Origin of the sequence: Mesorhizobium sp. (assembly GCF_005063415.1) — a bacterium.
In the GTDB taxonomy this organism is placed as follows: Bacteria; Pseudomonadota; Alphaproteobacteria; order Rhizobiales; family Rhizobiaceae; genus Mesorhizobium.
In genome coordinates, this window is the sequence record NZ_SUEG01000008.1 from 1 (window position 1) to 57,671 (window position 57,671).

Here is a 57,671-nt window from a genome sequence, read left to right on the forward strand (position 1 = left end):
GGGCAGAAGTTCGTCAGGGATTTCGCTGCGGCCTGGACCAAGGTGATGAACGCCGACCGTTTTTGATCTCGCGGCCTGATCCGGGCATACGAATTTGTCGATGCAAAAAAAGGCGCGGGCCTCGACCCGCGCCTTTTTCGTTGGGTTCCGAAAAGTCAGTATTTCTCGAAGATTTCGGTCTTGGCAACCACGCCGGCAATGGCGCCGCCGATCAGCGGCGCGACGATGAACAGCCACAGCTGGCCGATCGCCGCAGTTCCCGAAAACAGCGCCGGTCCGATCGAACGGGCCGGGTTGAGCGATGTGCCGGTCACCGGAATGATGGCGAAGTGCAGGCCCGCCAGCGTCAGGCCGATGACGAGGCCGGCGAAGGCCGTGGTGTGCTTGGCGTTGGTGACACCGAGGATCACGGTGACGAAGGTGAAGGTGCCGATCAGCTCCCATAGGAAGGCCGAACTGACGCCCCATTTCGTCACGTCCCAGCCATTGGCGCCGAAGCCGCCAGTGTGGCCGCCGACCTGTCCGGAGACGATGATCCACAGTGCCAGCGACGCGATGATGGCGCCGATGATCTGCGCGATCCAGTAGGGAATGACATCCCTGGCCGGCATCCGCCCGGCGAGGAACACACCGAGCGTCACCGCCGGATTGAGGTGCGCGCCCGAAATCGGGCCGATCGCATAGGCCGCCGCGATCAGGCCGATGCCGAACGCCAGACCGATACCTTCCTGGCCAAGCGGCAGCGCGCCGCCGAAGCCGCCCGTCACCACCGAAGCCGTGCCGATGAACACCAATAGAAACGTGCCTAGAACTTCCGCCAGATAAGTCTTCATTGCCCTCTCCTCGTATCGACCCGCGGGTCCGCCTTTTTCTGCGACGCGAATCACCGCGCAAAGAGTATTCGCAACCGCAAAAGTTGCAAAGCAGAGCAGTTGCACCAGTCGGCGTGCTTGTGCGTGTCAGACAAGCACATTAGAGACTTGTAATATATTGATCGAATTATTTGGCTCCGCATGCCGACGCGCGCTTGGTGGCGGCGGCTCGCGATGCACCAACCCACATTCGTCACCCCCTTGCATGGATTGTCTCGCCGTCGGGGAAACAGAACTGTTTCAATCAGGACACGAAAAGCTCTAAGAGCAGGGCCGGATTTTATTTTGCTGAGTAATGGAAGACGACAATGAGACTGGGCGGGCGGCTGGCGGCAGCCATCGAAGTGCTTGACGACATTGGCCGGCGTCACCGGCCGGTGGCCGATGCGCTGAAGGACTGGGGCCTGTCGCACCGCTTCGCCGGTGGCGGCGACCGCGCCGCGATCGGCAACATCGTCTATGACGCGCTGCGCCGCAAGCGCTCGGCCGGCTGGCTGCTCGGCGAGGATACGCCGCGCGCCATCGGCTTCGGCGCGCTGCTGCTCGAATGGGGCCAGACGGCGCAGTCGCTGAACGAGGCGCTCGAGGGCGACAAGTTCGCGCCGCCGCTGCTGAACGCCGACGAACTAACAGCGCTTGCGGCTCGCCGCCTTGCCGATGCGCCGCCGGCGGTCAGGGCAGACATCCCCGACTGGTGCATGCCGCTGTTCGAACGGGCGTTCGGCACGGCCTGGGTGGAAGAGGGTGCCGCGCTGGCGACACGCCCGCCGCTCGACCTCAGGGTCAACACGCTCAAGGCCGATCGCGGCAAGGTGCTGGCGGAATTGGCGGAGACCGGCGCCAAGCCTGCCCGGATCGCGCCGCACGGTATCCGCATCCCGCCGATCGAAGGCGATGGCAGGCACCCGAACGTGCAGGCCGAACCGGCCTTCCAGAAAGGCTGGTTCGAGGTTCAGGACGAGGGTTCCCAGATTGCGGCCGAACTGGCCGGCGCCGAACCTGGCATGCAGGTGCTCGACTTTTGCGCCGGCGCCGGCGGCAAGACGCTGGCGCTGTCTGCGGCGATGGACAATCGCGGCCAGATCTTCGCCCATGATGCCGAGAAGGCAAGGCTGGCGCCGATCTTCGACCGCATACGCCGCTCGGAAAACCGCAATGTGCAGATCGTCACCAAGCCGGCCGAGCTCGCGCCGCTCGGCAAGCATATGGACATCGTCCTGATCGATGCGCCCTGCACCGGCAGCGGCACGTGGCGGCGCCGGCCGGATGCCAAATGGCGGCTGACGCAAAGGCAGCTCGACACCCGCAAGGGCGAGCAGGAGACGATCCTCGATGCCGCCAGGGACTTCGTCAAACCCGGCGGCCTGCTGGTCTATATCACCTGTTCGGTGTTCGACGAGGAGAATGGCGACCAGGTTTCGGCCTTCCGGGATCGCCATCCCGGTTTTGCCCCGGTCGATCACCGCCAGCTTTGGGACAGCCGTTTTGCGGGCCACGAAGCGGCAGTGCGTATTGGCGCTGCGGGCGGCATTTCGCTGTCGCCATTGCTGAGCGGCACCGACGGCTTTTACTTCTGCGCGCTGCGGCGGACCGGCTGAACGGTTGCCGGATGTCGCCGATCTCGCTTCTTATCAGCAGGTTTAGCCAATTGCTGCAGTGCAGCATTTGCGATTGCCTGCCGCCCACCCCTCTGCGATAAATGCCTTTGCAATAAGATTTGTCGAGAAACGAAGGTCGACGGCCATGGCAGCAAAGATCGTTCCTGCTCCCGATTATGAGGACCGCGTCAGGACGTCCTTTGCGCGCCAGAACGCGATGATGACCATTGGCGCCGAGCTGACGCTGGTGACGCCCGGCATTATCGAGATCGAAATGCCCTATTCTGCGGCACTGACCCAGCAGCACGGCTTTCTTCATGCCGGCGTCATTTCGACGGCTCTCGACTCGGCCTGCGGCTATGCGGCATTCTCGCTGATGCCGGAAAATTCCGGCGTGCTGACCATCGAGTTCAAGGTCAATCTGCTGGCGCCGGGCCGGGGCGAGCGTTTTCTGTTCCGCGGCTCGGTGACCAAGCCCGGCCGCACCATCATCGTCGCCGACGGCCAGGCCTATGCGTTCGCCACCGACGGCGAGGCCAAGCTGATCGCCACGATGACCGGAACGATGATGACGGTGCTCGGCCGCGACGGTATCGAGGGGTGAGGAGCGGTCCGCGCAGCGGACGAAAAGCCCCTAAATGGGCTTTTCGAGCGACGAACGCCCGGAGCCATAGCGAAGGGCCGGGGGCCGGTGAGGGCACGTCGCCCTTCTTACCTTCCGGCTCCGGTGGTAGGGCCAGAAAGGAGTAGATCGTCGTGACCTGTAAAGTGTCTCGCCTGTCCGGCAGATCCGTTCTTTTCGTCATGGCGGCCGAGGCCGAATACGGTCCACACCTGCAGCGGCTGTTCACGCCGCTGCTGACCGGCGTCGGGCCGGTCGAGGCCGGTGTCGGGCTCAGCGCCGAACTGTCCCGGCGGGCGGGCGAAAACGCGCTGCCGGATCTCGTCGTGTCGCTCGGGTCGGCGGGCAGCCGGACGCTGGAGCAGACGGAAATCTACCAGGCCGTTTCAGTCGCCTACCGCGACATGGATGCCTCCCCCTTGGGGTTCGAGAAGGGCGCCACGCCGTTTCTCGATCTGCCGGTGAGCGTGCCGCTGCCGTTCAGGATACCAGGCATCAGGCAGGCGACGCTGTCGACCGGGGCGGCAATTGTCACCGGCGCCGCCTACGACGCGATCGCCGCTGACATGGTCGACATGGAAACCTTCGCCTGCCTGCGCGCCTGCCAGCTGTTCGACGTGCCGCTTATCGGCCTGCGCGGCATTTCCGACGGCGCGGCCGATCTGAGGCATGTCGGCGACTGGACCGAATATCTGCACGTCATCGACGAGAAGCTGGCCGGGGCGGTGCAACTGCTGGAACAGGCGATCGCCTCCGGCGCGATCGACTTCAAGCTTGTTGGGGCGGCAGGTTCTTAGCGTTGCCGAACAGCACGCCGATCATCCTGAAGCGAACGGCGTTGTCGCGATTGACGTAAGTGACTGACCCGGGCTCATGATCGAGAGTCCAGCGTCCGGTCGCGCCGGTGTCCCAGTCGGCGACATAACCGTCATCGAGCATCCGCCAGCGCCCGCTTCGCGCCTCGCCATCGTCGAGCAGCATGTGCGCGGCACCCTCGCTTTCAAAAAAGACGTAAGCCTCCTTGCCGTTTCGTTCCAACACATGGGTCATCCCCGGAATGAGCATTGCAAGGGTTTCCTTCCGAAGTGCTGCCATGATTTCCTCCTGAATTGAAGTCGCCGATTGCCTTGACCGGCATCGCCACTTAGAGTGAACCAGTAGTCAAGATGCTTGACTATGTATCGGGTGAGAAGAATTTGGTCAAGAGCCTTGACGAAAAATCCGAAACGCTGCCGGATCACATAGGTTGGCGGCTGTGGCAGGCGAGCCGCGCCTGGCAGACCGAATTCGCCGCGGCGATGCGCGCTGCCGGCCATCACTGGTTCACCGAAGCGCGTGCCGGCCTGCTTGGACACATCCCGCGCGGCGGCATGCGCCAGTCGGCGCTGATCGAGCGCTCGGCGATCTCAAAGCAGGCGGTTCAGCAATTGCTCGACGGCTTGGAGACGGAAGGTGTGTTGCAGCGTCTCCCCGATCCGCAAGACGGTCGCGGCAAGCTTGTTCGCTACACGCGCAAGGGCCTGGACGCCCTCCGCGATGGCGACCGCATCAAGCTGCAGATCGAACGGAGCTATGTTGCCCGCCTTGGTCATGAGCGTTTCGCAGCGCTGATGGGCGCTTTGCGGTCACTCGATAGAACGCAAGCTGATGCATTGGACAAAGCCTCTGGCGTTCAGGACGACGCACCGGAATCGAAGTGAAAGCGCGACCTCGCAACCCATTGCGCCGACTCGTTTCTTTCTCTAAACGCTCGCCATGAAAACAGCCAATCATCCCGACACCGTCCTGATTGTCGATTTCGGCAGCCAGTTCACCCAGCTGATCGCGCGCCGCATCCGCGAGGCCGGCGTCTTTTCCGAGATCGTGCCCTTCCAGTCGGCCGAGGCGGCGTTCAAGCGCATCAACCCGAAGGCGGTGATCCTGTCCGGCGGCCCGGCCTCGACCAGCGACATCGGCAGCCCGCGCGCGCCGCAGATCGTCTTCGATGCCGGCGTGCCGGTGCTCGGCATCTGCTACGGCCAGATGGCGATGTGCGTGCAGATGGGCGGCGTCGCCGAAAGCTCCGACCATCGCGAATTCGGCCGCGCCTTCGTCGAGATCGCCAAGGACAGCCCGCTGTTCGAGGGCCTGTGGGCGCCCGGCCAGCGCCACCAGGTGTGGATGAGCCATGGCGACCGCGTCATCACCCTGCCGAAGGGGTTCGAGGTGCTCGGAAAATCGGAGGGCTCGCCCTTCGCCATCTTCGGCGATGTCGAGCGCAAGATGTACGGCCTCATGTTCCACCCCGAAGTGGTGCATACGCCGGACGGCGCCAGGCTGCTCCGCAACTTCGTCCACAACATCGCCGGCATCGAAGGCGACTGGACGATGCGCGCCTATCGCGAGCACGCGGTCGAGACGATCCGCAAACAGGTCGGCAAGGGCAAGGTGATCTGCGCGCTGTCGGGCGGCGTCGATTCCTCGGTCGCGGCCCTGCTGATCCACGAGGCGGTCGGCGACCAGCTCACCTGCATCCTCGTCGACCACGGGCTGATGCGCAAGGACGAGGCGGCCGGCGTGGTGGAGATGTTTCGCCAGCATTACAATCTGCCGCTGATCCTGGTCGACGCTTCGGACCGTTTTATCGGCGCGCTCGAGGGCGAGTCGGACCCCGAGAAGAAGCGCAAGACCATCGGCCGGCTGTTCATCGAAGTGTTCGAGGAGGAGGCCGAGAAGCTCGGCGGCGCCGATTTCCTGGCGCAAGGCACGCTCTATCCCGACGTCATCGAAAGCGTCTCTTTCAGCGGCGGACCGTCGGTGACCATCAAGTCGCACCACAATGTCGGCGGCTTGCCCGAGCGCATGAACATGCAGCTGGTCGAGCCGCTGCGCGAATTGTTCAAGGACGAGGTGAGGGCGCTCGGCAAGGAGCTCGGCCTGCCCGACAGCTTCATTGGTCGGCATCCGTTCCCCGGTCCCGGTCTCGCCATCCGCTGCCCGGGCGGCATCACCCGCGAAAAGCTGGAGATCCTGCGCGAGGCCGACGCCATCTATCTCGACGAGATCCGCAAGGCCGGCCTCTACGACGCCATCTGGCAGGCCTTCGCCGTGCTGCTGCCGGTGCAGACCGTCGGCGTCATGGGCGACGGCCGCACCTACGAATTCGTCTGCGCATTGCGTGCCGTCACCTCGGTCGACGGCATGACGGCAGACTTCTACCATTACGACATGGCATTCCTGGGCGCCGCCGCCACCCGCATCATCAATGAGGTGCGCGGCATCAACCGCGTCGTCTACGACGTGACCTCAAAGCCGCCGGGCACCATCGAGTGGGAGTGACGGGGCGTGCTGTGGAGTAAAGTAGGATAGGATATCGCGCTGTAGGTAATACCAGCACGGCAAAAGTAGCCGATACTTCTCAATTTGCGATGATTGGGATCAGCCGGCATTAGCGTCGGCTCCAATGATACAAACCCTCGGACTGCAGAGGTCACGTTCCGAGGATTTGTATCAAATCCGGCTGTGCCTGGTGTGGGGCGGTCGCGACCAGCATTCCTTGTCGAGCGCCTTCGACTATGGCTAGTTCCGCGATGCCTTCGACCGGCCGCGGGATCGTCTCGGCGGATGCGCTTCCGCTTCCGACGTCGGCTTTCGAACTTGCGCTCCGCGGGTCTTGACCTTCTCGCTATGCGGCTTCCTCCGACTGGACGCGGTCGAGCACATCGTCGGGAAGCGAATCTCCCCAATCCTTCATCGAAAGGAGAATGTCTTGCAGGGACATTCCTAGCGGCGTCAGTTGATAGACCACCCGCGGCGGTGTCTCCGCATAGGCGGTGCGCGTCACCAGACCAAAGAGTTCAAATCGGCGCAGGCGGTGGGTCAGTGTATGGGCACTGATGCCCTCTAATGCGACGCGAAGCTCGGTAAAACGCCGAGGGCCGTCAAGCAATTCGCGAATGATCAGAGTCGCCCACGGCCCATCCAGCACGAGCAGGAATCTCGCGACGCCACACTCTGGCAGTCTTTTTTCGCCCATAGCGTTTTCTTCTATTAGTGCATTTGACGTAACTGATGCACGTGCTGCACTAATGGGCATGCCAAGCCTATTTTGTCAAGGAGAACAACGTGTCTTATGCTATTCATGCCGCCACTGGCGCGCAGGGCAGGCCCCTTCATGCCCGCCTACTCGCGACCGGCAAAAAGCCCATTGCGCTCGTTCGCAACACTGCAAACGTCAGCGATGGCTCTGCCGTCGCCGTGGATTATGCGTCGGTGAATTCTTTGGTCGCGGCCTATCGCGGCGCCGAAGGAGTGTTCGTGCATCTCCCGGTGGCCGCTGAACCGCAGCGAGTCCAGTTTGCCCAAAACATCGTAGCCGCCGTCAACGAGGCAAAGCCAGCGCGTGTTGTCGTGTTGTCCAGCGGGGCGCCCATCGATCTGCCTGGCACCAGAGGGAGCGCCGTCATGACGCTGGTGCACGGCATTCGCGAGTCCGGCGTTTCACATGCAATCGTGGCGCCGCGGCTTTATCTCGAGAACCTCTTGCTGCCATTCGTGATTGATGCGGTGCGATCGGACGGCGTGCTGCGCTATCCCATCCGCGACGATTTCAGCGTGTCGTGGAGCTCCCACCTCGACGTGGCCGAGGTCATCGAGCGTCTCCTGACGGACCACAAAGTCTCTGGAGTGGTGGGGCTTGGTCACGTCCCCGGTTTGCTTGGCAAAGACTTGGCCGCTGGTTTTGCCGAATATTTCGGTCGTGCCGTCAGCTTCGAGGCGATGACGCCGCAAGAACTCGGCCAACGCATCGAACCGATGTATGGCGACGCGGCCGGCGGCGTCGTCGCGCTCTATGACGCCTTATGGCAGGCACCCAACAGTGTCATCGCGGAAGACACCAGCGCACAAGCTTTGCTAGGTCTGCGTCCGCTTGGCGTCGAGCAGTGGCTGAAGCAGACGCTCTAGCGAGCCTGAAAAGGTCCGAGGGCGGCAAAGAAGCCTAAGGCGGAGGTCACGCGCAAGCTGCCCGAGCACCAGGTCGGACAGCTGCTCTCGGATTGCGGTCACCAGTGCATGGCAGGACGAACGTTGGCGAATGCCAGCGTGCAGCCAGACCGAATAAATCCCGACGCGCCAAATCGGAAAAGAAAGCCTCGGCACTGTTCCGCGATGGCCTCACGCCAATCTCAATTCAACGACTTAGCGGAAACCGATATGTATCCCTTCAAAGAAAAGTCCGTAGTTTACGTTTTCGACGCATACTGCGGCTGGTGCTGGGGCTTTTCCCAACGCATAAGCGAGTTTGAACGATCAAACCGGGATCGCGTAAAGTTCTCCGCCATTTCGGGTGGTCTTTTCACAGGGAGTCGGATTGTTCCCATCTCCCATTTGACCCACGTTCCGGAAGCCACTGAGAGGATTATCCGTCTAACCGGCGCTGAATTCGGCCCGGACTTCAGGACGATCGTCGAACAAGGCTCCTTCGAAATGGATTCAGGTGCTGCCGGAGCCGCCATGGCCGCCCTGCGGGCACAGGCTCCCGATCGCGCCGTCCATTGGGCCAAGCAGCTGCAGGCCGCATTCTACACTCATGGCCTCAGCCTCTCCGAGCCGAGCACCATCGCTGCCATAGCGTCCGCAAATGGCCTCGATAAGGACAAGGTATTGCAGTCCATTACCGATGGCACAGCACAAGCTCAGGCTGAAGCGGACTTCGCCTTGACCCGCACCCTGCGAGTATCTTCATACCCGACGCTGCTCTACATCGATGGCACTAGCGTCCACCAGCTTCCCGCCACCGGTACGCCACTGGTCACGCTGAACGGGGTCCTGGACGAATTGCTAGCGAAAAAATAGCCGCCACAGCGACAGAGCCGCCTTCAATATTGGCCACCGAAAGTTGGCCATAAGTAGCCCTTGTATTGCCGGCGAAAGCCGATGGGGGTAATCCGTCTCGCGCTTGAAGAACTTGGCGAAGTTGGTTGCCTCCCTCGAAACCCAGGGGGTTCATGACCCAATGCCCGTGATCCATCGATCCAAGGTCGAAATGGTCGTATTGATTTAGTCAGTTACGACGGTACTTTGTCGGAGGCTTGGATTCGACCTTCACCGTTCATGGCTGTCCGCGAAATGGCCGATAGGTGTCGATAGTTCACAGAATTTTTTCTGTCCGGCCGTTGCTAAAAACCCAGTAAAATCAATAGGCTAACTTTTTGACGGCCTCATTCGCGGTGCTCGGCGCGGAAATAGAAATTTTCCGCAATAAAATCAAGTTCTTAGAGTAGAAAAAATAATCGAGTGGGAATGAAGGGGAGTACTGTCGACCCCTGAGCATGGCACGGAAGACTCTCGGCGAACTGCTCCCGTCGATAGTTGCCGATAGTCCGTCCGTCTGCTGGTTAGCTTAGTCACCGAACCCCGCTCCGAGAGAACGAGTCCCGCAAACGACATTGGCTAAATTCCACCCCAGATAGGTCCGGGCAGACGGAAGATCGAGTCGAGCGCGTCGGCTGATACCGTCTTCCTTGTCTCGGCAATCCACTCGCGGTCCATTCTGCCCCTTAATCAGGCGACGAAACGGACCACGCCGCCATCCACCCGCAGAGCCGCGCCGGTTGTCGCCGAAGCCTGCTCCGAGCATGCGTAGATGATCATGTTGGCCACCTCATCGGTGGTCGCGAAGCGTTGGATGAGGGTGGTCGGACGCATCGCCTTCAAGAAGCCCTGTTCGGCCTCCTGCTGAGTGATTCCGTTTGCGCCAGCCTGCTTCGCCATGAAGTCGCCCAGGATCTCAGAGCGGGTAGGTCCCGGCAGGACGGCGTTGATTGTGACACCCGTGCCCGCGACCGCCTCGGCGAGCCCGCGCGACACCGCGAGTTGAGCGGTCTTGGTCATGCCGTAGTCGAGCATTTCCTTGGGGATGTTGACTGCGGACTCGCTGCTTACAAACACGACGCGGCCCCAGCCTTTTGCCACCATCCGCGGCAGGTAATGACGGGTCACGCGCACGCCACTCATTACGTTCAACTGGAAGAGGCCAAGCCAGTCCTCGTCGGGGATCTTCGCGATGTCCTCGACGCCATTGTAGCTCCGGATGTGAGCCGTACCAACATTGTTCACAAGGATATCGGCGTCCGGCGCCTGCGCGATCAAGGCCTCGGCACCCTCCGCTGTCGCAAGATCGGCGGCGATGCCCGAGATGTCGCTTCCGGGAAAGGCCTGCCGCATCTGCCGCACCGCCTCGTCGACCCGGGTATTCCCACGGCCGTTGACGACGACCGATGCACCGGCACGGGCCAACCCCTCCGCCGTCGCGCGGCCGATACCGGCGGTGGATCCGGTGACAATCGCCTTGCGGCCCCTGAGTTCAATATTCATATCATTTATCTCCAATGGTAGATGGGTGATCATCCGCCGATCCAGGCTGGAAGCGCCCGTCGTCTGTTGAGTACCGACAATATTCGGACGAAGGCAGGCCCAGTACTGTTCGGTCGAAAGCGTTGCGGCCCAAGCAACGGGCCAGGCCTCAAGACAAGCGCATCAACTTGCCTTGCTTACCACTTCCGCCTCCGCAGCGCGGGCGAGGCTTTCGACCCATTCCTGGTGATAGCGGTAGAGGGCACCGGGATGCTTGCGCCCGAGTTCCTCAAGGAACCAAGGGCCCTGCTGCGTTTCTTCGGTCAGCACATGGCAGCCATCGACCGTAGGAGTGATGACCCAGCCGTGGTACGCGCTCGAGCCGGTCTCATCGCCGTCGACTGTCGTCGTCCACGCGAGCCTGCGGAAGGGTTCACACTCCGTCACGACCAGACTCATCGGAAAGCCAACCGTCACCCGGCTGTATCTGGTTTCAAGCGCCAGTTCCGGCTTGCCGGTCAGGATCTTGACCTGATCTTCGGCGGGAAAGTAGCTCGACCAATTCTCGGCATCAACGAGCAGCTTCCAGACCACTTCAGGCGGCGCCTTCACGTCAATGTCATTGAGTGCGTAGATGGCCGACGTTTTCGGATCATATCGCTCGGGCCAAATCACATGGTCATACATCGGTCACTGCTCCTTCTTGAACAGGTCCTGGAAGATGAGCTGGCCCCAAGTGCGGCCGCGTGCGTGCACCAGCGCGCCACCCTCGTTGAGCTTTCCCAGCTTGACGGGTGCGAACCCGAGTTGTTTGGCCAAGGCCGCCACGGGAGCGGTCGCGTCCTCGTCGTCGCTCGACAGAAAGACGACCCGGTGGCTGCCCTCGACGATCGGATCGGCAGCCAGGGTGGCCGCAATCAGGTGATTGAACCCTTTCACGAACTTGGCGCCGGTGAACGCCTTCGCGACGACGGCAGAGGCCGGGAGACCGTCCAGCTCTTCAGGGACCGGAAAGAGATTCATAGCGTCGATGACCATCTTGCCTTTCCAGCTCGGCAGGGCTTTCGCAACCTCGCGATGCTCCCCGAACGGGACCGCCAGGATGATCGTGTCGGCCTCGAGTGCATCCCGCAGCGACTTGGCGACGACCGTGGGTCCAATCGCCCGAGCCTGCGGCGCCAACGCCTCGGGCGGCCGGCGGCTTGCGACGGTCACGTCGATGTTTTTACGGGCGAAGGCGTGGGCGAGGGCCTGGCCTATCTTACCGAATCCTACAATTGCGTAGCTCATAATCTTCTCCGATTTGTTTTGAGATTGGTTCGCGGCTTTCAAGGGCGCTGGGTTATCCGGTCCGCTGTGGCGACCGCGTAGAGGTCCTGCGGTGAATGAGACGCGATTTCAGATGGCCGAGAAGCCGCCGTCGACAGACAATTCCACCCCATTCACGAAGCTCGAATCGTCTGAAGCAAGGAATACCGCGGCCGCCGCAATTTCCTCAGGACGCCCCATCTTTCCCCGCGGGATCAGGGATTCGAACATCTGCTTCGCTTCTTCAGTGAGAACTTGGTCCTGCATCGGTGTGGCGATCGGCCCCGGGTGCAGCACGTTCACCCGGATATTCCTGCCCTTGAGTTCGTTGAGCCACCCGCGTGCGAATGCGTGCAGCGCCGCCTTGCTCGCCGCATACACGCTGTAACCCGGAAAACCTTTGATCGAAGCAACTGACCCGGTCATGAAGATCGATCCGCCGTCGTTGAACAGCGGCAACGCCTTCTGAACCGTAAACAGCGTGCCGCGCGTATTCAGGCCGAAGGTCGCATCGAAGTGCTGTTCGGTAATCTCGCCCAGTGGGACGGCTTCGCCTGTGCCGGCGCTCGCGTACAGGACGTCGATCCTGCCCTTTTCCCGCTTGACTGTATCGAACAGGCGGTCGAGGTCGTCGAGATTGGCCGCGTCGCCGCGCACGCCGGTCACGTTCCGGCCGATCAGCTTGACGGCCTCGTCCAGCGCCTCCTGTCTCCGGCCTGTGATGAAAACATAGGCGCCTTCTTCAACGAACCGCCTGGCGCTCGCCAGCGCCATGCCGCTCGATCCACCCGTGACGACTGCAACCTTACCCTCAAGCTTTCCCATGACTTCTCCTTTCGTGTTGTCGGGACAGCATCTGCCTCCGAGAGCCTCGAAATGGGGCCGCCGGCGTCAGTTGTTGAGTGCGGAAGCACGCACATCGATGGTGCAAAATCGATCCGGCTGGACGCCAGCCGCGACGATCGGTGTCCGCCGTTCGGAATTGGGCCGCCGCGCTCGTCGACATAGGCGATGATGACCGCCCGTACTGCTGTTCGATGTGTTAGATACGGCTTTGGAAGGCGCACCGCGCGGTGCGGGATTGCACCATGATCGACTGGGATGACGTTCGCTACTTTCTTGCCGTCGCGCGCAGAGGCTCAGTGCGGGCCGCCGCCGAGCGCCTCGGAGTGAATCACTCGACCGTGCTGCGACGCATCGCACAGCTCGAGGAACGCCTCGGGGCGCAGATGTTCGAAAAGCTGCCTTCGGGCTACCGCCTGACGGCTGCGGGCGAGGAGGTCCTCGAGCTCGCGAACCAGATGGAAGCGTCGTCGCACCAGCTGGAGACGCGCGTCTTCGGGCGCGACCAGAGCGTGCGCGGGCTTCTGCGGGTGACGTTGGCTCCGACCCTCGCGACACACCTGCTCATGCCGGACTTCGCCGATTTCGCGCGTCTGCATCCGGACATCGAGATGGAAATCTTGTCGTCCGGCGAGCTGGCAAATCTGACCAACCGAGAGGCCGACGTAGCGATCCGCGTCGTCTACGACCGCAAAACCCTGCCGCTCAATCTTCACGGCCTGAAGGGACCGGAGCTGTTCGGCGGGGTCTACATGTCTCGCGATCGACTAGCCGCGTGGCGTGCGGGTGCGCCCGATCCCATCCGGTGGATCGTCATAAGCATTCATGGAATTCCGGATTGGGCCAGCGAGGGTGAGGTTCGTACCACGGGGGTTCCGTTCAGGACCACGGACGGCGAGGCGCAGATCGTTGCAGTACGGCAAGGGCTCGGGATGACGACACTGCCGTGCTTCGTCGGAGATGCCGACCTCCTACTGGTGAGGGTGCCGGGCACCGACCTGCACATGTACGGAACGCTCTGGCTTCTCACACAGGGGGAGACACGCAAGACGAAGCGCGTGCAGCTCTTCACGGAGTTCGTATCCCGCAGGCTCGCCGCGTACGCTCCGCTTCTCGCGGGGCTGTCCATATCGCGCGACTGACGCGCGGCAGGTAGCCGATGGCGCTGTCTCGAGCGTACCGCTGTATCAACTACGCAGCCCGACATAAAACTCGCGACCGACTCTGGTTGTAGGCAGCCTCGCGACGGTCTTTTTTGGGAACTGCCTCGCCACAAAGCATTGAAATAGATCCGTTCGTTGGCGTTCGGCATCTATCGGCATGTAGAGGTTGACGCCAACGCCACGTCTAACGGACTCCGGCATACTGCCGGCCGAATTTTTCAAGGTACCGTCAGGGTCGGTGAGGCTCGTGACGGTGCTTTTTCGTCTTAAACGGTAGAAGATAAAAGAGTATCCCTGCCACGGGCGATGCGCGGAAAGTCGCGTTGTGACCGGCAGGTGTCACAGTTTTTCTACTCCGTTGTGCTAGCTTTTTTCCTGCGTCGAATAGTGTGCGACTGCGCGACGGCCATTTTCAACTCGGGTGTGATCTCCAACGGCGCATTCTCTGCCCCATGTGGGTTCTGTAGCCCCTGGACCTGGACGGTCGGAAATGGGAGTTCGATGCCCTGCTCCTTGAAGACTTGGCGGAGGCGTACATAGAATTTGCGTTTCATACCGAAGGCGCCTCCCGGTCTGGTTGTAGCCTTGACCCTCAATACGATGCCGTACTCGCCGAACTCCTGTACGCCCTGCATCTTGATCGGGTCGAGCACCCAGTGTTTGAACTCGGGATCTTCCGCCAGTTCGAGGCCGATCCGCTTGATCAGCTTGCGAGCGAAGTCGATATCGGTGTCATAGCCAACGGTGATGTTGAATTTGTCGATGACCCAGTCACGGCTCTGGTTCTGGACTGCCCCGAGTTCACCGAAAGGTACCGTGAACAGCGGACCACGATGGTGGCGCAGCTTCACCGAGCGCAGCGAAAAGCTTTCCACAGTACCCTTGTAATTGCCCGACGAAATGTATTCGCCAACACGAAACGCATCATCGAGCAGAAAAAACACGCCTGAAATGACGTCCTTGACGATGGTTTGTGCCCCAAAGCCCACTGCGACGCCGACGACGCCGGCGCCGGCGATCAATGGGCCGATCTGGATACCCAGCGAGGCGAGCATCATAAGTACCGCCATCACGATGATCGATGCGAGCAGAATGTTCTGGAGGATCGGCAAGAGCGTGTGCAGCCGCGCCTGCTGCGGATCGAGGATCGGGACCTCCTCGTCGCTGATCACAGGGTGCGGTATTTCGATGCCCAGCTTTCGTTCGATCAAAGCTTTGATAATCGACCAGCCGAAATCGGCTGCGAGGGCAATGACCACGACATTGATCAAGCCGCGCAATATGAACGTCGTCGTCGTATCGCTGTCCCGCATGGATTGCATGTCCAGACCCCAGACACGTGCGAGAAAGTAAGCCGCCACCAGGATATAAATCATTCGGATTCCGCGATCGATGACAGCGATCGTCACCGCCGGGATCGTAGGCCGGCCGACATCTTCCGAACCTGGCCGCAGAACGAAATTAACCCCGCGCTGCGTCATCACGATTGCCAAAGGCAGGAAGAATGCGGCGAAGGTAAACCAGAAGTATGTATACAGGCCGGCGATGCGCTGCAGGAACAGGACGACGAAATAAGCAGTCAATAGCCATGTCGCTTCCGTGTGACCGATGTGGCGCGCACCGTCTCGCTGCGTTCTTGGCCGACGCCAAATGGCGAGCAGCAGGAGCAACAGCAGCACGAAATCGGCGCCCAGTGACAGGACCATCATTCCGTCCTGATCGATGCCGAGACCTGGCAAGAGAATAAACGCGGCGCCGAAGAAGGCGAAGACGCCGACGATCCGAGGTAGCCAATAGGACCAATGGTCAGCCGCTTCGTTGGTGATCGGCAAAGCACGAACCTCGACAGCGTTCTCGACGTTCATGAAGGAAGGGACGAGCATGGCCATGACGTACATGCGCACACCCCATGTAACGACCGCCGCCATCAGAAATGTCAGTACAATCTCGCGGATAAGCATTGGCCAGTCGAACAACATGAACGCGCCGGCGCTGCCCAGTGCGAAAGAGACGATCAGCATGCTGGAATAAAGCGCGCGCCCCCCAATCTTCTTGGCTCGCCCAACGGGCGTATCCTTCGGTTGAGCGATAATCCAAAGACGAAATGGACGGGTGAACTTGTACGTTGCCCAAGTGAGTGCCAGGCCGGCAGCGATGAACATCGCAATCAGCACAAATACGCCCGCAGACCCCTTGCTGGACATATCCTCCATCGTCTCTGCCCGAACGCGCGCGAACTGGCCTGGCAGCAAGGGCAAAGTTCGCACGATTCTTTCGATATGATGCCTGATCCGATCGAGCGTCGAGGATGCCATCGTATTCATCTGGCCGGGTGCGGCCACGGCACCGGACGATGCGTCGGCCGGCGAAGCTCCTGCCTCGGCAGGCGCTCCCGTTGACCCGGCGTCCTGATTTCGCTGTTCGGCCACCCAGGCCTTCACTGACGGATCGTCGAGAAGCTCGAATAGCTGTTTGACCCTTTCAGGCGGGACCGTCGCCGGCGCCTGCGCCTGTGCCGGACCAGCCAACAAGAGGGCGATACCGAAGACGAGCGGCCTGGCAATCAGGACAAACATCGCAATCAGATGTCGGAGACGTCGTGCCGGGCGCACCAGATTCCTGGCTTCCAATCGTCGAATCATGAGTGGCATCGTGCTGTAACCTTCCGGTCAAATCGGCAAGCAACGACATCTATGTCCGCCGTTGTTCCTACCTTGGAGAAACCGATGTTGTGGTGCAAGACGTCATCGTTCCGAGCTAGACCTTGCGCCAGGTACTTGGCGGTGTTTATTTAGCCGCCGGGGCAGGGCATTCCGACCTCGGCCCAGGCCTCCGGCCGTTCTATGAACTGGGCATGACGTTAATCTCCAGGATCCGATGCCCTGATTTGACCCGGGACAGACCTGTGGCGGTCGCCCGACTGCTTCGCGCACCGCTGCGGACATTCGAAACCATGATGTTGCTTGAGATGCAATGCGCTCCAGGATCGGCACTGCCATGCGGCAAATCAGGCTGGGAGCCGCCACATTCGCACACGACCTGTACCACGCAATTCCGTTTCCGCGAGTGGGTCGCAAGCAAAATTTGGTCCAAGCAGTTGATGAGTTGCATCCGAAATACGGATTTCATCGGGCTCCGCGGACGTTTGGATACGTGCGGCGAGATTAACGGTGTCGCCCCATAGGTCATAGGCAAACCGCCTTTTGCCTATGACGCCCGCCACGATTGGTCCTGAGTGAATTCCAATTCTGAGTCTTATCGGTTCTCCTGCGAAGCGTTCGAGCTTAACCGCCTTCCGCAGTTCAAGTGCATAGTGCGCAAGGGCTTCCGCATGATCGGATCGCGCGGCGGGCAGGCCAGCGACCACCATAACACAATCGCCGATTGTCTTGATCTTTTCGCAGCCGTATCGCTCCGAGAGCAGATCCGCCGCCTTGAAGAAGTAATTTAAAATAGCGAGCGTCGTCACGGCTCCGACGTTCCGCGCTCTTTCCGTAAAACCGACGATGTCGGCAAAAAGCACACTCACCTCTGCGTAGTTGTCTGCAATTTCTTCGTGCGCTTTTAGCCGCTCCGCGATAGACGCCGGAAGAATGTTGAGGAGCAGGGCTTCGGCGCGCTGGTATTCACGCGACAATCCCTCTTGGCTCGCCCTCAACGCCTCGTTCATCGATTGTAATTTCTCGTTGAGTTGACGCTCCCTCTCTTGCAGGAGCGTCATTTCATAAGCCTTCTGTTGAAGTCGCTGCCTATTGTCGCGTTCGGCAGTGGCGTCAAGAAAGAGCAGCCACACGTAGGCATTGTCAGCAAAAAGATGGAGGTCCGCGACACGCCCGCTGGGCAGTTCGACCATGGCCATATGATATGGAAGCTCCGGGCAAGGCAGCAAACCTTCCATGAATTCAAGCTGCTCGGCAACAGGCTTACCTATGCGAACTGATGAGAGCCCGTAATGTTCAACGTTACCGCCCTTCGCAGCTATGCAAAGCTCGGCGTCGATTTTCAGATATGCGACGGAGTGCTCGTTGTCGAAGAAATCGTAAATCCAGCTTCTGACTTCTCGTGGCAATTCATGCATGGTCTATTTGCTAACCATCGAAGCAAGCTGACGAAACGCATCATCAACATGTTCACCCGAAAGCGCACTTGTTAGATAGATTTGCCATCCACGTTGCCTCAGTTCGTTGATTTCACTATCCGATATTGCCCACCGATCGGCCAGATCGGATTTGTTGAACAGCAATACAAACGGCATAGCGCCGAATTCCGCCTCGGCCCGCTCGCGCAACGTGAGCGCCACGGCAAGAGTAGCAGCGCGTGTTCCATCGACGACAAGCACGAGCCCGCTCGCACCTCGCACATAGCTGACGCGGAATGAGCCGATATCGTCTTCGCCGGCCAAATCCCACAAAATCAGATCCACGGTTTTGTCCGGGAATGCGACACTCTTCTTGTCGATTTTCACTCCCACCGTGGTCAAGTAGGTTTCTGAAAAGATGCTTTGCACAAACCTGCGAACCAGACTCGTCTTTCCGACAGCGAACCCGCCCAACATGCAGATCTTCTTTTGCAATTTCCTGGGCTCCGCCCTAGTGGAAGTTTACCGTAACCGAAACTCTGCGGTTGGCGGAGTTCCCAGTTCGGCTATTTTCAATCTCCGCTGGCTCAAAGGTGCCCGCGCCGCGAACCAAGAGCAATTCCGGATCGACGCCGCGCTTCTTGAGAAGCGCACGAACTGTTTCCGCGCGCGCGGCGCTGATCGACAATTTGGCCGTTTCACGGCCCGTCTCGTCCGAATGGCCGGTCAACATGAACTGTGCTGTTACGCCTGCCTTGCGGGCGTCCTTGGCCAATTGCTTCAACTGATTCGCCAATTTGTCGAGAACCGGCAGTTGCTCTGGTCCCGGTACAGCCTTGCCAGAATCGAAGAAAATGTCGACCGCTTGAATAGCCTCCCTCAAATGAGTGAGTTCCGGAGGGGTCAACTCACGCAACTCGGAGATTTCTAGAGAGAGTCCGTCCGCGGACAGCTGTTGGGCGGCGAGCCGCGCCCGATCTATCCAGGCGGCAGGAGCCTCACCCTGGGCAACGATGCGATCCTTGATGATCGTAAGCCGAACCGATTTCGGCGGAGCCAGAGACGCCACCAGCCGCTTCAGCACGAACTTCGGATCAAGGCTCTGATAGAATTGCCACTGCGAATGAACGCGAGCAGGATCAACGCCTGTTCCGGACAGCAGAGCCTGCGGGTCGGCGGCCTGCGGGTCTCTCAGGCCGGAAATATAGAAATGTCCGCCCCTCGCCGTTTGTTGGGCGACGATGATTCCCGCTTGGGCCTCCAGTCGCGACACATAAGTCTGCCAGTGCTCCGCCGCGCGTGCTTCGGGGCTCACATCACGAACTCTGGAGATGTCGAATTCCGGTCCGCCTGCCGAAAGCTGTCGGGCCGCTGCGCGTGCGCGATCTATCCAGGTGTCGGGAGCCTCACCCTCGGCAACGATGCGATCCTCGACGATCGAAAGTCGTACTGAATCCGGCGGAACCAGCGACACCATCAGCCGCTTCAACACGAACTTCGGATCGAGGCTCTGATAGAATTGCCACTGCGAATGAACGCGGGCGGGATCGACCTCCGTTCCGGACAGCAGAGCCTGCGGGTCGGCGGCAAGCGGGTCTCTCAGGCCGGAAATATAGAAATATCCGCCCCTCGCCGTTTGTTGGGCGACGATGATTCCCGGTTGGGCCTCCAGTCGAGACACATAAGTCTGCCAGTGCTTCGTCGCGCGTGCTTCGGGGCTCACATCACGAACTCTGGAGATGTCGAATTCCGGTCCGCCTGCCGAAAGCTGTCGGGCCGCTGCGCGTGCGCGATCTATCCAGGTGTCGGGAGCCTCACCCTCGGCAACGATGCGATGATTGACGATCGAAAGTCGTACTGAATCCGGCGGAACCAGCGACGCCGTTAGCCGCTTCAACACGAACTCCGGATCAAGGCTCTGATAGAATTGCCACTGCGAATGAACGCGGGCGGGATCGACCTCCGTTCCGGACAGCAGAGCCTGCGGGTCGGCGGCAAGCGGGTCTCTCAGGCCAGAAATATAGAATTGGCCATCGCGCACCTTTTGTTCGGCAACGATGATGCCCTGCTGGCTCCCCAGTCGCGACACATAGGCCTGCCAGCGCTCCGCCGCGCGTGCTTCGGGGCTCACATCACGAACCCTGGAGATATCGAATTCCGGTCCGCCTGCCGAAAGTTGTTGGGCCGCTGCGCGCGCCCGATCTATCCAGGTGTCGGGAGCCTCACCCTCGGCAACGATGCGATCATTGACGATCGAAAGTCGTACTGAATCCGGCGGAACCAGCGACGCCGTTAGCCGCTTTAACACGAACTCCGGATCAAGACTCTGATAGAATTGCCAGCGTGAATGAACGCGGGCGGGATCGACCTGCGTTCCGGCCAACAGCGACTGCGGGTCGGCGGCAAGCGGGTCTCTCAAGCCGGCAATATAGAATTGGCCATCGCGCACCTTTTGTTCGGCAACGATGATGCCCTGCTGGGTCCCCAGTCGCGACACATAGGCCTGCCAGCGCTGCCCGGATTGCCAGGAAAGAAAGAACCAACCGCCTGCGGGAATCAAAACCAGCAGGACTGCAGCCACTACCAGCCACGGAAATCCCTGGTTTGATTCCTCCTGCTTCAGTTCAACGCAGGTCTGCAACTGCGTCTCTACGCCGGCCAACTGCGAACTGTCGCCGTCAAACTGCTCTAGAGCCTGTGAGCATTCATCATGGATGCGAAGCAATACATCGCGAATTATTTCATGTAATTCCTCCGGCGGATTTCCCCGGATCACCGCAACCAAGGTCGCAAACGGTCCAACTTCCGACCAGAGACGAAGCTCCCCGAAACGGATAGTGTCCAGGCCGCTCTGTTCTTTCTCGTTAAATGAGTCCTTTACAAAATCTTGAATTGCACTAAGCATAGAAGAAATGAGTTGAGGATCTTCGCTAGTTGCATTATCAGCAGTTACATGCGCTATCAAAAGACCGGAATTGCGATTGATGAGAAAGACATGTTCCACACGATAGACAAGAGAATGCTTAAGAACAACTTCTGAGAAGCTTGCTCCCGTTCTCCAGGCTTCAAGTCTCCACTTGAGCCCATGCCAGGTAAAAATATGTCTTAAAGTTTCATTCAGCGATTGAAAGGTTTGGTCGATCTTTTCGCCGATCGACTTGCGAATAGCCGGCAGAAACACCGGATACAATATATCCGTAAGCGTACGCGGGCTCTTCTGGATGGACCGTTGCACGGCCCTCTCGACAGCTGGCGCAAGGGCCTCTCCGAGTTGCGCATGAGGCACACGTGCGGCTGCACTGGGGAGAACGCTCCCCACTGCAGCCGCAAGCTGCTCGGGTTCGTCGAGCAGGTGCGTAACTCGCGAAAGCTCCGAAATTTCGCGGCCGACCAGCAGCTGGCGCAGCGTTTCCATGCGAGGATCGGCGGTTGGGATTCCGTCGAGACGCGCACGATAGTCCGGATCAACGTTCCGGGCAATTTCGATCAAAAGGCGAGCCAGAGCCTCGCGATCAATCTCTGTATCGTTCGAAGCTGCTCGTTGAGGAAGGCTGATTGGGTCGACAGTCGACGTCAAGTTCCGATCAACTCACTTTCCACGTACGCTCCGAGTTGTTCTTGCTGCCTGCGGGATCCTGATTTAGACATTTTGCAACCTCGACAAACAGGCCAGCCAAAAGATTTCGGTCGGTCTTGACATTGCCAAGATCGGAAAACATTTTCTCCATCAGCATCTGAATGCTTTCATTCTTTTGCTTGATTTCCTCACGCAACAAATGATCGTTTCGATTTATCCGGTCCGCAACTTCCCGCTCAAGCTCGCTCAACTGATCCGACAACGCGCGCACCTGCTTTTCGAGCGCCTGATTTTGCTCCCGAAGATTCCGATCAATCTCCTTGTCGGCGTCGGCTCGCGCGTCTTTTTCGTTCCGCAATTGCGCCGCAAGCGAGTCGACCTGCTTCTTTGCATTTGACTCGTACATTTCAAGATTGCGCTTGGCCTCGGATTCGACATCCTTGAAGCGCTGCAAGACCCGTTCTTCAAGCTTGGAAAAGCGGCGGTCATAGTCCTGCATCTGGTTGCCGAACAGCAGATCACGTATCTTGTCGACACCTACAGCGTCGCCGGGGGCCCCGCTCTCGCGAGCCTGGCCCGCCATGAAGGTCAGCCCGCTTCCTTCTGCATTACTTATCAGATTTGCGTCCGCTTTATTTGCCGAAGAAGCGGTACTCGAAGATTCCTTGGCCATCCCATGCCCCTCCTTTTGAACATTTTCACAGCGCTAATTTAGCAACTGATAAACTTGCCAGCAAAATTGCCGACCCGCAAGCCGGAATCTTCTCGGCTTAAGTCAGTTCGTACGTCCCATTCGGGTAGATTTCGACATGCGGCTCGATCCGGATCAGCTTGCGCTCGCGTCTTCGCCCGCGATCATCTTTTTGCAGATCAATTGCGCGAAAGGAAATGCCCGGCGCATCGGCCTCAGCTCTAAGCCGTCGGGCATGCGCGCTTGCCATTCGGCCTGTCTTCAAGTCTTTTTTGCCCGCCTCTAATTCGCCCTTATCTTGACAGGGCAGTGCTGCCAGCCGATGCCGTCATCCGGTTTTGACATTTGCCGACTCTTGCCGAAGAAGACGAAAGCTCGATGATCCAGGACAATGCTACCGCAAGGCGGTGTGGTACCGATGTTCAATGCCGAGCAAACCGTCGGCGCAACGCTTGCCGGCATCCGCCGGCAGACCTGCCAGATACTGGATATAGTGGTGATGGACGATGGGTCGACGGACTGATCGGCGTCGATTGTGACGGCTTCCGCCGAGAAAGATCAACACATCCTGTTCTACCTCGAACCAGGCGCGGGTAAGACGGCGTGGCGGATGTTCCCTTGGTTTCAATCGTGGTTCCTGCGCACAACGCGGAGGTAACGCTGGCGCGCGCACTCGATTGCCTTCTCGATCAGGAAATAGTGGATTGGGAGGCGATCATCGTCGACGACGCCTCCACGGACCGCACCCCCGCGATCATCGCCGGTTATGTAGAGCACGATGCCCGATTTCGGACGTTGCAGTCTCGTGCGCATAGCCCCGCCGACGCGCGCAATAGCGGGATTTCGACAGCGCGCGGCCGCTGGCTCATGTTTCTGGATGCGGACGATTGGGTGGATGCCAGCTTCCTTGCGAAAATGCTGGCCGCACTGAAATCCGCTCCCGATGCTGTGGCCGCCTATTGCGGTTCCCGGCGCGTGATGCCCGATGGCGAACTCACCCCGGCGAGCATCACAACGGAGGTCGCGATCCAGCCCTTCGAAACATTCGCCCGCCGGTGCGCCATTCGCACTCACGCGCTGCTGGTCGACCGGGAGACAATTGTCGAGTTGGGCGGTTTCGATGTGTCTCTGCGCACCTGCGAGGACTGGGACCTGTGGCAGCGCCTCGCACGTCTGGGCAGAAATTGGCTGATGGTCGACGAGCCGCTCGCTTTGTATCGGGCCAGCCCCAACGCGCTCAGCCGCAATTCGGCGCAGATGCTGGCAGATGCGGAAGTCGTGATCGCCCGCGGCTTTTCCGCCGATCCCAGGGTCAAACACCCGGCATCGGCTCACGCCAATGGAGCGATCGAGGCGAGCGGCCGCACCGCTTCCGAAGCACTCGCGTGGTTCGCGTTGTGGAACGCCGCATCGGATTGCGGCTGCGGCTCGCGCTCGATCAACCCGCAGTCCCTGCGCGCGCTCCCGCCAGGACGTAAATGGGCGCGTGAGATCGCCAAGGTGGCCATCGATGGCCTTATGGCAGGAAGCCTGTCGGTGCCAGCGCAATTGGCTGCCAGGTGGGACAGGTTCGGCGGCTCCCTCACCGAGTTGATCATCGAACTCGGCAAGGTCTGGGACAATCCCGACGCGGCTCGCCGCGTCCAGTATCACCTTGAGCAAATGCTGCTCGATGTCGACGATCTTGCCGCGCCGCGCAGGCTGGCGCGCACACTTGGAATTCGTGTCGACGCGCGAAATCCGGCCTCGACCGAAGTGCCGGAAGGAATCGATCAAATCTATGCCTATCTGATGATGGATGGCCAGATCGAGGCTCTCGTGCAGTTCGGCGTACTCGGGAACGTGACAAGGCGTCATTGGATTGAATTGATCCTGAATTTCGTGCCCCCTGAGCGGCTTATGCACAGTGCCGCGCGACTTGCGAGGCGATCGCCTGTACATGCACCGCAAAAGGGCGCCGGTGCCGACAAGTCAAACATCTTTGCAGCCGAGGCATTGTTGTCCATAGCGGAACGCCGGTCTGATCGGGACAGCCACTTCGGCAAACTCGCGGGATTGGCCGCGGAAGCGCAGGCGCTGGTTCGGTCGAGCGCCGAAACTAAAGAGCCTTTTGCAGCGCCGCGCCGTGCACGGGCCGCGGATGGGCACGACAATGATCGCACGTCTTTCTGGAATCGCCATTTCGCGACCGAGGATCCCTGGAACTACGGTTCGCCTTATGAGCAGGAAAAATATGAGCGGCAGCTCGAAATTCTGCCTGCCGTTCCCATCGGACGGGCGCTTGAGCTGGCCTGTGCGGAGGGCCACTTCACGCGGCAGCTGGCGCCGCGCGTGGGCCATTTGACCGCAACTGACATCTCCGCCGTAGCCGTCTGGCGGGCGCGCGCGCGATGCAGCGATCAGCCGAATGTTGAGTTCGGCGTACTGGATTTTTCTGCGGACACGCTGCCGGGCGAGATGGATCTGATCGTCTGTTCGGAAGTGCTCTACTACCTGGATGATCTCGCCGAGTTGCGGCGCATCGCCAAAAAACTCGTTGAGGCGTTGGCGCCTGGCGGCAGTTTCATCAGCGCACACGCATTCGTGCTACGTGACAATGTTGAAAGGACGGGCTTCGACTGGAACACATTCGGTGCGCAAGCAATCTCAGAGACGCTGGCAGCGACCGACGGTTTCGTCCTCGAGCAATCGATCCAGACCGAGCTTTACCGCATAGACCGCTTCCGCCGCCTGTCACCAGGCGACGTGGCGACGGAACCGATGATAGATCATGTGCCAATCCGCGCACCCGTCGAAATCGGGGTCGCGCGAAATATCGTCTGGGGCGGGGCGCGGGCCTTGCGCCGCGACGTCGCACGTAGCGAGCGGCGACAGCGTATCCCTGTCCTCATGTATCACAGCGTCTCCGATGAAGGTCCGGCCGCGCTCGCCCGTTTTCGGCTCACGCCCGCCGCATTCGCCAGCCAAATGGCATGGCTGCGCGCCAATGGCTTTCACGCGATTAGGTCCGAGCAGCTGGAGTGGTTCATCGCCAACCGTCAGCCTATCGTTGGCCGCCCAGTGCTCATCACGTTCGATGACGGCTTCCAGAACTTTGCCGACTATGCCTGGCCGACCTTGCGCGCGAACGATCTGACCGCGGAAATGTTCCTGGTGACGGACTTGGTGGGTGAAAGTGCACAGTGGGACGCCTACAGCGGCCCGCCGACGCAGCTTATGGACGCCGGGACGGTGCGACGCCTCGCCGGCGAAGGTGCGTTCTTCGGAAGCCATCTGGCGACGCATCGCGCGATCGATGGTCTGTCGAGCTCTGACTTGGCCGCCGAGCTCCTGCGCTCTCGTATGTTCATCGAACGGTGGACCGGTCGGCCAACCACGGCGTTCGCGGCACCCTTCTCTGTCACTGACCGACGGCTTGGCCGGCTGGCCAGGGAGTGCGGCTATCGAATCGGCTTCGGCGGCAGACACGGGCCGGCGGACCTCGATTGCGATCCCATTGACCTTCCGCGCATCGAGATTCGCGGGGATCGCTCGCTCGATGACTTCGTTGCCAAAGTCGAGGCCGTGCTCGCATGAACGGTGAACTTGTCGGTGTTTAGACTTGTAACGAATTAGTTCCGCTTTTGGTCAGTATCCCGCCCGTTTACCTCGTTCGCAAGTCTATTGGGCGACTTGGGACACGGCTGACATCAGCTCCTGCGGGCTTGGCTTTCCAAACATGTATCGCCCACCCTCTGGAACCTCCGTGAAGCTCCAGCGGACGATCCCCTGCCGGTCCAATAGGAATTGACCGACCAGTTGTCCGTGTCCTGTTGCCATCATCTGCTCGTCGGCTTCGGTCACTTCGTAATGGTCCTTCTTGTTGAGGAATTCGCTGGCCACCAAAGGATCCATAGGACCGGGCAACTCGCCGGGTATGTCGACCCGCATATCCTTTGCCGCTGCCATCGAGACCTTGTACGGCCAGTTCGTCTCGTTTTGGGTGAATTCGAGATTGGGCAGCCCAAAGGCACGATGTGAAGCACGTTCAGGGTCGGAGGCCGCAAGCAGATTCGGCATCGGATGGTAGCGGAAATAGAGACGTGCCCGTTCGATCGGCGTGTTGACCACCGTCAGGCTCTCCACGCCCTTTTCGCGCAGCTCCGGATCAAGCCGCGCCTGGGCGGCGATATAGCGCCGGCAAAACGCACAATGCAGACCTCGAAACAGGCCGACCAGCACCGGTTTTTGGCCGCGAAAGTCGTCAAGCGCGATCTTGCCTTCCTGGGTAATGGCGTCGAGTACCAAGTTCGGCGCACGGTCGCCCGGTTGAAGCGGCACCAAGTCACTACGCGCGGACATTTCCAACCTCCAACCCCGGCTAGTCGAGAAAAGGCAGCACCACAAGCGCTTCCGGGTCGAGCCCGTGCTGGGCGCATATACCCTGCGCCAGGGAAAAGTAGCGTTCGGCCTCGGCCAGATTGTCGAGGTCGAGATTAAGCGTTGCAAGACCATCATAGCACGGAAACAGCAGTTGGGGTTCGCCCGTTTCGCGGGCTACGTCCAGTGCTTCGTGAAACAACCCAACCGCCAGGTCCGGACGGCCGTTGCACTGGTGGATCTGTCCAAGCACGATCAACGGCACCGGCAGGTGCTCGCGCTGGTCGAGCGCCCGGTCGATCTCGATGGCCTTCTCGGCAGCAGGCACGCCCTCCGTTGGACAGCGATCCGTGAAAGTACAACAAGCGACAGCCAGATTGGCGAGAAGGCGCGCCTGGAAACCCAAATCACCAATACGGCGCGCCACTTCAAGACCGCGCCGACAGACCTCCATCGCCTGTGCCGGATCGATGGTCGTGTAAAGCACGCCGAGATTGGTGTAGCCGCGGCAGGCCGCGCCCAGCAGACCGGCGGCTTCGGCCAATTCAATGCTGCGCTCAACCTGACGCACGGCCTCACGGTTTCGCCCAAGGCGAGCCAGCGCGACAGCCTTGGTATTGAGTGCCTCGGCGGTCACAAGAGTGGCATCACGCCCTACCTCGGAGACATGCTCCGTTGTCAGAGTGCGTACGCAATCCAGCGCCGCGTCTGCCCATTTTGCCGCGAGAGCGTGATCTCCGCTACGGAACGCCTGCCGGCCACGTTCTTGCCACAGATGCGCCTGCTCGATCGGGGCATCCGCTCCATCGAGGAGCGCTGCCGCCTCAGCATAGCGAGGTTCTGCCTTGTCCCGCTTGCCGACGTCCCAGAGCAGCCGGCCGATCTTACGCAAAACTCGCGCCGAGGCGACGCGATTGGCCGACTCGCGGTATGCCTGCAACACCGTCTCGTAGTGGTGGTGCGCGATCTCGCGGCGGCCTGCCGGGCCGCTCAAATCGGCAATGCGCTCCGCAATTGCCAGTTTGAGCGGTGTCTGCCCGATCGCGTCCAATGCAGTCAGTGCTCGCTCGTAGAAACGAAGGGCGTCGTCGTTGGCGTATATTATACGAGCGCGATCGCCCGCCGCCTGCAGGTAGTGCGCGCCCTTCTCCCGCTCGGCGCTCTGTGCAAAATGATGACCGAGCACGGTCAAATCCTCGAGCCGTTCCGGCTTGTCGCCGCACAGTTGCTCCAAGGCAGCTCCGACCCGCCCGTGGATGTCGGTCCGGCGTTGCAGGAGCAGATTCTGGTAGATCACGTCCTGCAGCAATGTTTGCGTAAAGCGGTAGCTTTGCGACGAGACCGAGCCTGATCCGGCAACTTCCTCGATGATTTCCGCATCGCAAAGCAGTTCGCAGCCGGCTTCTAGCCGGGCGGGGTCGGCTGTCACGGTTTTCAGAAGTGTGGCATCGAAGCGCGGGCCGATTACCGCGGCCTCCTGGGCCAACCGGCGCACCTCTTGGGGCAGCCGGTCGACGCGGGCAAGCAACATTGCCTGGATAGTGGCGGGGATGCCGGTTGCGACTTCGCCTGCCACAGCCCGCCATCGCTGGCCCTCTCGCATCAGTACACCGCGATCGATAAGGCCGCGAACGATCTCCTCTACAAAAAGGGGGTTGCCGCCCGCGCGCTCGAGGATCTGGTCGAGAAGCCCTCCTGCGGAGTTTACCCAGCTCTCGCCGAAAAGCGCTGCCAGCAGGCTGCGTCCGTCATCTCTGTTGAGCGGCGGAAGCCTGAGCGCTGTGTGACTGACCCGACTTGAGTCGAGCTGGTCGTTGTCCGGCGCCGGACGATGCGTGACCAGCAACATCAACCGTGTACGTTCCAACCTGTCCATCACGAAACGTAGTGCCTCGAGCGACACGGCGTCGGCCCAGTGCAGGTCTTCGACGACAATCAACAGCGGCGACAACGCAAGCCGCCGTTCGATGATTGTGCGGACTGCGTAGAGAATTTGCCGCCGCAGCTGCTCGGGTTCGACATGCTGCAAGGTGGCATCGGGGTCGCCAAGGCCGAGCACATGGTAGAGCAAAGGCATCAGCCGCATCGCCTCCTCGCCCTGCAGGCCGAGATCGGTAAGCAAGCCTGCGAGCTTCCCCCGCATTTCGTCCCCATTGTCGTTTTGCATCATCCCGGCGGCGCTGCGCACCACAGCGCCCAAGGCGCCAAAAGATTGCTCACCCAGCGGTGAGCACGTGGCCTGCCGCACGGCGACGTTGCGAAAACGATCCTCGTCGCCGACGCGGGCGACGAACTCCTTCACCAGCCGCGATTTCCCGATACCGGCTTCTCCGACGAGGCGGACAAGTTGGGCCGAGCCGCCGCACGCCTGGTCAAGGCTCGCCAGCATTCTATTGAGCTCCGCACCACGACCTATTAGCGGCGCACTGAGGCCGAGCGCCTCGAGCCCGCGCGCTGCACGCGGCGTCGCAAGCGGTGCGTCCAGTCGATGGACGAGAACGCTGCCAGCCTTGCCGCGAAACACGACATCGCCCAGCGACTCGTAAGAGAAGGCATGCCGGGTCAGCCTGTGAGTGAGCTCGCCTACCAGCACCTCACCCGGTGCGGCCAGCGATTGCAGGCGTTGCGCCGTATTCACTGTGTCGCCGGTCACCGAATAGGATCTCGCGGTGCCGATGCCCAATCCGCCAGTAACGACCGGACCGGTGTTTATGCCGATATGGAGTAACAGAGGCGAGCCGGAGTGGGGAGTGCTTTCGCCGAGCCGCGCCGTCCGGGCGATCATGTCGAGAGCGGCGCGAAGCGCACGTTCCGGATCGTCCTCATGCGCGACCGGCGCACCGAACAAAGCCAGCAGTGCATCGCCGATGAATTTGTCGACAAAACCACCAAAGTTTCGCACGGCCGACGTCAATTCCTTGAACAGTTTGTTCTGCAGCGCTTGCATGACCTCGGGGTCGAGCTGCTCGCTGAGTGTCGTGAAGCCGCAAAGGTCGGCGAACAGCACCGTTACCGTCCGGCGATCGGCGTCAGAGACGGGATGCGGCCCTTCTTCGCTTTCGATGTTCGGAAGCAGCGACGGAGTTCGAGAAGGCGGCACAATGGTCCGGCTTGGTGTCGGAGCAGGCCGTTCGACGGCTTTTGCGGACGCACCGACGCTTGCCCCACATTTCGGACAGAACTCGAAATCAGGTGCGCAGGGGTAGCCGCAACTGGCGCATGGCACGGGCTGGCGCCTGCCACACCTCGGACAGAAGGCGTAACCGCCCTCAATCTCGAAACCGCAGCCCGAGCAGTCCATCGAACAAGACCTCACTGGTGGCCGTGACGGCGTGATCTCGCCCGCACTTCACGGCCAGGCTATTCATAAGGATGCACCGATAGCCGTCGACGGGCAAGCGGCAGCGCAAATGGGCATCGTGCGACCCGTGCGGATCCTGTGGCAGAGCGCTGCGGGCAGGCATTGTTGAAGGCGCAATAGTTGTCGGATCCGCGAACGACGCCGAGATAGTCGCGCTTGCCGAAGGGGCTGTCGGCTCTGGCGGGATTGGCGTAAGCTACAGCTAAAGGGGTGCGCACATGCACCGCATCATCGCCATAGTGATCTTAGTTCTCGCGGCCGCGTTCAGCTCCGCGCGGGCGGAGGTGCTGATCGGCGTCTCGGCTGCGATGACGGGACGGCTAGCCTGGATCGGCGAGCAGGGACAGCGCGGCGCAGAGATGGCGGTGGCCGACGTCAACACTGCGGGCGGCGTCCTCGGCCAGAAGGTGAGGCTCATCTCGGTCGACGACTTCTGCGATCCCGAGCAAGCTGTGGCGGCCGCCAAGAAGCTGGTGGCTGACGGGGTCGTGCTCGTCGTCGGGCATTATTGCTCCGGGGCCTCGATCCCCGCATCAAAAGTGTACGAGGAGGCGGGCGTCGTTGAGATATCCCCAGGCTCGACCAATCCGCAGCTGACCGAACAGGGCCGTGCCAATGTCTTTCGCACCATTGGCCGCGACGACGCGCAAGGTTTCATCGCCGGCAACTACCTTGCCGATCGCTGGGGCAACAAGAAGATTGCGATCCTCCACGACAACTCGACCTATGGGAAGGGTCTCGCCGACGAGACCAGGAAGCAGCTGAACAAGCGGGGCGTGACTGAGGCCGTTTACGACGCATACATTCCCGGGAAGGACGACTATTCGGCCGAGGTCGCTGCATTGCAGACCGCCGGCGTCTCCGCCTTATATGTGGGTGGGTATCATGCCGAGGTTGCGCTGATTGCTCGCGCTGCACACGACAGTGGCTACACGGTTCAGCTCATATCCGGAGATGCTTTGGCGACCGAGGAATTTGCCCTGATCGCCGGCCCCGCGGCGGAGGGGACCCTCTTCACGTTCCCGGCGGACCCCAGGCGAGGCCTCGAAGCGGCCGCGGTCGTTGAGCAGTTCCGTGCGGAGAACTTCGAACCCGCGGGCTACACGCTGTTGAGCTACTGCGCGGTCCAGGTCTGGGCCCAGGCAGTCTCGAAGGCAGGTTCGTTGGAGCCGAAGGCCGTCATTGCGGCACTGCACGAACGGGAATTCGACACCGTCATCGGCCGGGTCGATTTCGACGACAAGGGCGACCTCACGAAGCAGAGCTGGGTTTGGTACGTCTGGCGCGGCGGAGAGTACGTGCCGGTTCAATAGGGTTCGTTGATGGCCGGCGTGCCGGCTGGGACGTCTAGTCTGATGCAGACCAGTGTGGCCCGACTGTTCCGACTCGCCGAGATGCTTGAACGCCTCGGCATACGCGGCCGGCTGTTGCTCGCCTTTTTCGGGATCAGCGCCCTTGCGGTGCTGGCAACCGCTGCGGCGCTTTATGCCTTCCTCCAGGTTGGCGACGTCGTCGACCGGATTACCACGGATCGAGTGCCCTCGGCGCTCGCCTCCCTCCAGCTGTCGCGCCAGGCCGAACGGGTCGCTGCTGCCGCGCCATCGGTGCTGGCAGCGACAAGCAGGGCTCAGCACAGCGAGGTCTCGGCTGCCGTCGCGCTCGAGATGTCCCGCCTCGAGGCCCTGCGCACGGACCTCCGGGGCACCACGTTGGGCACAGTGCCTTTGGCCGAGATCGAGGAAGCCGCGATTGTTCTGAGGCGCAACCTGAAGGAGCTCGACTCTCTTGTTGTCGCCCGGCTCGACGTGGTCACCCGCAAGGAGGCGCTCCTGAACCGCCTCGCCGCGACGACGACCGGAAGCCAGCGCCTTGTCGCCACCGGCATCCTAGTGATGGATTCCAGGCTCCCGCAATGGCGGGCGGTCGCGGCCGACACGTCGCTGTCGCCCGATCGACGCGCAGCGGCGATGGCCGACCTGGTCCAGGCGATTGCGGCCTATATCCCCCAGCAGAAGGCGCAGCTGGAGATCTCGGCTGTCAACGACGCGCTGGTGAAGGTCGCGAACGCGCCGACGCCGGGCGACCTGGCGTTGATCCTTTTTCCGCTACGCCGTTCGCTCACTGCTCTTGAAAAGGTTTCCACGGAGATCGACGAAAAGCTGCGGACCCGCTTCCGGCAGCGTGTCGACGAATTCAAGGGTTTGACCGACGGCGAGGACAGCATCCCCAAGGCGCGGGAGGACGAGTTTGCTGTCCTGGCACAGGGTGAAAGGCTTCTGGCCGAGAACAATCGACTGTCGCGCAATCTCACCGCTGGCGTCGATCGCCTGGTCGCCACGGCAGACCAGGAGATCGCTGCGTCCGGTCGCGAAGCCGCGCTCGTCCAGCGCTACGGCACCGCGGTTGTGCTCGGCTCCGCCTTCCTCAGCCTCCTGAGTTCGGTTCTGGTTGTCTGGCTCTATGTCGACCGCAGCCTCCTCGCCCGACTGGGGGCCGTGAGCCAGGGCATGCTCGCAATTGCGGGGGGCAACCTTCGTGCGCCGCTGCCAGCCGCGGGCCGCGACGAAATCGGGCGCATGGCCGAAGCGCTGAGACTCTTCCGGGATACTGCTGTCGAGGTCGAGGAAAAGAACCTGCGCGACGTTGCGGAAGCTCGTCAACGGCTCATCGATGCCATCGAAAGCATCTCCGAAGGATTCGCTCTGTACGACGGGGAGGACCGGCTCGTCCTCAGCAACAGCCGCTACCGCGAATTGCTCTACACCGGCCTGGAGACCGAACTGACGCCCGGCACGACATTCGAGCAAATCATTCGCCGATCCGCTGAGCGCGGCTACATCAGGGACGCCGAGGGGCGGGTCGAGGAGTGGGTCGCCGAGCGCCTCGCTCGGCACCGCAAGCCTGGCGAACCTTGGGTGCAGCGGCGAGGCGACGGGCGGTGGGTCATGATCAGCGAGCGGCGGATCAGCGCCGGCGGCACGGTCGCCGTCTATTCGGACATCACTGAGTTGAAGCAAAGGGAGGAGAACCTCGCCGAGAAATCCGTGGTTCTGGAGGCGCTTTCCAGCAAGCTGGCGAAGTATCTGGCGCCCCAAGTGTATCGCTCGATATTCACCGGCCGCCAGGAGGTCAGGATCGCCAGCCAGCGGAAGAAACTGACAATATGCTTCTCCGATATCGCGGGCTTTACCGAGACCACTGACAAAATGGAATCCGAGGATCTCACCCAACTCCTCAATCATTATCTGACGGAAATGTCGAAAATTGCTTCGGATCACGGCGCGACGATCGACAAATATGTCGGCGACGCGATCCTGATGTTTTTCGGCGATCCCGAGACTCGCGGCATCAAGGAGGACGCGCTGGCTTGCGCGCAGATGGCACTTGCAATGCAAAAGCGGATCAGCGAGCTTGCCGAAGTCTGGCGGGACATGGGGATCGAAACACCGTTGCGCTGTCGCATCGGCATCCATACCGACTACTGCACCGTCGGTAACTTCGGCAGCGAGGACAGGATGGACTACACGATAATCGGCGGCGCCGTGAATCTCGCCTCGCGTCTGGAGCAGGAGGCGCCGCCGGGGGCCATCCTCATTTCCTACGAGACGTTTGCGCAAGTGAAGGACTCAATCGACTGTGAGGAGCTGGGGCACGTCCAGGTCAAGGGGATCGCCTATCCCGTCGCCACCTATCGCGTCATCGATCTGAAGGCCAATCTGGCGGCCGCTCGTCATGCCGTTCGAACCGAGCTGCCGCACTTCAGGCTGGAACTTGAACCGGAGCTGATGTCCCCTGACGAGCGTGGCGATGCCGCCACTGCACTTCGAGACGCGCTGGATCGGCTTTGTCGCAAGCCGGGGTAGTAAGGCTTGGCCCACAACGACCCCTCCCAATGGATGCAAGGAGTGGGATGCGGACGTCGCTCATTGGCGCTATCGATGCGGAGGCCGTAGAACGGTCGCGGTCAGTCTTCGAACTCGGACGGAACGTCCGCATCGGAGCCGAGACTTAACATTCACGGCATCACTGAAGGTCCGGATATGGCGCGAGTTGCCCGTTCCGGGCGCCGCCTTAAACCGCAAAGTTTGACCCAGAGCGGGCGCGCGGCGTGACAGTGTCGTACGTCCGAAAGCGTGATAGAGCTGTCGTTGCCGATTTCGAACTCGTGGTGGACGGGTTCCGCAAGGCCGGTGTCGTGCAATGACAGGTGAGGCCAAGTCAGGTCAGGCCTTGAACTGCAGACAGCTTCCAGGCAAGCCATATGATTGTCGAGGCGGAAGCCGTCGTTGAAATCCCAAACGCATCAGCGTCAAGGAAGCGGCCGGACCAGACGCCAGAGGCTCACCGATAGTCGCCGTCGCTTGCGGCCGCGCACCAGAAAATCAACCTGAAATAAGGCTTGAAGTAAGGCTCAGGTCGCCTTGATCTCTGCCCGGCCGATCTTGCGCCATCGGGCGTTTTCGCGAACCAGTTTCAGGTCGTCGGTCGTCTCGGCAAATGTCCGCAATCGGTATTGCCGGAGCAGGTCCGGGAAGAGCGCTCCTTCCGGCAGGCCGGCAAGCTGCTCGCGGACCGAGATCTTTTCATCGATGACCCGCATGCCCCAGGCATTTTCCCGAACCTGCAGCTCCGCAGCCAGATCGCGCTCTTCCGGCGCGTTTTCGTCCAGCGCGGCCAGAAGGACCGAGTGGAAAAGCGCTACATAGCCAATCTGTCTCAGGCCCCCCACGACTCGCACGCGCGGCAATATGGCAAGGACGAGGAACGTCAGGAACAAGTTCGGCAGCAGCACGCCGTCCAGCAGCGCCTGCCTGAGATACGGCCGCTCGAAGGGGATGGAAAGACCTTGCGGCCTGTCGGGCTCGATCAGGTGCCCGTTCTCGAGAACGAGCTTGCGCACGCGCTCCTCGCGGATGCCCCAGAAATAGTCCGTGGCATTGGGCAGGAATCTGCCAAATGGGCTCGATGCGGCCTCTTGCAAGGCATGTTCGAGACGCTGGCGTCTTTCGGGTTCAATGAGCAGCCTGGAAAGAAGGCTGCCGTCACATTCTAGATGCCGCGCCATGGCAGCCGCGGCGGCCCGATCATCGATGAAAACCGGCAGGGCCATGCCGGCACGATCCCAATTGGCGACCAGATCCTCGTTGAGGGCTGTCAGCGCATCGGCGGCGGTTCCAAACACCTTGTCCTGGCTGGCAAGCAGGGTGCCCAGCCAGCGGCTGGCATCCGTTTCGTCGCCCACCGCTTCGAGTGCGCGCTTGTTGAGGGAGACGGGACCGGCCACGCAGGCGCTTTTGCGGCACAGTTTGTGGCGGCCCATGCCAAACAGGTTGACCTTGTCGTCGCCGACATCGAGCCATCCGGGCCCCTCCCGGCCAACTGTCTCCATGGTCATTGTCGTTCCCATGAAGCCGACGAAGGCCGACAGCCCGTTTTCGACCGCGCCGAGCCAGGCAAGCAGGAGGGCATCGAAGGTGACCCGGTCCATCAGAAGCAGGCAGTGCAGGCCGGACTGAATCACCGGTCTGTGCTCGAACTCGTCGAGGGCTTTGCCGATCTCCTCAGGCTGCATAATCCTACCGAGGCGCTGATGCAGGACCTCGCGCAGGATCGAGCGGGCAGCGATCGCCGGGCCCGATGCAGGCCTTGCCACCGGCCGCCACAGATGGCGGGCGTAGTCGGAAACCGGTGCATTCCAGTTCTGCTCGATGTCGCGCACGACCTCCGGGCAGAGCAGCGACAGCACAGCCAGAATTTCCGCCGGAGGCGTAGGGCTTGGGTCAAAGACGGCGGTCATTGGTCCCGTCTAGCCGCTTGCGGTGCAAACGCCAAGGGAGAGACCAGACTTGCTGGATGCGGCCGGCCCGCACACAGATTGTCAATTCGATCAAGATGGTGTGACCGTGCCCTACGCAGTTCTCCATGAGCAATCACCTGTTCGCTGACCCGGCACGAATTGTCAGATTGGCTAAACAGCTGAGGCAAACAGCTGACCTTAGAACCGCAGCCGGGCCATGCTCAGGAGGTCGTGGTACTGCCCGTCGGTAAAGCCGGCCTTCACATGCCGGCCTTCGACCTCAAAGCCGTGGCTCTTGTAGAGACGGAGGGCCGGTTCGTTGTCGGCATAGACGGTCAATTCGACCCGCTTCAGGGCGCGCCAGTTGTCGGCTACGTCAAGCAGCGCGCCAAGTATGGCAGAGCCGATACCTTTGCCGACAAAGGCATCGTCAAGGCCGATATTGATCTCGCCGATGTGCGAACGGCGCGGCGAACCCTGCACGACCAGGCTGCCATGGCCGACGACCTTGCCGTCCAGCTCGGCAACGATCCAGGTGGTTTCCGGGCCGGACTTGGCGATGCGCCGCGCCACCTGCTCCACCATCTCGAAAGGCATCCTGAGCGTGCCCCAGCGAAAGCCCGGCATGTTGAAGATAGCGCAAAGCGCCTCCGCATCGCTTGGCCGGACGGACCGGAGCAGCGGCTGGATTTTCTCGGAGGGTGGCGAGGTCGTGCTGGTCATGGCGTTCCCGGCGAAGGCAATCGGCCCGGTACGATGCACCGGACGTCACCTGAAAATCCAGCCGTCTCTGCACCTATGATGCCGATTGCGAGCTAAAATGCCGGGAGGCGGCGTAGAGTTTGAAGACGCCGCTGATGCCGATCCAGCCGAAAAGCGCGAGCCAGCACAATGTCCCGGTCGCCGTCCAGTCGATCCGGTGCAGCGCAGCGTCGGTGATGACGACGCCCAGGATGGCAAGCAGGCCAACCAGAAACTGCGCCAGCCCGAGCACCAGCAGTTCCTCGCGCGGCGCGCTTCTCCAGACGAGATATGTACCGCCCGCACCGGCGAGGAAGATGGCGCTGTAGACCTGAGCGTGGAAGGCATCGATCGGCCATGGCCAGATGCCGCTGAATGTCAGGGGAAACGCCAACAGGCCGACGCCATAGAGCCCAAGGATCGCGGATTCCGCCGGCATGTAGCCGCGCCATGCGGGACTTAAGGTCACGCCCTTTGCAGAAGGACGGGCCCTGGCCCGCCACAGAAACAGCCCGGATACCGCGACCGAAGCAAGATAGACCAAAAACCACAGCCAGGGCGCTTTGCGCTCGAAGTTGAAATAGCCGAGATTGATGAACGAAGCCACCGACACGATGACGGTGAAGATGAAGGCCATGACGAGCACGAGCCTGCCGGGCGACCAGCGATTCCAGACCAGCAGCGCCGCCATCACGACCATTTCGGCGGTGTAGAAGCCGCCGAGGAAGCGCGCATTGAACGGCGTGACGGCCCAAGGCCAGCCCGGTTTCACCAGCACAGGCATGAAAAACAGGCCGGCGCCTACGATCAGGACGATGATGACCACCGCAGAGAAAAGGCGCAGGGCCGCGGGAAATGGCGGGTTGTCGGATGTCGGCATGGGAGAAAATCCCAAAGATGAATGCTCCATGGAGCATCATAGTGCTGCTTGCGGCCGGTTAAAATCCGCCGAATGGAATTGAACGGTCACCAAGCTTAGCCATTCGAATGGCCGTACGGGCCGTTTCGAAGTAAGATGGAGCAGTCGGACCAAAGACCGGTCGGGTCAAAACGCCTTGGGGCGCATTTTCCGGAGCCTGCACGATGAACGAAGCTCAGGATCTGTTCTCGCTTCTGCGACAATCGGCCGATGTCGATCCACAGGCGATCGACGCGATCAAGCGAACCATCGCGGAGGGTGAGGACCGCGAACTTTGCCGCATCAACGCGCCAGCCTTCGCCAGCAAGCATGGCCTCGACGAGGAGCGCGCCATAAGCGCCTTTCTCCATGCGGCGCGGGTGGGCATCTTCGACATTTCCTGGAATGTTCTGTGCCCCGGCTGTGGCGGCGTGCTCGACACCAACGCCACGCTGAAAACCCTGCAAAAGGACGAATACACCTGCGCGCTGTGCTCCGAGGGCTATTCGCCGACCCTCGACGAGATGGTCGAGGTGACATTCACCGTCAGTCCCCGCGTGCGCAGGATTGCCGCCCACAATCCACACGAACTGCCGGTGGTGGAATATTTCCGCCAGATCTACTGGGCGTCCGGCGTCGATCTGCCGGAAGAGGATTTCGCGAAAAAGATGGAAGCGTTCTCGCTGGAGGATATCGAGCTTGCGCCCGGTGAAAAGGCGGTTCTGCCCATACAGCTTCCGTCCGAATTCATCATCGTCTTCGAGCCGGTCACCCATTCAGCGCAGTTCATCGACGGGAAGGGCGAACCAACAAAGGAGCGCCGGAGCCTCTCTTTGATCTTCGATCGCGACCATGTCCAGAACCAGACGCTGGAGATGCAACCCGGCCCGTTGCGCATTTCGCTGGAAAACAGGACCGACACCCGCGTGCTGCCGACGGTCTTCATAGCCGGCCCGGCATTGCATGATTTCCTGGGTAAACGCCGGCCCTTCCTGACCGCCAAGCGCCTGCTCACCAACCAGACGTTCCGCGATCTCTATCGCACGGATACACTCGACATCAATCAGCGCCTGAAGATCACCAGCCTGACGTTCCTGTTCACTGACCTGCGCGGATCGACCGAGCTTTACGAGCGGGTGGGCGACCTTTCAGCCTTCGATCTCGTGCGCGAGCATTTCCAGGTTCTGCACGAGATCGTCGCGGCGGAGGCAGGCGCGGTGGTGAAGACGATCGGTGATGCGGTGATGGCGACCTTCGCGACGCCTGATCGTGCGATTGCTGCAGCCCTCAGGATGCGCGATGCGATGCGTACGCTCAACGACAAGAGCGGGCGCGAGGATCTGCTGCTCAAGATCGGAGTCCATGCCGGCCCCTGCATCGCCGTGTCTATGAATGAGCGACAGGACTATTTCGGCCAGACGGTCAACATTGCTTCGCGGGTGCAGAACCTTGCCAACGCACAGGCTATCTTCGCCACTCGGGCGGTGGTCGACGACAATCTCACCGCCGATCTGTTGCACAGGAACGCGCTGACGCCCGTGCCCCACGAGGTCTCGCTGCGCGGCATTGAGCGGGAGATAGCAGTATATACGATCCCTTGAAGACTTGGCCCCTGAAGATTTGGGTCGTCCCGGCCCCTCACACGCGCCTGTAGATAAAATAACGATCGGCGGGCACCGAAGGCGGCAGCGGGAGGCGTTGCAACTGCGGGTGATCGAGCGGCGTGCCGCTGACAGCGATGCCGCCGACGCGAAGCAGGCGCGCGGTCAGATCGGAAAGCCAGGTAGACGTCACCGCATCGCGATCTTCATAGCCGGTGCCGATGTCGGCATGAACAAGAGCGGCGTCGATGCCAATGAACCTTCTCGCCGTCTCGCGTATTTCGCCAAGCACGAGGTTTTCAGCTTCGGGAATTGAGCTCGCGTGTGCGGCAAGTGCGCGGTCGAACGCTACGATCCGGCGTCCGGGCAGGCGCTCGCGCAGATGGTGGAACGTCCGGCCATTGCCGAGGCCGAGTTCGAGCACGGGCCCCTCCATCTTAGCCACCTCGGCGCAGACATGATCGAGTATGTCGCGCTGTGCGGTCATCCTCCGGATGAAACTGTCGAGGCGACTCATGTGCGATTGTATGTCCTGAACCAGTCCACGAAATCAACTGCCCCCGACCAGAGCATTTCGCGGCTGGCGGCACTGGCGCGGCCGAACAGCGATGTCACTTGTATGGGTCCGCGGCGTCCCGCAACCCGTCGCCGAGGAAATTGAACGCCAAGATGACGAGAACGACGGGGAGCATCGGCAAAAGCAGCCATGGATAGAACGCGATCACGCTGACGCTGCGCGCCTCGGTGAGCAGGATGCCCCAGCTGGTTATCGGTGCCCTCAGGCCGAGCCCGAGGAAGCTCAGCGCCGTCTCGCCCAGGATCATGCCGGGTATGGAGATCGTCGCCGTCGCGATCAGATGCGACATGAAGCCGGGAATGAGGTGCCGCCCGATGATGCGGCTGCTTCTGGCGCCCATCAACTGCGCGGCCAGAACGTAATCCTCCTCGCGCAAGGCTAGAAGCTTTGAACGCACGGCCCGCGCCAGTCCGGTCCAGTCGAGCAGCCCGAGGATGACGGTGATGCCGAAATAGATCAGGATCGGACTCCAGGTAATCGGCATGATCGCCGCCAGAGCCAGCCATAGCGGAATGCTGGGGATCGATTGCAGAACTTCGATTATCCGTTGAACGATCAGGTCGAAGATACCGCCGTGATAGCCGGCCAGTCCGCCGATGACAATGCCGAGCAGGAAGCTGAAACTGATGCCGACGAGGCCTATTGTCAGTGAAATGCGTGCGCCATAGATGATGCGCGAGAGCACATCGCGCCCCAGCCTGTCAGTGCCGGCCAGAAAGAGCTGGCCGTTTTCGGCGGGGCAGACAAAATGCCTGTCACCTTCGATCAGGCCCCAGAACCGGTAACTGTCGCCCTTGCAGAAGAAACGGATCCGCTGAACATCATCCTGTTTCTCGATGTAGTTCCGCTTGAGCGTGTCCATATCCAGCGTCATCTGGCGGCCATAGACGAACGGGCCGACGAACTGGCCGTCGTGGAACAGGTGCACCCGCTGCGGCGGCGAATAGATGTAGTCCATGTTGCGCGTGTGCAGATCGTAGGGCGCCAGGAATTCGCAGATCAGTATCCCGAAATAAAGCGCTGCCAGGAATATGCCGGATAGAAGGGCAAGCCGGTGCCGACGGAATTTCCACCACATCAGCCGCAACTGCGACGCCTGAAAGACCTTCTCCTGCTCCGGCGTCATCGCCTCGACGGACTGCAGGTCAAAGGGCTCGATGGAAACGTAGTGTTGCAGTGGGGCACCCGGAGCGGGCAGCGGCGATGGCGTGTTCATTTGGTGCTGCCGCCTTGCAAACGAATTCGCGGATCAAGTAACGCCAGCGCCAGGTCGGAAATCAGGACGCCGATGACCGTCAGGAAGGCGAGGAACATCAGGAACGACCCCGCCAGATACATGTCCTGGCTTTGCAGCGCCTTGATCAGCATCGGCCCGGTCGTTTCCAAAGACAGCACGATCGCCGTGATTTCGGCGCCGGAGATGATGGCCGGCAGGATAGAGCCGATGTCTGAAATGAAGAAATTGAGCGCCATGCGCAGCGGATATTTGACCAGCGCCCTGAAGGGATGAAGGCCTTTGGCGCGCGCGGTCACGACATATTGCTTATGTAGCTCATCGAGCAGATTGGCGCGCAGCCGCCGGATCATGCTTGCCGTGCCCCCGGTGCCGATGATCAAGACCGGGATCCAGAGATGGGCGAGGATCGACTTCGCCTTGGCCCAACTCATCGGCTCGCCGAGATATTGCTGGTCCATGAGATGGCCGATGGACGTGCCGAACCAGATGTTGGCGAAATACATCAGGATCAGCGCCAGCATGAAGTTCGGAATGGCAAGGCCGAGAAGGCCGAAGAAAGTCAGGCCGTAGTCGCCCCAGCTGTATTGATGCGTAGCGGAGTACATGCCGATCGGAAAGGCGATGAGCCAGGTGAAGATGATCGTGACGAAGGAAACCAGCACGGTCAGCCACATTCGGTCCCCGACGACGTCGCGAACCGGCAGCTCATATTCGAAGGAATAGCCGAAATCGCCGTGCAGCATCCCGCCGACCCAGTAGAAGTAGCGAATGACCGGTGGCTGGTCGAAACCATATTCCTTGCGCATCATCTGGATGCGATCGGAATCCACCGCTTCGCCCTGAGCCCGAAGCTCGGCAACATAGCTGTCGAAATAGTCGCCTGGTGGAAGTTCGATGATCGTGAACACCAGTGCCGATATGACCAGCAGCGTTGGAACCATCACGGCGATGCGCCAGACAAAATATCGAAGCACGCTCAGGACTCTCCAAGCCAGAATGTATCCGGCATGTAGACACCGAAATACGCGGTCGGGTCGTAGCCGTAGAGCGCCTTGTCAGGCAGATTGCGCAGCCGCGAGGACGCCAGAATCGGCTGATGCGTTCCGTTCACGGTGCCGATCGAAAACACCTGATCGGTATAGATCGACAGCATTGAATTCCAGATTTCGGCGCGCTCCGTGGCTTCGGTCGATGCGTTCCAGCGCTTGAGTAAAGCCATCAACTCGACCACAGGCGGAAGATCGGGCGCTTCACCGACCTTGCCATGAGACAAGTAGTGAGCACCCCAGAGCGGCCATTGCAGCTGGTCGTCGACGGTGGGGGCCAGTTGGTACGGGTTCATGTCGGCGGTCGGCACGCCATTGTCGATGCCCGACCACATCGACATCATGATCTGGCCACCAAGCGCGCGGCTGCGGAAGATGTCGCGCTGCGAAGTCCGGATGAACAGGGCGATGCCGATCTTGCGCCAGTGATCGGTGATGAGCTCGAGCGCGTCGGTTTCCAGCGTGCTTTCGCCGGCCGTTTCCACTACGAGCTGCGCCGGGCGTCCGTCGGGAAGTATCCGCAGGCCGTCATCGTCACGCGCCTGAAGCCCGACCTCGTCGAGCAGGGCATTGGCCTGGTCGGGATCATGGGCGACCCAGGCTTTCGCGAATTCCGGCCGGTAGAGCGGGCTCTCCGGCAGGACCGTATCGGCACTTTCCTGCGCCAATCCGTAGAACACAGCCAAATTGATCTCGCGCCTGTCCACAGCGAGCGAAAGTGCGCGGCGCACGCGCACGTCACGAAAAAGGCCACGCCACAACTGGTCGGCACAATTCAGATTGGGCAGCAGCGCCAGCCGCGAACCCTGCGTGCGTTTCCAGAGATGCATTTTCACCGGGTATCGTTTCTCCGCGTCCTTCAGGAAGGAGTAATCGCTGAAGTCAATTCCCATGCATTGCAGGTCGCTCTCGCCCGCACCGGTCTTGGCGGAAATGATCGCCGACGAGCTGACATTCATAACAATCCGGTCAACATAGGGCAGTTGCCGGCCATTCTCGTCTATTCGATGAAAGAACGGGTTCCGCTCGAAGACGAACTGCTCAGCCGGCGGCTTGGTCCGGTTCTGCCAGGGATCGAGCGTCGGCAGTTCCGGGTTCTCCGGGCGATACTGCCGCGACATGCGGATATGCAAGAGCGTCCATTTCTGGGCGCGGTTCTCCTTCATTAGGCCGGCGAGCCGGAATGGATCCTGGTATTTCTTGTGGAACTGCTTGAGATAGGCGGCGGGCAGAACAAGCGATAGGGGCGAAGCAGCGGCGAGCTTGGGCAGGAAGTCGGGATTGGGCGCATCCCAACTGTAGCGGACCGTCGACGGATCGACGATCTCGAAGCGTGGCGGCTTGCCGTCTGCCAGCAGGGCCGGGGCGAGCCCGCCTTGCGAAAGCTCATCGTTCAGCCAGACATCTTCCCAGCAATAGCGAAAATCCTCCGGCGTCAGCAGGCTACCGTCAGACCATTTATGCCCTTCCCGTATCTTGAAAGTGAAGACACGATCATCCGCTACATCGAAACTTTCGAGAATGTCGGCTTGCAAGTTAAGCTTTTCGTCATAGCCGACCAGGCGAGCGTACCCGTAGATCGTCATCATCCGGATATCTTTCTGGCTGCCGATGATCGTGCGCAGCGTGCCGCCATATTGGCCCGGCTGCCGGCCCATCGCAGCGAGATTCAACGCGCGGGGGCGCTTGGGCAGGCGTTCAGCGAGTGCCGGCAGCGCCCTGGCCTTCAGCTGCGGCTCAAGAAATTCCGGCTCCAGATCGCCGGCGCGCAACGTGCCCGGCAGAAATGCCGAAGCCATGAGCCCAAGGACGGTCCGCCGGCTGATCAATGGCATAGCTCGCTGACATCGGCCGAACGTCGAGCCAGCACGAGGTGGCCGCCGCCAAGATCGAGCGGCGACAGCATATCCTCGTCGCCCTCGTCGTGGAATTGCGGTCCCCATGCGCTGGTGTCGGAAGCGCCGCTGAGCTTCAGTGTCTTGAAATCCATCGGCCTGTCGAGATCGGGGAAAGGTACTGCGGCGACCAGTGAGCGCGTGTAGGGGTGGACCGGTTTCCTAAGCAGAATTTCGCGCGGCGCAAGCTCGACGATACGCCCCCCGCACATCACCGCGATGCGGTCTGCCATGTAGTCCACCACCGCCAGGTTGTGGGATATGAACAGGTAGGTCAGGCCCAGCTCCTTCTGCAGGTCCTTCAGGAGGTTTAGGATCTGCGCCTGGACAGAGACATCGAGCGCCGAAACCGGCTCGTCGCAGATCAGGAGTTCAGGCCCCAGCGCCAACGCGCGCGCGATGCCGATACGCTGACGCTGCCCGCCGGAGAAACTGTGCGGATAACGCTTGATGAAGCGCGGATCGAGCCCGATTGCCTGCATCAGGCTCTTGACCGTGGCGAGTCGGGACGCGGCATTGCCGCGTTGATGGATTTCCAGCGGCTCGCTCAAGATGTTCTCCACCGTCATGCGAGGTGAAAGCGACGAAACCGGATCCTGAAAGACCATCTGGATTTTCGCGCGCAACAGGCGCAGCGCGTCTCCCTCGGCTTCCAAGACGTCGATCGGACCATCGCGGCCGTTGAAGATCACAGAGCCGCCGCTAGGGGTGACAGCCCGCATGAGGATCTTGCTGACGGTGGTTTTGCCGGAGCCGCTTTCGCCGACAAGACCCAGGCACTCACCCCGCCTGATATCAAAGCTCACGCCGTCCACGGCGCGAACAGAGGTTTGATGATCTCCGCCGAACCATCCGGACTTGCGGATCGTGAAGGTCTTTGTCAGATCCCTGACCGACAGCAGGAGGTCGTCCGGCCCCTTCGATGCCGGCGCCGTCTGCTTGCCGAGCAGGTTCCCGACATTCACCGGCACCTCGCGGAGCGCCTTTAGCCTTTCGCCAGGCTTCAGGTCGAAATGCGGAACGGCTGCCATCAGGCCCTTCAGGTAAGGGTGGCCTGGACGGCGGAATATCGCCTCCACAGGTCCCGCTTCCATGATCTCGCCATGGTACATGACCACCACCTCGTCGGCGACATTGGCGACTACGCCAAGGTCGTGCGTGATCAGCAGCATCGCCATGTTCAGCTTCGTCTGAAGCTCGCGCAGCAATTGCAGGATTTGCGCCTGGATGGTGACGTCCAACGCCGTCGTCGGCTCGTCGGCGATCAACAGGGCGGGCCGGCAGATAAGCGCCATGGCGATCATTGCGCGCTGACGCAATCCTCCCGAAAGTTCAAACGGATACATGTCATAGGCGCGCTTGGGATTGGGAAAGCCGACAAGGCTGAGCATTTCCTCGGCTTGCGCCTTGCGCTCCACCCGAGCCATGGGCGTATGAATCTGCAGGGATTCGCTGACCTGATTGCCGATCGTGTGCAGCGGCGACAGTGATGTCATCGGCTCCTGAAAGATCTTGCCAATGCGGCTGCCTCTCAACGCGCGGATTTCGGGTCCGTCACGCGGCATCTGCAGGATATCCTGCGTCGTGCCGGGCTTTTCAGGATCGGAAAACAGGATACGGCCGCGAACATGGGCTGTGTTCGGCAAAATGCCCATCACTGCCTGGCTGAGAACCGATTTTCCGGAACCGGACTCGCCCACAAGCGCGGTAACCTTGCCGGGCAGGACGCGAAGATTTGCACGCCTGACGGCATGCAACGGTCCCCCGATAATGGCAAAAGAGATGCCAACATCCTCGATCCGCAGCAGATCAACGCACGAATTCATTCTCACACCAGCCCCACTCTGGCGGCCTGCCGGTCGGCAAGCCCAGAAGGCGAGACTAACGCATTGCCAGCCTAGAGCAACTTGGATTCGAACACTCGTCAGTTCCCTGGCGGAACCGGCGACCGGACTGCATACCAAACGCGTTCGGATCAGATCGTGGCGGTTACTGGAGCTTCCTCGGGTCGCCCGCGGAGACCCGCGCGGCATTGCGATGAAGCAGCATGACCTGCTCGGCGTCCGATATTCGGTCGTAAATCGGCTCCAGCGCACCGTCTTCATCGAGTGCGAGAGCACCCGACAAATCGGGTGAAAGCACCGTCAGCTTTTGCTTGATGCCCGCCAGTTCCTCCATGCCGAGCGCCAGCCAGTTGTTGGCGCCGCAGTAGCTGGCGAAGTCTTTGCTGGCGAGAACACTGTGGGGATATTTCTTGGTCAGGGTCTGGAGGCGCTGGACCTCGTTTACAGCCGAGCCGAAGACAGAGAATGTGAGCCGGTCGGTAAGCCCGACATTGCCGAACATCACATTGCCGACATGCAGGCCGATACCATAGTTTATGTCGCTCAATCCCTGCTGCTTTCTGCGCAGATTGAGATCCATCATGCGCGCGGTGGCCTTGTGCGCTGCTGCAAGAGCAGCCTGGCAGGCGATCTCGGACTGCGAACGGTGCCTTGCGCAAGGGTAGACGGCAATGAAGCCATCACCTATGAAACTCATGATTTGCCCGCCCTTGCGATTGAAAGGTGCAGCAGCGGCGTCGAAAAACTGGTTCAGCGTATCGATATAGACTTCGCGGCCGGAGGTTTCGGCAAGTCTTGACGACCCGCGCATGTCGCCCATGACCAGTGCCGCCCGGATTGTATCACCCTCGCCGCGCTTGATCTGGCCGTCGAGCACGCGCCTGCCGGCGTCGCCGCCGAGATAAGTGGTCATCATGTTGTCGGCAAGCTTGGTGAGCACCGCCATCTTGGTTGCGATAGCGAGATGGTTCTGGAGGCGCAGCAGCGCCGAAATCATGCTGTCGCTGAAGCCTGCAGCACTGTCGGTGGACCAAGACCCGATCATGCCCTGACTGGTGTTGCCGCTGAAGGGATGGACGAAAGCCATGTAATCGGTGACGCCCATAAGCTTGAGGTCGTCGAAAATAGGAAATTCCGACGGCACCGACGGGTCGAGCCGGCGCCGCAGATGGTCGAGCTTGTGGCTGAGCAGATGGTAGTATGGGCTGGTCAGGAATCTGTCAGAATGAACGCCGTTCTCCTTGCGGAAGCCCTCCACTTCCAGGCCCTGGCCGCGCAGCCAGGTGAAGCCGAGCGCGTCATAAAGCGGATGAAGCATCGAAAAGCTCAAATGCACCCGCTTCAGCGGCAGGCCGGCAGCAGCCAGCCGTTCACAAAAGCCCCTTACCAATGTTTCCAGGTCGTCGCCCGCCAACGCCGATTGGGTCAGCCAATCGGCAACCTTATCCATGAGAATGGCAGAAATTTCTGCTTGCGCTGTGCTCATGCTATCTCGAAATCTCCTTGATCCGCCACAAATTCGCCGGCTCGGACGCCGTCAGGCCTTCACCACCGTCTCTCGGGCTAGCCCGAGGCGGCCAAAAACATTGCGTGTATCGACGATCAGTCGAGCGTGATCCGCGATCGCCTGATAGTCGATCGCGTCGTGGTCGGTTGCAACGACGACAGCGTCGAAATCCTTCAAGGCCACCTCGGTCAATTCGACCGAGCGACGCCCCTTGATCGCCATGTGCTCCCGTGTGGCCGGGATTTCGGTAACATGCGGATCGTGGAATTCCGCCTTGCCGCCCCATTCCTCGATGAGTTCAATGAGCCGCAATGAGGGGCTTTCGCGGATGTCGGGCACATTCTTCTTATAGGCGAGCCCGATGATGAGAATGCGCGAGCGGCTGAGCGCCTTGCCGCAGCGCCGGTCCAGCGCCTTCGCCAGTTCATCGACCACATGACGCGGCATAGCCGTGTTGATCTCTGCCGCCAGCTCGATGAAGCGGGTCGGCAGTTCGTATTCGCGCGCCTTCCACGTCAGGTAGAAGGGATCGATCGGAACGCAGTGCCCGCCAAGTCCAGGGCCAGGATAGAAAGGCATGTAGCCGAAGGGCTTGGTCTTTGCCGCCTCGATCACCTCCCAGATGTCGATTCCCATCGCACCGAGCACGACCTTCAACTCGTTGACGAGGGCTATGTTGACCGAGCGGAAGATGTTTTCCGTCAGCTTGACCGCCTCGGCGGTCGCCGTGGTGGAAACCGGAACGACGGTCTTGACCACGCCGTGGTAGAAAGCCTGCACGAGCGTCGCCGCTTCAATGCCGTCACCGGCCACGACCTTGGGGATCGTCGCGACTTCAAAGCTGCGGTTGCCGGGATCCTCGCGTTCGGGCGAGAAGCCCAGGAAGAAGTCTATCCTCGACTGCAAGCCGGTTTTTTCCAGGATGGGCTTGATCACGTCGTCGGTGGTGCCGGGATAGGTGGTCGATTCCAGCACGATCAGCTGACCGAGACGCAGATGCTTCGCGATGGTGCCTGCCGTGTTCCTGACAAAGGAGAGATCCGGCTCGCGGTGTTTCGTCAGTGGTGTCGGAACGCATATGATGATGACATCGCAGACGGCCAGTTCGGCAAAATCCGCAGTGGCGCGGAACCGTCCGCTCGCCACCTGGCCGGCAAGGGCTGTCGACGTCACCGCCTCGATGTAGGATTGGCCGTTGTTCAGGCTCTCGACCTTCTGGCCTTCGATATCGAAACCGGAAACCGGGAAGCCGGCGCGTGCGATCGCAACCGCCAGCGGCAACCCGACATAGCCCAGTCCGATCACGCCGACTTGCGCGGCGCGCGTCGAAATCCGGTTCAGAAGACGGTCATATATCGATCGTGAGGCGTCCAAAAATCTGCTTTCCGTTAGTTCGGACAGGCCGTCCGCTTCCATGGTGAGGCTCACCGGTCCCAAGAGCCCCGAGGCATATTGCGGAAAATCGACGTCCGCAAGCCGTCAGACCGGCACCTTCGCCTTCAGGCTTGCGGCAGCCATCGCATAGCCGCCGGCGGCGCCATCGATGAAATGAACATGATCGCGCTGCAGCGGCGATGCGACGAGACATGTCATCAAGGCCGATTTCTGGCGGTGCAGGCCATAGTTGCAGATGCCCGCCTCTTCCGCCTGTTTCAGCCGGTTCTCGATCCGTTGCAACACATCCGCGTCAACGTCGATGGTCATCTTCAAGCCATCGTCGAACTTCCGGAAATCCGAATTGCTGGCCACTTCGCGTTTGTAGATCTTCGGATCGAATCTGCCGATCGTCCAGCCATATCTATCAGTAACAGCCGTAAGCGTCATCAGGAACACTATCCACAGCTTCGACAGCCACCGCCGTCCTGCCGGCGCCATGGCCCGCGCCTCGATATCGAGGCCGGCGGGCAGCACACTGTAGTCCGGCCCGTTCACCGGCACCGGGTGGCCATCGCGTTCCTGCCTGCCGGCAAGCGCGATGATGTCGGAAACCAGAAACTGAAAATCGCGCAAGTCGCGCGACGCCCCCGGGATGGCTATGATCGAGACGATTTCGCCATGCCGGGCTTCGATCGGGTTCCAGCGGCACGAGAGGCCGGTCAGGTCCGGCCGCGCGCCGGCCGGCGCAGGATCGATGCGGTAGCGCCCCGCTTTCATCTCGGCTTCCGCCCAACTGCCGCCACCTCCGGCGAACATGGCATAGAAGACCGCATCGGAGGCCTGGAACCTCGCCACGCGAACGTCGAGGCCTTGCGCTCTTATATCCTTTATCGGCACGATTGCGGCACGCAAGGTCAGGTCCAGTTCGTCCGCCACCCATCTTTGGACAGCCGCCAGCGCGTTGCGGGTGATCTCCAGCGCCGAGGCGGGAAACGCCACGAGCGCGCCGTCGCCGCCGAAGACAAAGGGAAGATCTTGCCTACCCAGCGCATTGAGCAGCGCCGAAATGACGCTGGCGCCGGCCATATTGACGGTTTTATAGCGCCCCGCCTCGATCGCCTTGGTCGAGCCGACGATGTCGGCGGTGGCCAGCGCCCAGCTATCGGGGAGAGGCCGATAGTTATCGATATCGGCAACGCTTTCGAACTTTGCGAAGACCGGCAAAGAAGCGACAAACGGGTCGGACGTGGCAGCTGTTTCCATGAGCATCAGATAGCACATTCCAGTGCTTGAGGGTGAAGTCGATCATGCTTCGAAATTGACTTGCGCAGGCTTTCCGATGATAGGGTCCGGCGATGCGAATTGCTTTCTACGCGCCGCTGAAGTCGCCCAATCATCCCGTTGCCTCGGGCGACCGCCAGATGGCACGGATGCTGGTCAAGGCGCTGGAGCATGGAGGGCATAGCGTCGAACTGGCATCCGAATTGCGCTTCTATCTACGTGAACCGGATTCGAAAAGTTTCGATGCGCTCAAGTTCGATGCGCTCAAGATCGACGCCCGGGAGGACGCCGCGCGGCTGGCAGGGCTTTGGGATCGTGACGGCAAGCCCGACCTGTGGTTCACCTATCATCCCTATTACAAGGCGCCCGACCTGATCGGGCCCGAACTGGCGTTGGCCTTTGGCGTCCCCTATGTGACGGCGGAAGCCTCCTATTCGAGGCGGCGCAACACCGGCTTGTGGGCCGATACGCAAGCGTTGGTGGCGCGAGCCGTCGAACAGGCGGCGCTGAACATCTGCTTCACGCAAAGGGATCGTCAGGGACTGGCAGATGCGATACCCGACGCCGCTTTCGGCATGCTTTCGCCTTTCATCGACACATCGGGATTCCGGGAAACGCCGGCACGGGGTTGTCCGACGCGCCTCGTTACGGTCGCCATGATGCGCCCGGGCGACAAAGTCGAAAGCTATCGCATGCTGGCGCAAGCGCTCGGTTCGATCGGTCATGTGCCCTGGACCATGTCAGTCGTCGGGGACGGACCTGCGCGCGAAGAGGTCAAAGCGCAATTCGCCGGCTTGCCCGCCGACCGTATCGAATGGCTTGGCGCGATTGAGCCAGCCGCCGTGCCGGATGTCCTTTACAGTGGGGGAATTTACGTCTGGCCGGGTTTCGGCGAGGCCTATGGCGTTGCCTATCTTGAAGCACAGGCCGCCGGCCTTCCGGTTGTGGCTCAGGACATCGCCGGCGTGCCGGAGGTCGTGCGGAATGGCCAGGCCGGGTTTCTCACCCCGCCGGGCGATGTGGCGGCATTCGCTTCTGCCATTGAAAGGCTTCTGGCTCGTAACGACGAAAGATCCATCATGGCCGCAGAAGCCAGACGTTTCATCCTCGAAGAACGTTCTCTCGGTGCTGCGGCGGCGCGTCTGGCCGAACTTCTTGCGACGATCCCGGTCTCATGACATCAGATCAGATCTGGCAACCCTTGGTGGAGGAACTGGCGAGCCGGCAACGGGCAAACCGTAAGGCAGAGTTCTGGCTGCGCGACGACGACGCCGTGGATCCGACGCCTGCGCTTGATCGGCTGCTCGACCTCACCGGTGAATTCGCGGTTCCGGTGACCCTGGCCGTCATTCCCGCCTTGACTGACGAGAAGCTTGCCGTTCGGCTTGACGAGGCGCCGCATGCCACGGTCGCCATCCATGGCTGGGCGCACCGAAATCATGCGCCCGAGGGCCAGAAGAAGCAGGAGCTCGGCGCGCATCGGCCACGCGAGGCGGTGCTCGATGATCTGGCTCGCGGGCTGTCGCACGTAACCGGCCTGCATGGCGCACGTGCCGTTCCGATGCTGGTGCCACCCTGGAACAGGATCGACGCCGGCTTGGTATCCGACCTTGGATCGATAGGATTTTCGGCATTGTCGGTCTATGGGCCGCCGAGGCCGGCTTCGCTGGCGGTCATCAACAGCAATGTCGACATCATGGATTGGCATGGTACGCGCGGCTGCTGCGATCACGGCCTATTGGTTCAGGCTATCATCGCGCAATTGCAGCATGCATTCGATGGCGGCGAACCGGTCGGCCTGCTCACCCACCATCTCGTACATGATGAATCGGCCTGGCTTTTCCTCGAACGGCTGTTCACCGTCACCGCACAGACTGAAGCCTGCGCATGGCTTCCGATCAGGACATTGATCGGGCGCAGCGCCGGCAGAGCAATTCCAGGAAAAGTGTGAACGGTTTTCCGTCCGAAATTGCGTCAACAAAGAGATAGAGGAAAATAGCTCAGCGCTTTTTGCGCAATGAGACTGGAAGTTTGAGCGTCTGGCCATCCCGCGCGGCAAAAGCGCCGGTAAACCTGTCCTTGGCCAGTTTCTCGATCTTGTCCAGTTCCTTGTCGGTGCGTGTCGGATCGTGGTGAAACAGGGCAAGCCCGCGCGCACCCGCCGCCTCACAGAGCTTGACGCCCTGTTGCCACGTCGAGTGCCCGTAACCGCGGCGGCGTTCCATTTCCTCCTCGGTGTAGGTGCAATCGTAAATGACGAGGTCGGCATCTTCGATCAGGCCGAGCACCGCCTGATCGAGTTTGTCCGGCTCGTGCTCAGTGTCTGTGATCACCGCCACGACGCGGCCGCCCCATTCGACCCGGTAGCCTATGCAGCCGCCCGGATGGATAAGACTGCCCGTTCGGACCACCACCCCTTCGCGCGGGCGAAGCACGTCTCCGGATACGAAATCGCGATAGTCGAGGCTTGCCTTGCAGGCCTCCAGTTTCACCGGAAACCACGGCGGCCGCATGAACTCATCGACCATCTGCCGGGTCGTCATGTGTCCTGCAAGATGCCCGGACCAAAGCGTAACCTTGGCGCTCCGGTCATAGATCGGCGCAAAAGACGGCAGCCCGATGATGTGATCGTAATGGCAATGGGTGAAAAGCAGGTCGAAATCGGTCACGCCCAACGCCTGAAGCGCCGCGCCGGCAGGCCGTAGGCCAGAGCCTGCGTCGAACAGAAGCGTATGCTTACCGCATCGCATCTCGACGCAGATTGAGTTGCCGCCATAGCGAGAGAATTCTGGCCCTGATACCGAAATGCTGCCGCGGACACCCCAAAACCTGACCAGGAAAACGTTGTCGTCCATGCTACCCCTTCGCCCATCATATCCAAACAACTGCTGCTAGGCGAGACAGGCTTTGTCCGGGTGATCTTCTCAGCGAGAGGACAGTGCCGTCACGACGGCGAGGCGTCATTTGGCGCTTCGTGCGTCGATCAGATCCGCGGTCGTATGGCTTAGGCGATCGGCAAGAACCCGCAATATCTCGATGGTCATTTCCGGGAACTCCCTCATAAGCCTCAGGAAATGATCCTTGCGGATTCTCAGGGCTTCCAGCGGACTTGCCGCTCTGACGGTGGCAGTGCGGGAGCTGTTGCACAATATGGCGATCTCGCCAACGATCGAATTTGGCTCCAGTTCGGCAACTTTTATCGGTCCGCTGTCGGAATCGACAAGAATATCCGCCCTGCCTGAAAGGATGACATAGGCGGCGTCTCCCTCGTCGCCCTGCCGGAAAAGGATCTGGCCGGCGCTGTAGCTCACACGATCGGATGTGAACGCAAGCAGCTTGAGCTTTGTCGGCTCGATGGCAGAGAACAAGGGAACGCGTTGCAGCATTCCAACTTCATCCTTGAGCAGCATTGTCGCAAACCTTCCAAAATTCGCGTTTGCCAGACTAGAGCAACGGACGCCCAGATGGAATCAATTCTCTTTCCGGGATGGCGAGACAAACCACGCGAAAGGCCGCGAGCCCGATGTCGTGCACCGGCAGAATGATCCCATCTGCATGTCCGTTGCTCTATGACAACAGTTCCTTGAAGATACCGTTCCCTGCCAAAAGTGTCTCGTGTGATCCGTCTTCCGCCAATTGACCCGAGTCGAAGACGATAACCCGATCGAACATCATCGCCATTGCCGGATTCGTCACGACCCACACAATTGCCGGCGAATGGCCGTCGCGCCTGGCTTCCTCGAGCACATTTCGCAGCACCTTATCCTGCATGCGCTGGTCGAGCGCCGACAGCGGCCGGTTGAGAATGAGAAAATCGGGACGCTTGAGCAAGGCACGGGCAACATCGAGCTTCTGTCGCTGTCCACCGGTGAGCCGCCTGCCGCCGGAGCCGACGTTGAAGTCCAGGCCGACATCCAGAAGTTCGCCATAAAGCCCCAGTTCGTCAAGAATGTCATAGACGATGGAGCGTATGCGGTCCGGCGCGTCGGGATGATTGTTGCCCACACGCCCGAACAGGACATTATCCATGACGGTGGCCGCGGCAATGTATTTGGCAGGATCATACCGTTCGACCGCATTGTGCAGCTCGGGCGGCAGGTCTTCATAGAACCGGTTGCGTGCAGCGACGATCTTGCTCATCAGCTCGTCGCTCAGCAGGCCGAAGCGGTGCCGGGGCTCGATATAGGCAAAGCTCAAGGTGACGATCATGGCGCGATCGTGCTCCGGAACCGCCTCGTAGGGACGGTTCTTGAGCCGTTGCAGCAAGGTTTCGTAGGCGGGTATCTCCTCCGCGCTCATGAAGGCAAGCTGCTGGAAGAACTGGTGATCGGGCGGCAGGTCGGCAAACAGCTCGATCGCCTGTTTGGCGATCTCCAAGCCCATTTCGTAGAGCGTGCGGTCGAGGCCGGCTTGCCTCAGCACGGAAGCAAAATAGGGATTGGCCGCCAGGGCCCTGTCGGCCAGTTCGGGGCCGGCGGCAGCGCCGAAGAGCAGGTTTTGGCCGATCGTTGCTTCCTTATTGTACGCGCCCGGTTCGAAAGGAACCACCAGTCCGCTCAGCCCTTCTTGTTCCAGCCGGGTCCGCAGCGCCGCACGCAGCTCGACGATCCGCCTGGCAAGTTCCGTGTGACGCGTGAGGTCGGCCGAAGAGCGCAAGCCAAGATCCAGAATGTCGCGCGACAGAACAACCGCGTCGAGCACCCGACGCACGGCTTCAAAGAGGTCGTGCGGGCCGGTAGCGCCAGCCGAAGCATAGTTGATCCAGTCGCTGTGGATATCAAGATCCGGATTGCCCGACCGGCGCGCCTCGTGGATGTTCCAGCGGTGCTGTTCTGCCGCAGCACCGTCATAAGGCACCGATGTCAGCGGCGCATGCTTCAACCCGTAGAGCAGGTTGTCGCGGAGGCTTGCCTGGAACAGGAAAACATCCGACGAGGCATACGACATGCGCCGTCCGGTTACTGCTTCGGGGAGTTCAAGCAGGTCGTCGGTGCCCGAAGCGACCCTTCCGCTGTCCGGCCAGTTCAGCCGCGCGAAGGCTTCTGCAAGCGCCTCCGCTCCACCTGTTGCGGTACTGACCAGCGCCACCGTCTCACCCGGCTTGACCTGGAGGGAGATGCGGTTGAGAAGCATTGCACCGCCATCGTCTGCTATGGACAGATTGATCGCCGAGAGCGGCTTGGTCATCGGATCGGGATCGTCGATCGTCAATGCCCCGATTTTCGGCGCGATGAGACCTTCGACGGTGAACTGTTCAACGACCTGTTGATATTTGACCTGGACATCCTGCCGATCCTGATCCCAGTCGATCAGTTCCTTCATCGGTCCGGGCAGGTCCTTGTAGGCGCCGATCACGGCCACGAGCTGGCCGACGTCCAGCCGCCCCAGGATAACCAGATACCCGCCGATCATGTAGAACAGAAAGGGCGTGAGCTGCGCGAGAAAATTATTGAGGAACTTCACCATGAACTTCCATTGGTAAAGATCGAAGCGGATCTTGAAGATGAGCCCGAGCCGGGCAGCTATGTCGGCGCGCTCGTAGTTTGATGTATCGTGGACGTGAACCGCGCCGATGCCGTCGACGATTTCGCCAACCCGGCCCGAAAGCGCGCGCGCCGTCAACTGCCGTTGGCGCCCGAGCACGATCAGCCGCCGCCGCATTCGCGGGATGAGCACGATCTGGATCGCCACGATCACGACCGCTATCATTCCGAGCCAGACGTTCTGGATCATGATGAACAGCATGGCCGTCAGCGCCTGGCCGCCGAGCAGCACCGGCTGCAGGAAGGCGTCGCCGATGAAGCCGCCCAGCGGCTCCACCTCGTCCTTCACCATAGTCGCCACTTCGGCGGATTTGACCCGCTTGAAGTAAACCGGCGGAAAACGCAGCACACGGTCGACCAGATCGAAGCGGATACGCCGCAGCATGCGTTCGCCGAGGCGGCCCTTGTAGGTGTTGATGTAGAATTTGAACAGGCCGTTGATGACGACTAGCAAGAGGAACACAAGGCTCAGGGCAAACAGGGTCTCTTTGCGGTCGAGCTGAAAACCGGAGAAGAACTGGACCTCTCCAATGAACGGCAGGTTATAGTGTAGCCTCATGAATGGCTGGGTCGCGCCCGGTTGCTCGAAGCCGCGACCTTGGATCGGTCCGTTGACGATCAGCTTCGGCAGGTCGAAGGACATGAAATACGGGATCATCGAAAGCACGACGATCATCAATATCCAGAGCTGCTGCTTCTTGGTGTGCGTCCAGATATAGCGGGCTAGGCTGGCTTCCATATGCGACTGTGGACCCTTCAGTTGGAAGGATGCAGGATGTAAAAGCACCTGCTGGCGAATGGCGTATCGGCAATTTCTTCGTCGCCAACGGCAAGCTCGAAGCTGCTGTGCACGGACTTTGTACTGCGCTCAACGATGCAGGGAACCTGCGAGGCGGCGCGATCCGGTTCCGGCGGATGGTAGATGACAACGACATGGGCATTGTTGATCGGCGAAGAAAGCAGCTGGCCAAACGGTTCGCGGCTTCCGTAGGGCTTTGGCGAACAGCCGAACAGCACGAGGCCGCAGCTGCGCGGCTGGTGCCGGCGGATGGACGCCGATGATCCGGACAGATGCAACAGGCACTCTCCGGCACCGGGCAATAGCCAAGCGGCTTGCAGCATGATCACGTCCGCGGAATCAAACAGTCTTGCGGGAGGCAAGATTGCGTTGTGTCGCCCAAAATCCCAACATACAAGACGAATTATGATGGATGTCACGCAACCACGCAATGCCATGGACTGGCACGAGCAAGCCTTGGACCTCACGCGGGGAATTGCTGCTTATGTCGACTGCCCTCTCGTGGCAGGCCTGGCGCGCGTCGTCGCCAAGCATCCGAAGGCCGATATCGCCAACGCCTTCAACCACAAGCAGGTCGCCTGCAAGATGTGGGCGCTCGACAGGCTGTTCGAAAGCTGCGGCGGCCGGTTCGAGCACATATGGGTTCTGGGTGGATGGTACGGCGTATTGCCTGCAATGCTTTTCAACGATGCCCGCTTCGACATCGCGGCGGTCGATAGCATCGACATCGATCCCGAAGTCGCGCCGGTCGCCCGGACCCTCAACCGGGAAGCCGGCGACCGGTTCCGGGCGCTGACGGCAGATATGTACGAACTCGACTATGCGGCCGGGCGGCCCGACCTGATGGTCAATACGAGCTGCGAACACATAGCCGATCTGCGCGCCTGGCTTGCTCTGCTTCCGCGGGGCACGAATGTACTGCTGCAATCGAACGATTATTTCAGCGAGCCGACGCACATCAACTGCGTGGCTTCACTTGCAGCCTTCGAAGCAATGGCGGCGCTACGGGAGGTGCGCTTCTCCGGCGAACTGCCGACAAAAAATTATACGCGCTTCATGCTGATTGGAACTGTTTAATGCATTTCGCCCAAAAGTGCGTAGCGGTTTTGGGACAACGACATGCATAAAAACAGGACTTGAAGCGCGTCGCACGAATCGCACCAGACGCGACGCGCGTTAGAGCAATTCCAGGAAAAGTGTGAAACGGTTTTCCCGGGAAAAAGCGCGTAGCGCTTTCCCTTGGGAATTGCGTCAAAACAAAGAGATAGAGCGGTTCGGCGTTTCCGTGAACCGATGAACCGCTCTAGGATCTATCGTCTGTTTGATCATGAACCTTTCCGAAACCGGGCCCCACATTTAGGGACCATGTTCGATACCGCTCGCGCAGGATTTGCGCCGAGCGACGTGCGCCTTCCAGATCGAGATGATGCGCGGATGGCGTCGGCCCCCCAAGCGCCTGTTCGATCGCTTGCGCCAAACCTTCAGGTGTTAGGTCCTTTTCCATCAGCACCGTTGCAAGACCGAGTTCTTCGAGCATCAGGGCGCGAACCGTCTGTTCGGTTTCCCCGCCGGCTGCGAATGGAACGAGCAGGGAGCGACAACCCGCGCGCAGGACATCGCAGACCGTGTTGTAACCCGCCTGCGAGACTGACAGGCGGGCGCCGGTCAGCAGGCTGGCGAAATCCTCGCGGAACCGGAAGATGGACAGGCCCGGCGTCGCA

The 57,671-nt window shown here is 60.8% G+C and carries 47 protein-coding genes (1 of these 47 running past the window's edge); 18 read left to right on the forward strand and 29 right to left on the reverse strand.

Annotated features, from left to right (window positions below; all coding sequences use genetic code 11):
* Positions 1-155 precede the first annotated feature (155 nt).
* The gene (locus E5W70_RS04130) at positions 156-833 is read right to left on the reverse strand and encodes an MIP family channel protein (RefSeq protein ID WP_292654243.1); all 678 of its coding nucleotides are present in this window, start codon (positions 831-833) and stop codon (positions 156-158) included.
* A gap of 347 nt (positions 834-1,180) precedes the next feature.
* On the opposite strand from E5W70_RS04130, the gene E5W70_RS04135 reads away from it, so the two are divergent.
* The 3 genes from E5W70_RS04135 (at position 1,181) to E5W70_RS04145 (ending at position 3,889) form a co-directional block, all read left to right on the forward strand.
* Positions 1,181-2,470 carry an RsmB/NOP family class I SAM-dependent RNA methyltransferase gene (locus E5W70_RS04135; protein WP_292654245.1) on the forward strand — a complete coding sequence of 430 codons (1,290 nt, stop codon included), beginning with the start codon at positions 1,181-1,183 and terminating at the stop codon, positions 2,468-2,470.
* A gap of 145 nt (positions 2,471-2,615) precedes the next feature.
* Positions 2,616-3,074, forward strand: a complete 459-nt coding sequence (locus tag E5W70_RS04140) for a PaaI family thioesterase (RefSeq protein ID WP_292654248.1) — start codon at positions 2,616-2,618, stop codon at positions 3,072-3,074.
* Between the two features lie 152 nt (positions 3,075-3,226).
* The gene (locus tag E5W70_RS04145) at positions 3,227-3,889 is read left to right on the forward strand and encodes a 5'-methylthioadenosine/S-adenosylhomocysteine nucleosidase (protein ID WP_292654251.1); all 663 of its coding nucleotides are present in this window, start codon (positions 3,227-3,229) and stop codon (positions 3,887-3,889) included.
* On the opposite strand, the gene E5W70_RS04150 is transcribed toward E5W70_RS04145, so the two are convergent.
* Complete coding sequence (locus tag E5W70_RS04150; protein ID WP_292654254.1) at positions 3,861-4,187, reverse strand: hypothetical protein; 327 nt, start codon at positions 4,185-4,187, stop codon at positions 3,861-3,863. The two genes, E5W70_RS04145 and E5W70_RS04150, sit on opposite strands and share 29 nt — an antisense overlap.
* Before the next feature lie 71 nt (positions 4,188-4,258).
* Between E5W70_RS04150 and E5W70_RS04155 the strand changes: the two genes are divergently transcribed.
* Together E5W70_RS04155 and guaA are read left to right on the forward strand one after the other, a co-directional pair.
* Positions 4,259-4,792: a MarR family winged helix-turn-helix transcriptional regulator gene (locus tag E5W70_RS04155; protein ID WP_292654257.1), complete on the forward strand. Its 534-nt coding sequence runs from the start codon at positions 4,259-4,261 to the stop codon at positions 4,790-4,792.
* Positions 4,793-4,847: 55 nt separating this feature from the next.
* On the forward strand, positions 4,848-6,410 hold the full coding sequence (gene guaA / locus E5W70_RS04160) for a glutamine-hydrolyzing GMP synthase (protein ID WP_292654259.1): 1,563 nt from the start codon (positions 4,848-4,850) through the stop codon (positions 6,408-6,410).
* Between the two features lie 346 nt (positions 6,411-6,756).
* Here guaA and E5W70_RS04165 read toward each other — a convergent pair whose 3' ends face one another.
* Positions 6,757-7,107 carry a helix-turn-helix domain-containing protein gene (locus E5W70_RS04165; protein WP_292654261.1) on the reverse strand — a complete coding sequence of 117 codons (351 nt, stop codon included), beginning with the start codon at positions 7,105-7,107 and terminating at the stop codon, positions 6,757-6,759.
* 89 nt (positions 7,108-7,196) lie between these two features.
* Between E5W70_RS04165 and E5W70_RS04170 the strand changes: the two genes are divergently transcribed.
* Entirely contained in the window at positions 7,197-8,036 is an 840-nt protein-coding gene (locus E5W70_RS04170) for an NAD(P)H-binding protein (RefSeq protein WP_292654264.1), read from the forward strand.
* Positions 8,037-8,285: 249 nt separating this feature from the next.
* Complete coding sequence (locus E5W70_RS04175; RefSeq protein WP_292654267.1) at positions 8,286-8,927, forward strand: DsbA family protein; 642 nt, start codon at positions 8,286-8,288, stop codon at positions 8,925-8,927.
* A 708-nt stretch (positions 8,928-9,635) separates the two neighbouring features.
* On the opposite strand, the gene E5W70_RS04180 is transcribed toward E5W70_RS04175, so the two are convergent.
* The 4 genes from E5W70_RS04180 to E5W70_RS04195 all read right to left on the reverse strand — a co-directional run bounded on the left by E5W70_RS04180 (position 9,636) and on the right by E5W70_RS04195 (position 12,560).
* Positions 9,636-10,448: an SDR family oxidoreductase gene (locus tag E5W70_RS04180; protein ID WP_292654272.1), complete on the reverse strand. Its 813-nt coding sequence runs from the start codon at positions 10,446-10,448 to the stop codon at positions 9,636-9,638.
* 162 nt (positions 10,449-10,610) lie between these two features.
* Positions 10,611-11,114, reverse strand: coding sequence for an SRPBCC domain-containing protein (locus E5W70_RS04185; RefSeq protein WP_292654275.1), 504 nt, complete (start codon positions 11,112-11,114; stop codon positions 10,611-10,613).
* 3 nt (positions 11,115-11,117) lie between these two features.
* Entirely contained in the window at positions 11,118-11,717 is a 600-nt protein-coding gene (locus E5W70_RS04190; protein ID WP_292654277.1) for an NAD(P)-binding domain-containing protein, read from the reverse strand.
* Positions 11,718-11,825: 108 nt separating this feature from the next.
* Positions 11,826-12,560 (reverse strand): SDR family oxidoreductase, encoded by a 735-nt coding sequence (locus E5W70_RS04195; protein WP_292654280.1) that lies wholly within the window; start codon positions 12,558-12,560, stop codon positions 11,826-11,828.
* 263 nt (positions 12,561-12,823) lie between these two features.
* Here E5W70_RS04195 and E5W70_RS04200 point away from each other — a divergent pair, with 263 nt between their 5' ends.
* The gene (locus tag E5W70_RS04200; RefSeq protein WP_292654282.1) at positions 12,824-13,720 is read left to right on the forward strand and encodes a LysR family transcriptional regulator; all 897 of its coding nucleotides are present in this window, start codon (positions 12,824-12,826) and stop codon (positions 13,718-13,720) included.
* Positions 13,721-14,091: 371 nt separating this feature from the next.
* On the opposite strand, the gene E5W70_RS04205 is transcribed toward E5W70_RS04200, so the two are convergent.
* The 5 genes from E5W70_RS04205 to E5W70_RS04225 form a co-directional block, all read right to left on the reverse strand.
* Entirely contained in the window at positions 14,092-16,392 is a 2,301-nt protein-coding gene (locus tag E5W70_RS04205) for a mechanosensitive ion channel family protein (protein WP_292654284.1), read from the reverse strand.
* 356 nt (positions 16,393-16,748) lie between these two features.
* Positions 16,749-17,819 carry an adenylate/guanylate cyclase domain-containing protein gene (locus tag E5W70_RS04210; RefSeq protein WP_292654286.1) on the reverse strand — a complete coding sequence of 357 codons (1,071 nt, stop codon included), beginning with the start codon at positions 17,817-17,819 and terminating at the stop codon, positions 16,749-16,751.
* 3 nt (positions 17,820-17,822) lie between these two features.
* The gene (locus E5W70_RS04215) at positions 17,823-18,314 is read right to left on the reverse strand and encodes a Rab family GTPase (RefSeq protein ID WP_292654288.1); all 492 of its coding nucleotides are present in this window, start codon (positions 18,312-18,314) and stop codon (positions 17,823-17,825) included.
* Positions 18,315-18,330: 16 nt separating this feature from the next.
* Positions 18,331-21,309 (reverse strand): OmpA family protein, encoded by a 2,979-nt coding sequence (locus tag E5W70_RS04220; protein WP_292654291.1) that lies wholly within the window; start codon positions 21,307-21,309, stop codon positions 18,331-18,333.
* Positions 21,310-21,403: 94 nt separating this feature from the next.
* Complete coding sequence (locus E5W70_RS04225; RefSeq protein WP_292654294.1) at positions 21,404-22,069, reverse strand: hypothetical protein; 666 nt, start codon at positions 22,067-22,069, stop codon at positions 21,404-21,406.
* A 136-nt stretch (positions 22,070-22,205) separates the two neighbouring features.
* Here E5W70_RS04225 and E5W70_RS04230 point away from each other — a divergent pair, with 136 nt between their 5' ends.
* From E5W70_RS04230 to E5W70_RS04240, 3 genes are all read left to right on the forward strand, one after another.
* Positions 22,206-22,373: a hypothetical protein gene (locus tag E5W70_RS04230; RefSeq protein WP_292654296.1), complete on the forward strand. Its 168-nt coding sequence runs from the start codon at positions 22,206-22,208 to the stop codon at positions 22,371-22,373.
* Between the two features lie 105 nt (positions 22,374-22,478).
* Complete coding sequence (locus E5W70_RS04235; protein WP_292654299.1) at positions 22,479-22,610, forward strand: glycosyltransferase family A protein; 132 nt, start codon at positions 22,479-22,481, stop codon at positions 22,608-22,610.
* A gap of 80 nt (positions 22,611-22,690) precedes the next feature.
* A complete protein-coding gene (locus E5W70_RS04240) occupies positions 22,691-25,663 on the forward strand; it encodes a trifunctional glycosyltransferase/class I SAM-dependent methyltransferase/polysaccharide deacetylase (RefSeq protein ID WP_292654302.1) in 2,973 nt (990 codons plus the stop codon).
* 84 nt (positions 25,664-25,747) lie between these two features.
* On the opposite strand, the gene E5W70_RS04245 is transcribed toward E5W70_RS04240, so the two are convergent.
* Together E5W70_RS04245 and E5W70_RS04250 are read right to left on the reverse strand one after the other, a co-directional pair.
* Positions 25,748-26,428, reverse strand: coding sequence for a peroxiredoxin-like family protein (locus E5W70_RS04245; protein ID WP_292654305.1), 681 nt, complete (start codon positions 26,426-26,428; stop codon positions 25,748-25,750).
* Positions 26,429-26,447: 19 nt separating this feature from the next.
* Positions 26,448-29,747 carry an adenylate/guanylate cyclase domain-containing protein gene (locus tag E5W70_RS04250; RefSeq protein WP_292654308.1) on the reverse strand — a complete coding sequence of 1,100 codons (3,300 nt, stop codon included), beginning with the start codon at positions 29,745-29,747 and terminating at the stop codon, positions 26,448-26,450.
* 278 nt (positions 29,748-30,025) lie between these two features.
* On the opposite strand from E5W70_RS04250, the gene E5W70_RS04255 reads away from it, so the two are divergent.
* The gene (locus E5W70_RS04255) at positions 30,026-31,120 is read left to right on the forward strand and encodes a branched-chain amino acid ABC transporter substrate-binding protein (RefSeq protein ID WP_292654310.1); all 1,095 of its coding nucleotides are present in this window, start codon (positions 30,026-30,028) and stop codon (positions 31,118-31,120) included.
* 81 nt (positions 31,121-31,201) lie between these two features.
* Positions 31,202-33,670, forward strand: coding sequence for an adenylate/guanylate cyclase domain-containing protein (locus E5W70_RS04260; protein WP_292654446.1), 2,469 nt, complete (start codon positions 31,202-31,204; stop codon positions 33,668-33,670).
* 548 nt (positions 33,671-34,218) lie between these two features.
* Here the strand turns inward: E5W70_RS04260 and E5W70_RS04265 are convergent.
* The 3 genes from E5W70_RS04265 to E5W70_RS04275 all read right to left on the reverse strand — a co-directional run bounded on the left by E5W70_RS04265 (position 34,219) and on the right by E5W70_RS04275 (position 37,225).
* Positions 34,219-35,604: a hypothetical protein gene (locus tag E5W70_RS04265; protein WP_292654312.1), complete on the reverse strand. Its 1,386-nt coding sequence runs from the start codon at positions 35,602-35,604 to the stop codon at positions 34,219-34,221.
* Positions 35,605-35,802: 198 nt separating this feature from the next.
* Positions 35,803-36,327: a GNAT family N-acetyltransferase gene (locus E5W70_RS04270; RefSeq protein ID WP_292654314.1), complete on the reverse strand. Its 525-nt coding sequence runs from the start codon at positions 36,325-36,327 to the stop codon at positions 35,803-35,805.
* Between the two features lie 73 nt (positions 36,328-36,400).
* Positions 36,401-37,225 carry a hypothetical protein gene (locus E5W70_RS04275; RefSeq protein WP_292654315.1) on the reverse strand — a complete coding sequence of 275 codons (825 nt, stop codon included), beginning with the start codon at positions 37,223-37,225 and terminating at the stop codon, positions 36,401-36,403.
* A gap of 203 nt (positions 37,226-37,428) precedes the next feature.
* Between E5W70_RS04275 and E5W70_RS04280 the strand changes: the two genes are divergently transcribed.
* Positions 37,429-38,844, forward strand: coding sequence for an adenylate/guanylate cyclase domain-containing protein (locus E5W70_RS04280; RefSeq protein WP_292654317.1), 1,416 nt, complete (start codon positions 37,429-37,431; stop codon positions 38,842-38,844).
* Between the two features lie 37 nt (positions 38,845-38,881).
* Here E5W70_RS04280 and E5W70_RS04285 read toward each other — a convergent pair whose 3' ends face one another.
* From E5W70_RS04285 to E5W70_RS04320, 8 genes are all read right to left on the reverse strand, one after another.
* Positions 38,882-39,361: a class I SAM-dependent methyltransferase gene (locus E5W70_RS04285; protein WP_292654320.1), complete on the reverse strand. Its 480-nt coding sequence runs from the start codon at positions 39,359-39,361 to the stop codon at positions 38,882-38,884.
* A 94-nt stretch (positions 39,362-39,455) separates the two neighbouring features.
* Positions 39,456-40,637 (reverse strand): ABC transporter permease, encoded by a 1,182-nt coding sequence (locus E5W70_RS04290; protein WP_292654321.1) that lies wholly within the window; start codon positions 40,635-40,637, stop codon positions 39,456-39,458.
* A complete protein-coding gene (locus E5W70_RS04295) occupies positions 40,634-41,632 on the reverse strand; it encodes an ABC transporter permease (protein WP_292654323.1) in 999 nt (332 codons plus the stop codon). The genes E5W70_RS04290 and E5W70_RS04295 overlap by 4 nt, the downstream gene beginning before the upstream one ends.
* A 2-nt stretch (positions 41,633-41,634) precedes the next feature.
* Positions 41,635-43,533 (reverse strand): ABC transporter substrate-binding protein, encoded by a 1,899-nt coding sequence (locus E5W70_RS04300; protein ID WP_292654326.1) that lies wholly within the window; start codon positions 43,531-43,533, stop codon positions 41,635-41,637.
* Positions 43,530-45,425 (reverse strand): ABC transporter ATP-binding protein, encoded by a 1,896-nt coding sequence (locus tag E5W70_RS04305; RefSeq protein WP_292654328.1) that lies wholly within the window; start codon positions 45,423-45,425, stop codon positions 43,530-43,532. Before E5W70_RS04305 ends, E5W70_RS04300 begins: the two co-directional genes overlap by 4 nt.
* A 163-nt stretch (positions 45,426-45,588) precedes the next feature.
* Positions 45,589-46,929 carry an adenylate/guanylate cyclase domain-containing protein gene (locus tag E5W70_RS04310; RefSeq protein WP_292654330.1) on the reverse strand — a complete coding sequence of 447 codons (1,341 nt, stop codon included), beginning with the start codon at positions 46,927-46,929 and terminating at the stop codon, positions 45,589-45,591.
* Between the two features lie 51 nt (positions 46,930-46,980).
* Positions 46,981-48,324, reverse strand: a complete 1,344-nt coding sequence (locus E5W70_RS04315) for a nucleotide sugar dehydrogenase (RefSeq protein WP_292654332.1) — start codon at positions 48,322-48,324, stop codon at positions 46,981-46,983.
* A 105-nt stretch (positions 48,325-48,429) separates the two neighbouring features.
* A complete protein-coding gene (locus E5W70_RS04320) occupies positions 48,430-49,608 on the reverse strand; it encodes a DUF3095 domain-containing protein (RefSeq protein WP_292654335.1) in 1,179 nt (392 codons plus the stop codon).
* A 74-nt stretch (positions 49,609-49,682) separates the two neighbouring features.
* On the opposite strand from E5W70_RS04320, the gene E5W70_RS04325 reads away from it, so the two are divergent.
* Both E5W70_RS04325 and E5W70_RS04330 read left to right on the forward strand, forming a co-directional pair.
* The gene (locus E5W70_RS04325) at positions 49,683-50,786 is read left to right on the forward strand and encodes a glycosyltransferase family 4 protein (protein ID WP_292654337.1); all 1,104 of its coding nucleotides are present in this window, start codon (positions 49,683-49,685) and stop codon (positions 50,784-50,786) included.
* On the forward strand, positions 50,783-51,559 hold the full coding sequence (locus E5W70_RS04330; protein ID WP_292654341.1) for a polysaccharide deacetylase family protein: 777 nt from the start codon (positions 50,783-50,785) through the stop codon (positions 51,557-51,559). Before E5W70_RS04325 ends, E5W70_RS04330 begins: the two co-directional genes overlap by 4 nt.
* A gap of 49 nt (positions 51,560-51,608) precedes the next feature.
* Here E5W70_RS04330 and E5W70_RS04335 read toward each other — a convergent pair whose 3' ends face one another.
* The 3 genes from E5W70_RS04335 to E5W70_RS04345 all read right to left on the reverse strand — a co-directional run bounded on the left by E5W70_RS04335 (position 51,609) and on the right by E5W70_RS04345 (position 55,890).
* Positions 51,609-52,463: an MBL fold metallo-hydrolase gene (locus tag E5W70_RS04335; protein WP_292654343.1), complete on the reverse strand. Its 855-nt coding sequence runs from the start codon at positions 52,461-52,463 to the stop codon at positions 51,609-51,611.
* A gap of 105 nt (positions 52,464-52,568) precedes the next feature.
* Positions 52,569-53,018, reverse strand: coding sequence for a cyclic nucleotide-binding domain-containing protein (locus E5W70_RS04340; protein ID WP_023675957.1), 450 nt, complete (start codon positions 53,016-53,018; stop codon positions 52,569-52,571).
* A 157-nt stretch (positions 53,019-53,175) separates the two neighbouring features.
* Positions 53,176-55,890, reverse strand: coding sequence for an ABC transporter ATP-binding protein (locus E5W70_RS04345; RefSeq protein ID WP_292654346.1), 2,715 nt, complete (start codon positions 55,888-55,890; stop codon positions 53,176-53,178).
* Positions 55,891-55,919: 29 nt separating this feature from the next.
* On the opposite strand from E5W70_RS04345, the gene E5W70_RS04350 reads away from it, so the two are divergent.
* Together E5W70_RS04350 and E5W70_RS04355 are read left to right on the forward strand one after the other, a co-directional pair.
* Positions 55,920-56,213: a hypothetical protein gene (locus E5W70_RS04350; RefSeq protein ID WP_292654348.1), complete on the forward strand. Its 294-nt coding sequence runs from the start codon at positions 55,920-55,922 to the stop codon at positions 56,211-56,213.
* 145 nt (positions 56,214-56,358) lie between these two features.
* Complete coding sequence (locus tag E5W70_RS04355; protein WP_292654449.1) at positions 56,359-57,027, forward strand: class I SAM-dependent methyltransferase; 669 nt, start codon at positions 56,359-56,361, stop codon at positions 57,025-57,027.
* Between the two features lie 226 nt (positions 57,028-57,253).
* On the opposite strand, the gene E5W70_RS04360 is transcribed toward E5W70_RS04355, so the two are convergent.
* Positions 57,254-57,671 carry the 3' portion of a glycosyltransferase family protein gene (locus E5W70_RS04360; protein ID WP_292654351.1) on the reverse strand. 776 nt of this gene lie beyond the right edge of the window, so only the last 418 of its 1,194 coding nucleotides appear in the window; its start codon lies off the right edge, out of view — the gene reads right to left on this strand; the stop codon is at positions 57,254-57,256.

Excerpts from the sequence above, each read along its gene's own strand:
- E5W70_RS04130 (WP_292654243.1), bottom strand. The coding sequence starts at position 833 with ATGAAGACTTATCTGGCGGAAGTTCTAGGCACGTTTCTATTGGTGTTC.
- E5W70_RS04135 (WP_292654245.1), top strand. The coding sequence starts at position 1,181 with ATGAGACTGGGCGGGCGGCTGGCGGCAGCCATCGAAGTGCTTGACGAC.
- E5W70_RS04140 (WP_292654248.1), top strand. The coding sequence starts at position 2,616 with ATGGCAGCAAAGATCGTTCCTGCTCCCGATTATGAGGACCGCGTCAGG.
- E5W70_RS04150 (WP_292654254.1), bottom strand. The coding sequence starts at position 4,187 with ATGGCAGCACTTCGGAAGGAAACCCTTGCAATGCTCATTCCGGGGATG.
- E5W70_RS04155 (WP_292654257.1), top strand. The coding sequence starts at position 4,259 with ATGCTTGACTATGTATCGGGTGAGAAGAATTTGGTCAAGAGCCTTGAC.
- guaA (WP_292654259.1), top strand. The coding sequence starts at position 4,848 with ATGAAAACAGCCAATCATCCCGACACCGTCCTGATTGTCGATTTCGGC.
- E5W70_RS04165 (WP_292654261.1), bottom strand. The coding sequence starts at position 7,107 with ATGGGCGAAAAAAGACTGCCAGAGTGTGGCGTCGCGAGATTCCTGCTC.
- E5W70_RS04175 (WP_292654267.1), top strand. The coding sequence starts at position 8,286 with ATGTATCCCTTCAAAGAAAAGTCCGTAGTTTACGTTTTCGACGCATAC.
- E5W70_RS04180 (WP_292654272.1), bottom strand. The coding sequence starts at position 10,448 with ATGAATATTGAACTCAGGGGCCGCAAGGCGATTGTCACCGGATCCACC.
- E5W70_RS04185 (WP_292654275.1), bottom strand. The coding sequence starts at position 11,114 with ATGTATGACCATGTGATTTGGCCCGAGCGATATGATCCGAAAACGTCG.
- E5W70_RS04190 (WP_292654277.1), bottom strand. The coding sequence starts at position 11,717 with ATGAGCTACGCAATTGTAGGATTCGGTAAGATAGGCCAGGCCCTCGCC.
- E5W70_RS04195 (WP_292654280.1), bottom strand. The coding sequence starts at position 12,560 with ATGGGAAAGCTTGAGGGTAAGGTTGCAGTCGTCACGGGTGGATCGAGC.
- E5W70_RS04200 (WP_292654282.1), top strand. The coding sequence starts at position 12,824 with ATGATCGACTGGGATGACGTTCGCTACTTTCTTGCCGTCGCGCGCAGA.
- E5W70_RS04205 (WP_292654284.1), bottom strand. The coding sequence starts at position 16,392 with ATGCCACTCATGATTCGACGATTGGAAGCCAGGAATCTGGTGCGCCCG.
- E5W70_RS04210 (WP_292654286.1), bottom strand. The coding sequence starts at position 17,819 with ATGCATGAATTGCCACGAGAAGTCAGAAGCTGGATTTACGATTTCTTC.
- E5W70_RS04225 (WP_292654294.1), bottom strand. The coding sequence starts at position 22,069 with ATGGCCAAGGAATCTTCGAGTACCGCTTCTTCGGCAAATAAAGCGGAC.
- E5W70_RS04230 (WP_292654296.1), top strand. The coding sequence starts at position 22,206 with ATGCGGCTCGATCCGGATCAGCTTGCGCTCGCGTCTTCGCCCGCGATC.
- E5W70_RS04235 (WP_292654299.1), top strand. The coding sequence starts at position 22,479 with ATGCTACCGCAAGGCGGTGTGGTACCGATGTTCAATGCCGAGCAAACC.
- E5W70_RS04245 (WP_292654305.1), bottom strand. The coding sequence starts at position 26,428 with ATGTCCGCGCGTAGTGACTTGGTGCCGCTTCAACCGGGCGACCGTGCG.
- E5W70_RS04250 (WP_292654308.1), bottom strand. The coding sequence starts at position 29,747 with ATGGACTGCTCGGGCTGCGGTTTCGAGATTGAGGGCGGTTACGCCTTC.
- E5W70_RS04255 (WP_292654310.1), top strand. The coding sequence starts at position 30,026 with ATGCACCGCATCATCGCCATAGTGATCTTAGTTCTCGCGGCCGCGTTC.
- E5W70_RS04260 (WP_292654446.1), top strand. The coding sequence starts at position 31,202 with ATGCTTGAACGCCTCGGCATACGCGGCCGGCTGTTGCTCGCCTTTTTC.
- E5W70_RS04265 (WP_292654312.1), bottom strand. The coding sequence starts at position 35,604 with ATGACCGCCGTCTTTGACCCAAGCCCTACGCCTCCGGCGGAAATTCTG.
- E5W70_RS04270 (WP_292654314.1), bottom strand. The coding sequence starts at position 36,327 with ATGACCAGCACGACCTCGCCACCCTCCGAGAAAATCCAGCCGCTGCTC.
- E5W70_RS04275 (WP_292654315.1), bottom strand. The coding sequence starts at position 37,225 with ATGCCGACATCCGACAACCCGCCATTTCCCGCGGCCCTGCGCCTTTTC.
- E5W70_RS04280 (WP_292654317.1), top strand. The coding sequence starts at position 37,429 with ATGAACGAAGCTCAGGATCTGTTCTCGCTTCTGCGACAATCGGCCGAT.
- E5W70_RS04285 (WP_292654320.1), bottom strand. The coding sequence starts at position 39,361 with ATGAGTCGCCTCGACAGTTTCATCCGGAGGATGACCGCACAGCGCGAC.
- E5W70_RS04290 (WP_292654321.1), bottom strand. The coding sequence starts at position 40,637 with ATGAACACGCCATCGCCGCTGCCCGCTCCGGGTGCCCCACTGCAACAC.
- E5W70_RS04305 (WP_292654328.1), bottom strand. The coding sequence starts at position 45,425 with ATGAATTCGTGCGTTGATCTGCTGCGGATCGAGGATGTTGGCATCTCT.
- E5W70_RS04310 (WP_292654330.1), bottom strand. The coding sequence starts at position 46,929 with ATGAGCACAGCGCAAGCAGAAATTTCTGCCATTCTCATGGATAAGGTT.
- E5W70_RS04320 (WP_292654335.1), bottom strand. The coding sequence starts at position 49,608 with ATGTGCTATCTGATGCTCATGGAAACAGCTGCCACGTCCGACCCGTTT.
- E5W70_RS04325 (WP_292654337.1), top strand. The coding sequence starts at position 49,683 with ATGCGAATTGCTTTCTACGCGCCGCTGAAGTCGCCCAATCATCCCGTT.
- E5W70_RS04330 (WP_292654341.1), top strand. The coding sequence starts at position 50,783 with ATGACATCAGATCAGATCTGGCAACCCTTGGTGGAGGAACTGGCGAGC.
- E5W70_RS04335 (WP_292654343.1), bottom strand. The coding sequence starts at position 52,463 with ATGGACGACAACGTTTTCCTGGTCAGGTTTTGGGGTGTCCGCGGCAGC.
- E5W70_RS04340 (WP_023675957.1), bottom strand. The coding sequence starts at position 53,018 with ATGCTGCTCAAGGATGAAGTTGGAATGCTGCAACGCGTTCCCTTGTTC.
- E5W70_RS04345 (WP_292654346.1), bottom strand. The coding sequence starts at position 55,890 with ATGGAAGCCAGCCTAGCCCGCTATATCTGGACGCACACCAAGAAGCAG.
- E5W70_RS04350 (WP_292654348.1), top strand. The coding sequence starts at position 55,920 with ATGCAGGATGTAAAAGCACCTGCTGGCGAATGGCGTATCGGCAATTTC.
- E5W70_RS04355 (WP_292654449.1), top strand. The coding sequence starts at position 56,359 with ATGGATGTCACGCAACCACGCAATGCCATGGACTGGCACGAGCAAGCC.